Origin of the sequence: Endozoicomonas sp. ALD068, assembly GCF_049310145.1 — a bacterium.
GTDB lineage: Bacteria > Pseudomonadota > Gammaproteobacteria > Pseudomonadales > Endozoicomonadaceae > Endozoicomonas_A.
In genome coordinates, this window is the sequence record NZ_JBLYNU010000004.1 from 4262297 (window position 1) to 4316169 (window position 53873).

The window sequence follows — 53873 nt, forward strand, 5'->3', positions numbered from 1 at the left end:
TTGTTAAAATCTTCCCATGAGGAACTTAGCAGTTGTTACTATAGAGCAGTAACTGTTACAGCTGCTATTGGCACACCCATATTTATTATACTAGCTATTTTGTCGCCTGAAGTCGTTAATATACTTTACTCGCATAATGGGCAAGGTTCTGAAAGGGTGGCCTTTTATCTTTCTATTTTAGGTGCAATACAAGTTATTCAGTTTTATAATGGTACTCTTCTAAATGCTATAGGGAGGCCAGATCTCACTCTTAAAATACTTTTAGTAAAAAGTATTGGAGTGTTGACATTAATGATATTTGCCACAGAAGTAAGTTTTTCTGACTTTGTTTTTTTCTACTTCACAGTCCAACTTTTTATTGTACCAGCCAGTTTTTTGATGGTCGCAAAATACTCCAAAACCTCATTAATTAATATTGTTAAAAAAACATATCCGTTTTTCTTAGCTTCCACTGCAATGGCGTTTAGTGTTACTCATCTCAGAGATCACCCGTTATTATCTTTGAATAATTCCCTTCTGAGTTTATTTTTACTTGGAATAATTTCAGTATCAATTTATTTTTTTGTTTTGGTGACTTTCTTTAATTCGAAAGCCAATTTAGTTTTGAAAATTGTATTAGGTGATAAATATTATGGTTTTTCACAATCAAAAAAAAAGTAAGGAAACAAAATCAATCAAATCTCAGATTAGAGAGTTTATTTTGCCACCGCTAATGTTTACTTCGTGGTATTTTTTAAAACGCAAGATAACTCCTATCAAAGTTGATAATTGTGTTAAAAAATTGGTATTTTTCTCACCCCATACAAGCAACCCTTTCGGCTCTAAAGGTGATGAAGCAATGCTTATTGCACTTGTCAATAAGTTAAAGGTTCAAAACCCTGATATCGAGTTAGCAATAGCGGTTGAACCTGGAGCATTTGTTTCTCCTTTGAAAAAGCTTGATGTAAAACCAATTGAGTGCTGGTCTTATCCATGGAGCCTTAAAAATATTTTTGCCCATGTAAAGGATTATGATGCAAGTATTTGCATAGGTGCAGATGTTATGGATGGCTATTATTCTGACATTAAGTCACTGCGGCTTTGGCTAATTTCAGATTTGATGGCTCGACATGGAAAAAAAACAATAATAGGAGGGTTTTCATTTAATTCTTTGCCTGCTACTTTTACCAAACTCTTTTTAACTAAATTTATATCAGACAAAATCATTGTAAATTTAAGGGACTCTTGTTCTTTAAAGCGCTATGATCAAATAGCTCGCTTTGATGCCAAACTCGTCGCAGATAATGCATTTATGCTTGCTCCTACTTTAAGTAAAGAAGTGAGTGATATAAAAAAATGGGTTGAGATACAGAAAAATAACAAAAGAATGGTTGTTATTTTTAACATCCACCCGATTTTAGTTCCTGATCGTTCTAAAGAAAAACTGACCTCAATGATTAACAGCTGTGCACAAACTGTTGACTTTATCATATCTGAATATAATGCAAGCGTTTTATTTGTAGCACATGATTTCAGAGATAAAAACACTGGTGATGTTTTTATGTTGAATGAGATTTATTCCAAGTGTAAGAGTGATAAGAGTTATCTTTCAACAGTATTCAATGATATTCCTGCCTCAGACTTAAAGGGTTTAGCATCATTGGCTGATTTGGTGATTACAGGACGAATGCATTTATCAATAGCAGCCTTAGGCTCAGGCGTACCTATATTAGGAATAACCTATCAAGATAAATTTGAGGGTCTTATTAAACATTTCGAACTTCCAAGTTACGTGCTTGCATCACCAGAGAAGATTATTGACGCTTCATTTTTTAAAAAATTTTGTGAGCATGGGATTCATAATGTAGATGAACTCAAAAAAAATGTTCAATCCAAAGTAGAGGTTGTCAGTTCGCTTTCAGAAAAAAACATACGATTAATTTGAACAGTTTAAATGTTGTCTAGTCTCACTCTTGGTAAAACAGTATTTAAGTTACTAACTTGTGATTTTTAATTTGTAAAATTCGGTTTTCAATTCTGGCTTGTTTAAAGGAGGTGCTACTTTGCTTTGGCAGGCGTAGTTCGTATTGTAGCAAAAAGCAAAAAATACTGTTCTTATTCTCGATTAACTAGTTACAAGTTTTTGTGCTTTAAACCATAAGAATTGCTTAAATCAATTACCCCCCACATATGTCATTCGGTAAATTTATACTTTAGTAATCTGTTATAGATTTATAGCCAGGTTGTATTTCAATATTGGTTTTTTAAAAGATAATGATTTTCTACCAGCTTTTTTCATTTTCATTGCTTTTATTAGTATTAAATGTTGGAATGGTTTTTAATGTCGGTTTTGCAAATCCAATAGAAAAATCCTTCCTACTACTTTCAGCATTGGTACTAATTTTTAGACGGCATTTTGATCATAGAATAATAGCAATACTATTTGTTATTTTAATGATCACTCTTTTTAGTGCGATCCTGTCAGATTACTCTGATTTTAGTTGGATTATTTACGGAAAAGCTTTATTTCAAATAATTACAATTTTTATTTTCTTATCTGCCAGATTAACTGAGGCTGAAATAAGGTTCGTCTTAAAGGTGGTTACCTGGCTACCAACTTTTTCAATACTAATTGGTATGTTTTATTGGGTTGCTTTTGGCAGAAGCATATTTAGTTATGAGTTTGCTAGTGGTTTACCTAGGCTACAAGGTTCGTTAATACCTGCCTATCTTGGAGCCTATTGTATTGCAGGTTGTTATTCATCTTTAAGGTATGCTGATACATATGATATACGTTATCTCTGGTTAGTTTTTATTAATACAGTCATACTTATCTTAACTGGAGGGAGAATGGCGCTATTTATTGGTGCTCTTCTCTGCTTTCCAGTTTTCTGGGGTGGCTTCAAAAACTACATGAATCTAAAACGACTCATAATTATTGCAGCAGCTATATTTTTAATTTTATTTTTGATATTGTTGGGCGATGTTATAATTGGTCGTATTTTTCAAACACATTTAAGTGGCAGAGAAATCATTTGGGATTATCTTAACGACGTACTCGCCAAACATTGGTGGTTTGGTGTTGGTTATGGGCATCAGGCTACAATCCTTCCAGATGAGGTTAGAATTTTAGTGGGTGGAACAATAAGTGCGCATAATGAGTATTTGAGAGTCGCAGTGGAAATTGGATACATCCAAACTATTGTATTCTATTCTCTTTTGCTCCTCGCACTTATTCTCAAGGCTAGGCTGACAGAATGTACTAAGCCCTTTGAAATAATTTGGTCCAGCATATTATTTTTATTAATTTGTATAACTGAGAATGCAATTTCTTCAGTTTCTGGTTTTTTGTTCTTAATTGTTGTTGTAATGACTCGCATGGAACCAATGCGTACTTCTATGCGACAACCGTAAACTATTTACCTCTTGCTAGGATTTTGCAATGAGTAATCAAAATAGAATTAGCTCTCGTAGTAAAAGTGGAGGGGACAAAAAACTGTTTTAAATACTTTTGTGTTTTAAAATTTAATAACCAAATAATAAATATAAACTCCCTCAAAAAAGTCTATTAAAAATTAAAAATCCTTCATAGGTTGGGCTTACTACGAGGCTTAGAGACTTATGAAGCTGACATATTCATTTTTTTGAGTGATTCCAAATTAACTTTATTTTCTTTTAAGAACTTAACGAAAGATGACTCTAAACAAATTCCTTTTTTTACAAAGAGCTTTAGTAAAGCTGAGATTGTTTTGGTATACACATTTTTGGGGAATGAAGATACATAAAACAGTCGTTATATCTATGAGTGCAAAACTAGATAAAACCTACCCTAAAGGAGTCAATATAGGTGAATACTCATACTTAGCATTCCGATGCTCAATCCTGACGCATGATATGACTAGGGGGATTAAAACGAATACTATTATTGGCAAAAACTGCTTTATCGGTGCTAACAGCATTATCTTACCAGGCATAACTGTTGGTGATAACAGCATTGTGGCTGCTGGGGCTGTAGTAACAAAAAATGTACCCAACAATTCTATTGTTGTAGGTAATCCGGCAAAGTTATTACGGTCCAATATCTGTGTAGATAAATATGGAGTTCTCATTGCAGAGAATGATCATTCCACGAAATAAAATCCTATTTATTCTCTCGTCTTTTTTACTATTCACTCTGTATGGTTGCACAAGCACCCTTACCAAGGAAAAGCCTGCAACAGGCTGCCAAATCTTATGGAAGCCTAACTCGGAGAATTTAAGATTCAAAGGTAGTTCCGCATCATCTATTATCATGGCGCTTGCTCCAGATGATTCACCGTCACTAAAGAGAAATGTTTTTAAGGGTCCAAATGATATAGCACAAATCAAACTTACTTTATTTGATCGCAATATAACAGCTGCCAGAATAACCTTTGATATTTTTCTTGAAGATGGATTTGAGTTCAGTCGCGGTGGTCATAAGCTACCACTCGGTTTATGGGGTGGCAGTTTGGATAGCAGATGCCTTGCAGGTGGTTGCCCACCTACAAGGCAAGATGGATTCAGTATAAGGTTGATTGAAAATCAAGGACTCCTCGGTTTATACATATATAACCTAAACAGGTCATCAGGTTCGGATAAGAAAGTATATGGCTCTACTCACATTAGCTCCACTTATATTGAATCTAATCGTTGGCACAAAATAGCTATAGATGTTTTCTTGAACTCCCCTAATAGAAACGATGGTATGTCCTATCTCTGGTTGAACGATAAGCTCGTTTTAATTGTGAGAGACTTGATTTTTAGAAATGCAGATGACTGGTTTATTCGTGGACCACTCCTGACTGAACTATGGGGGGGAGATATTTATCTATGGGGCAGTCAATCACCAAAAGATCAGAGTATTTGGTTTAAAAATTACAGAATTAACAAACTAAATTGCCATGAAGATTTATGATTTAATATTTATTGTTTTGATTACTATGATATCGACTCCCACAGAAGCATATGAAAATAAAAATAATATTGAGATCATTGCTATTGGGACAAGCTTGACAAAGCGCGGTATATGGTTAGAAGAATTAAGTAACGAATTAAGCAAATGTTTATCAGCTCCAGTAAAGCACCTAAATTTCGGATACCCTGGTAGAAACATTGAATATGGTTTAAGTCAACTTGATCTTATTCTTAAAAATAGAGCTGATTTTTTTCTTATTGAATTTTCGGTTAACGATGCCGACCTTATTAAAGGTGTAACGTTTACTAAAAGCAAGGAGCAAACAACAACACTAATAAATAATATAAGAACAACTTATCCTGAAGCCAAGATAATCATGATGAAGATGAATCCTGCTCTTGGCTTAAAGAAAGTAATGCGACCTAGGCTTAAATCTTTCTACGATATTTATGACCAGTTTGCCACGCTCCATAATGTATTTGTGATTGATTTTTATGAAAAATGGGAAAGTATACTTTCTGATGAACTTAAAGAAAATATTCCAGATGGGATTCACCCTGCACCCACCTACGCAGCTAGAGTAATGGTTCCACCACTTTTAAAACTCCTAAGTAACGAAAACTGTACTAATTAGTTCTAAATACATAACAAAATAAAATCATATGTTATCTTGCTAGCAGGCTACAAAAACCCAGAAATATACTTAAAAAACTAAATCGCCTTACACCTAATCTTTACTTTAATCGGTAAGCCTTAATATACCTAGTGTTAAATATTATTCCTTTTATTACATGTCAAGATTGACTACATCATTCATTACCTTGAGTTAACGTAAGAATATCTATGTTTTTAACACCCGTCATCATGTCCGGCGGCACCGGCAGCCGCCTCTGGCCCCAGTCCCGCTCTCTATACCCTAAGCAGTTCCTGCCACTGGTAAACGAACAAACCATGTTGCAGAACACACTTTCCTGGCTTGACGGGTTGGATTCGGTATCGGATCCGTTAGTGATTGCCAATGAAGAACACTGCTTCCTGGTAGCAGAGCAAGTCCGCCAGATGGGGGGCGGTGACTTCGGCCATTATTCTTGAACCTGTCGGTAAAAACACGGCACCCGCCGTCGCTCTGGCAGCCCCGAAAGCTCAATCCCTGTCTGAAAAGTAAGACCCATTACTGCTGGTATTGGCTGCGGACCATGTGATTCAGAATGTACAAGCTTTTCATCAGGCGATTGAAGCTGCATTACCTGCGGCAAGCGTTGGTGTATCAGTGCCATCCAATATTGCGGAAGGTGCTGGGCGGGGCAGCAACAAGGATTACTTGCGCTTTCTTTATATTGCCAGAGGTGCACTCCGTGAATTGGAAACACAGCTTATTATCGTAGGTGAGCTGGGTTTTTTTCCACCTGGAACCATATTAGCGAAAGTCGATGGGCTATTCAGAGTGCTGTCAGGCTTAATCAGCGCCATCAAAAAAACTCAATAACTATTCTCTATTCCCAGCCCAAAACTCCCAAGGATTTAACAATTTCACCCCTGTCTGTTCAAAGTCCTTAATGTTCCGGGTAACGACCGTCAGTTGATGGGTGATTGCTGTGGCAGCAATCATGGCGTCCCGCTCGGATTTTGGATTGGGGATATGTAACCGGGCACAGGTCAGGGCAATCGTGGTATCTAGTGGCAAAATGCGCCCCTCGAAAGCGGGTAGCATTCGCTCGTTCATCCATGCTCTGAGCGACCGGCCCTGCACTGGGTCTTTCCTGTCTTTCAACAGGATGCCCATTTCTATTTCCAGGACGCTGATGACTGATAAATAGAGTTCATTCGGTGCCACGGTTGTGGCCCAATGACTCACTGAAGGATGACCTTTGCCTGCACTGCACTTGCGCAGCTCAGACACAACATTAGTATCAAGCAGGTACATCAGGAAAAATCTTCCGGTTTCAGGAAGTTGTCTTTCAGGGGCAGCGCTTCCAGATCGGCATCCTCCACATCGGGCATCGCCAGCAGCTCGAGTATGTTGGCTGCATTGCGGGTAATCTCTTTATAGTGTTCGATATTAAGCAGGACATGGGTGACGGTCCCTCTGTCGGAAATAAATACCGGCTGCTTGAGCGCAGATCGTTTAGCCTCAGTAACATTCTGGTTGAATGTCCGTGATGAAATGGTCGTTATACTCATATCGAAATCCCTCTGCCCCTATTAACTTTTCACTATCAACTATTCACCACGTAGTAATGTAGCTACATTATTTATGGTTTTCAAAGTTTACAAATAAGGTTTATGTGGCGGGCCACCAGGGCATGGCGGGATCGGCTATTGTTCGTCAGCTGTCTGGACAGGCTGATATAGAACTGATCACCCGAAGTCGTGATGAGTTAGATCTGACCAATCAAGAGTACTCATTACGTTGTGCTTAAGTATGAATTAAAGCTGGATATTAATCTCAATGACTTACCTGATGATCAGCATCAGGATTATCGCTGGTTTAGCGTTGATGAGTTGTTTGCTTCTGACCAAGTGCATCAACACACCAAAGACTACTTTCTTTAATTTTTTTTGGCTGCAGAAGCACGGTGAAAACCTGTGCTAAAAAAAAGTCTGTGCCTCCGTTAACTCTTGGCAAATATCCTCTATGAATTTAATACCCATTATCATGTCCGGCGGCTCCGGCAGCCGCCTCTGGCCCCAATCCCGCTCTCTATACCCAAAGCAGTTCCTGCCACTGGTAAACGAACAAACCATGTTGCAGAACACACTTTCTCGGCTTGATGGGTTGGATTCGGTATCGGATCCGTTAGTGATTGCCAATGAAGAACACCGCTTCCTGGTAGCAGAACAAATCCGCCAGATGGGGCGGCAGACTTCGGCCATTATTCTTGAACCTGTCGGTAAAAACACGGCACCTGCCGTCGCTCTGGCAGCCCTGAAAGCTCAAACCCTCTCTGAAGAGAAAGACCCATTACTGCTGGTATTGGCTGCGGACCATGTGATTCAGAATGTTCAGGCTTTTCATCAGGCGATTGAAGCTGCATTACCTGCGGCAAGCGATGGCAAGCTGGTGACCTTTGGTATCGTGCCTACCCATCCGGAAACCGGGTATGGCTATATTAAGGCCAGTAAAACGTTAACCGGGAATAGTGAACAGGTTTCTCCGGTAGACAATTTTGTGGAAAAGCCAGATTTGGAAACGGCTCAGGACTATCTTGCTTCCGGTGACTATTACTGGAACTCAGGTATGTTTCTGTTTAAAGCTTCTCGTTACCTGGAAGAGCTGAACAAGTACCGCCCCGATATTCTGCAAGCCTGTGAAAAGGCCATGGCGGCTGAAAGCGCTGACCTGGATTTTGTTCGGCTGGATGAAGCTGCATTTCATGCTTGCCCGGATGAATCTATCGATTATGCCGTGATGGAAAAAACCACCGACTCCGTTGTGGTGCCACTGGATGCGGGTTGGTCCGATGTAGGCTCCTGGTCATCGTTGGCTGATATCTGTGAAAAAGATGAATCCGGTAACGCTTGTCAGGGTGACGTTCTGTTACATGATACCCGCAACACCTATGTGCGCAGTGAAAAAAAACTGATTGCCACCGTGGGCGTTGATGATCTGGTGATCACCGAAAGCGATGACGCCATTCTGGTGGCCCATAAAAACCGGGTGCAGGATGTTAAAAAGATTGTTGAACGGCTAAAGGCAGCTAACCGGTCTGAAGCTAAATTGCACCGTAAGGTTTATCGCCCTTGGGGTGCCTATGACTCCATCGATATGGGCGACCGCTTCCAGGTTAAGCGCATTACTGTTAAGCCGGGTGCGCAGCTTTCTTTACAGATGCACCATCACCGGGCCGAACACTGGATTGTTGTGAAAGGCACAGCGCTGGTCACCAATGGCGATCAGGAAATTCTGCTGACCGAAAACCAATCGACTTATATTCCCATTGGTGTCGTGCATCGACTGGAAAACCCCGGCAAGTTTGACCTTGAGTTGATTGAGGTGCAGAGCGGGGGGTATTTGGGGGAGGATGATATTGTGCGGTTTGAGGATACGTACGGTAGGGTGTGATGAGTCGTGGGTGAATGCCGCCACCCGCTGCCCGCCTCACGTTAATCACAAGCGTTTTGTTCTTTTGGTAAGCGGGCACAGGGCAGCGTTTCTTGGCATTAACTATTCCCTCATAAGCCAAAGGTGATTGCTCCCCGCCCTGTCGAGGGTGTTGCAAAACTCCAACAACTCGTTCCCACGCTCTGAGGTTGTCGCAAAACTCCAACGGCTCGTTCCCATGCTCTGAGGTCGTCATTCCCGCGAAGGCGGGAATCCAGCGCCAACGGCGGATCTCTGTCTCGGGGATGACAAGGCCAGGGGGCACCGGGCGGTTTGGTTCTGGTGGTGAGTCAGTGTGGATTCCTGCCTTCGCGTGAATGACGAGAGTGAAGTCGGGGATGACAAGGCCAAGGGGGCACCGGGCAGTACGGTTCTGGTGGTGAGTCAGTGTGGATTCCCGCCTTCGCGGGAATGACGAGAGTGAAGTCGGGGTTGACAAGGCCAGGGGGGGCACCGGGCAGTGTGGTTCTGGTAGTGAGTCAGTTTGGATTCCCGCCTTCGCGGGAATGACGTGAATGAAGCCAGGAATGTCGGGAGTCAACTCGTTCCCACGCTGGAGTCAGTTTTGCGACACCCTCTAAGGGCAATAGATCTCCAACCACTTGGGCGTATAGCAGGAGCTGATAATGATTAAAATTGTTCAGGCTGTTTATCAGACAAGGCTGGAAATAAAGCTTCGCTTTTCTGATGGCAGCTTTGGTGTTATGGATTTTAGTGAAATGTTGTCACATAAAACCAGCCTTACCCTGGCTTTAGAGGATGGCGTTTTTTTTCAGCGCTTCTTTATCGAGCTGGGTGCTCTTTGCTGGCCTAATGGCCTGGAGTTCAGTGCGGGCAGCCTTTATAAAAGGCTGGAAGAATCCGGTAAACTGGTTAAGCCAGCTGCGTAGGAATTGTCCTCTAAATAAGTTGCCTATGGGGCAAATAAGCTTTTAAATTTGCGTAGCTCCGAGACAACGTTGGTATCAAGCAGGTACATCAGGAAAAATCTGCCGGTTTCAGAAAGCTGTCTTTTAAAGGCTCTGCTACCAGATCGACATCCTTCGCTTCGGGCATGGCCAGCAGTTCAAGAATATTGGCAGCATTGCGGATGATCTCTTTATAGTGATCAAAATTGAGCAGGACGTGAGTAACGGTCCCTCTATCGGAAATAAATACCGGTTGCTTCAGTGCCGATCGTTTAGCCTCTGTGACATTCTGGTTGAATGTTCGTGATGTAATGGTCGTCATACTCATTTCGATGCTCCTGTTCATATTTAATACCAATCAAACTTTCTAACTCCCTATTGCGCTGAAGATTTGAGTCTTAATCCTGTGTTGGCGATCGTCGCCTTGTCTTAAGGCTCAAATCTCCATGCTTATCACAAGTATATCCCTCTGTGTCAGAATAGATGTCGCCTCTTTTGATTCATGACTCTCAATAACTGAGAGCATTTAGAAAGAGGCTGTTATGGCTCGCTATTCCAAAGAAATGAAAGAGTCCATTATCCAGAAGATGATGCCGCCAAATAATGTTTCCGTGACTCAGCTTAAAAGAGAAACCGGCATTACTGATGCAACCCTGTATACTTGGCGCAAACAGGCAAAAGCGCAAGGTGTACCCGTGCCCGGTGATGGTAAGAATCCTCAGCAGTGGAGTGCTGAAAACAAGTTCGCGGTTCTGATGGAAACCGCCAACATGAACACAACAGAGCTATCCGAATACTGTCGTAAGAAGGGTCTCTACTATGAAGACCTGCAGCAGTGGAAAGCTGATTTTATCGCAGGCAGCACAAAGCCTGCTGAATCCCGTCAGGTACAGGCCGCTGCCAGACGAGATGACAAGAAGCGCATCCAGAAACTGGAAAAAGAACTCAAACGCAAAGACAAAGCACTTGCTGAAACCGCAGCACTGTTGGTTCTAACAAAAAAGGCAAACGCGATCTGGGGGGAGCGCGAGGACGATTGATTCCTCTCCCTGATCGCAAGGAAGCCGTTGCTTTAATCCAGGAAGCTGTTTCACAGGGTGCACGTAAAGTGAAAGCCTGTGCTGCGCTCAACCTGTCGATACGCACGGTTCAGCGCTGGCAAAAAGATGTAGAACAGGTGCGGGAAGATCAGCGTCAATACGCAGACCGGCCAATGCCTGCCAACCAACTAACCAAGAGTGAGCAAAACGAGATTCTGAAAGTCTGTAACAGCGAGCGATTCAAAAGTAAGTCGCCATGCCAGATTGTACCGACACTGGCCGACGAAGGTGTTTATATAGCTTCTGAGTCAAGCTTTTATCGAGTGCTGAAGGCCCATAATCAACAGCATCACCGCGGTCGCAGTCAGAAGCCCGCAAAGCGGAAGCCAACATCGCATCGGGCTACGGCACCGAATCAGCTCTGGTCGTGGGATATAACATTCTTGGGGTCGCCCATCAGGGGTAAATATTATTATCTCTATTTGGTTCTGGACGTCTATAGCCGCATGATTGTGACCTGGGAAGTCCATGAAAGGGAGTCCTCTGATCTGGCTGCTCAGATGATCCGAAAAGCGTTCATGCAGCATAAGATCAGCCTTAAGGAGCAACCGCTGGTCCTGCATTCGGATAATGGCAGTCCGATGAAGGGGGCGACCATGCTAAGTACTCTTCAGCAACTGGGTGTACAGACATCGTTCAGCAGGCCACGCGTGAGTAACGATAACTCATACTCAGAGTCAGGCTTCAGAACCATGAAATATCGTCCCGGGTATCCGAATCACTTCTCCAGTCTGGAGTCAGCCAGAAAGTGGGTGTACGGGTTCGTAAACTGGTACAACATGGAGCATAAGCACAGTGGCATCAAGTTCCAGACCCCCTACGACAGACACACAGGGAAGGCTCAGAAAAAGGTTCTGAATCGTGAAAGAGTTTACCGTAAAGCAAAAGAGCAACACCCTGAGCGATGGGGAAGCCGTGAAACCAGAAACTGGCAATTACCGGTAGAGGTGTGGCTTAACCCTGAGCGATCAGAGAATCAGCAGCATTGTGATTTAGCTGCATAAGTTGAGGCGACATCTACCTTGAAAGTTACCGATATTAAGACACCAAAGATTATTTTTTAAAAAGACTGCACCTTAAAAATTATGAATTTAATACCCATAATCATGTCCGGCGGCTCCGGCAGCCGCCTCTGGCCCCAGTCCCGTTCTTTATACCCAAAGCAGTTTCTGCCGCTGGTCAATGAACAGACCATGCTGCAAAACACATTGAGCCGGTTGGATGGGCTAAACTCTGTTTCCGCTCCAATGGTGATTGCCAATGAAGAGCATCGCTTCCTGGTAGCAGAGCAGTTTCGCCAGATGAATCGCAAAGCCTCTGCAATTATTCTGGAGCCAGTGGGGCGGAATACTGCACCTGCTGTTGCCTTGGCTGCTTTAAAAGCCAAGATCCTCTCCGAAGATGAAGAACCGCTGTTATTGGTATTGGCTGCGGATCATGTGATTAATGATGTCAATGCTTTTCATCAGGCTGTTGAGGCTGCGTTGCCTGCGGCTCTTGATGGCAAGCTGGTCACTTTCGGGATTGTGCCTGGTCATCCGGAAACAGGGTACGGTTATATAAAAGCCTTGAACGACAGTGAGACAAAGGCACAAGGTTTTTCTTCTGATGAGCAAAAAGAAACCTTTGAGCCTTCGAGCCTTTCTGCTGAAAAAATAATGCCTGTGGAGCAGTTTGTAGAGAAACCAGATCTGGAAACGGCACAGGGTTATCTGGCTACAGGTGACTATTACTGGAACTCCGGCATGTTCCTGTTCAAAGCCTCGCGCTATCTGGAGGAATTGAACAAGTTCCGTCCGGATATTCTGGAAGCCTGCCAGAAAGCCATGGAAGTACAAACTGCTGATCTGGACTTCGTCCGTTTGGATGAATTGGCCTTTAAAGCCTGCCCGGAGGAGTCCATAGATTACGCCGTGATGGAAAAAACCACCGATGCAGTAGTGGTTCCCTTGGATGCAGGCTGGTCTGATGTTGGCTCCTGGTCATCGCTGGCAGATATTTCTGAAAAAGATGAGGTTGGAAACTCCACCCTGGGTGATGTTCTGCTTCATGATACCCGTAACACTTACGTGCGCAGTGAGAAAAAACTGATTGCCACCTTGGGCGTCGATGATCTGGTGATCACCGAAAGCGACGACGCCATTCTGGTGGCCCATAAGAACCGGGTGCAGGATGTTAAAAAGATTGTTGAACGGCTAAAGGCAGCTAACCAGTCTGAAGCTAAATTGCACCGTAAGGTTTATCGCCCCTGGGGTGCCTATGACTCGATTGATATGGGCGACCGCTTCCAGGTTAAGCGCATTACTGTTAAGCCGGGTGCGCAGCTTTCTTTACAGATGCACCATCACCGGGCCGAGCACTGGATTGTTGTCAAAGGCACAGCGCTGGTCACCAATGGCGATCAGGAAATTCTGCTGACCGAAAACCAATCGACTTATATTCCTATTGGTGTCGTGCATCGACTGGAAAACCCCGGCAAGTTTGACCTTGAGTTGATTGAGGTGCAAAGCGGCGGGTATCTGGGTGAGGATGATATTGTGCGGTTTGAGGATACTTACGGTAGGGCTTGATTGACGCCGCCCGCTGCCCGAAAAAGCACAGCTCTTATCTTTTATGGGGAGCGGGAGGCGAACAGCGCCTTAACTATTCATTTTAAACGCTTTGGTGATTACCGGCCGTATTTCGATATACCGGTGTCCTGGCTGGAGTATGATTTGCTTATTTCCCTGATGCCTTGATGTTTGACAATTCGCAGAAATCCTACATTGTGGTACATTAATTACTACAAAGTGGGATTAAATATGGAATTTGTAGAAGCCAGCATATTTACCAAAATCATCACCCAGCTCATGTCTGATGATGAGTATCGAACCATGCAAAAAGCCTTGATTGCACAGCCTGATCTTGGCAGTGTTATCAAAGGTACTGGGGGGGCTACGGAAGTTCCGCTGGAAGTTGGGTGACTCGGGCAAGCGAGGAGGTGTGCGAACGATCTATTACTGGCAGGTCAGTGAGGAAACCTTCTACATGCTGTATGCCTACACCAAAAACCGACAATAAGACTTAACAATTGCAGAGAAAAAGTTACTGTCAGAACTAGCGAGGGAGTTTTGCAATGAGTGACCATGAATTTAACTTTGATGAATTGGTGGAGAGCGTCAGGGAAGCGATCGACATTAACAAAGGTATTAAGAAACCTTCACGGTCGTTCAAATATGAAGAGATTGACGTCTCTGCTATCAGGAAGGCAACGCACCTTTCACAGGAGAAGTTTGCCGCCCTCATTGGTGTGAGCATCAAGACAGTGCAGAGTTGGGAACAAAAGGTGAGAAAACCGCTCGGGCCAGCCAGATCGCTACTTATTATGTTTCGCAACAATCCTGCCCAGGCAATGGCTTTGCTTCATCAATGAGAACGTGATATAGACCTGTTAAATAAGAATTCTCGAAAAAGAAAAAAGATTTTATGCAGGCTGTTCAATGTGTTGCGAGCCATAACGCAACAGCACATTGGTAGCCACAGCAGTCATTGTTCGCCCCGGAATTTTCTGGCGGCTTTGCCTTTGATGGCTTTTTTGGTGTTCTCTGGCGTCAGGGGCAGATGGGTATCAGCGGATAATTTGATGGTGCCAGAGAGATCATCGGAGTTCATTTTTACCAAATGTGCCACACCGTCACGCTCGAAAACCTGTATAAAGTCGCCTGGTTTTAGCCCGAGCTTTTGGCAGATGCTTTGAGGAATAGTCACTTGCCTTTTGGTCGTTAATTTATGCACATCGCACCTCTTTATGTATCTCTTTATGTATAACTACGTTGCAATAGTAATACTATCTGTAGGCACAGATTGTACACAGGGCAAATGTTAGCGCTAACCGCTGCCCGAAAAAGCGGAAAATGATCTTGACCAGCTACAAACTTCGCTGTTTCTGTTGGACGCGTCAATCAGGATGCAGGTATCAGGGAATACTCGTTTCACTGGTTGATCTCCGAACGGTTATCTTCCAGTAATGCTTCAAATTCCACAGGCTCCAGAGAAGGCTGGAAGCGATCAAATATCTCATCAATACTTGGTCTTACTTTTTTGTCAGGTACCTGCAGGATGATTTCTCCAGAAGGAGTCATGGATATCATTAACTCTGAACCTTTTTTTAAATCGAGAATGATCATTGCATGGCTTTCCATGGCTCATTGGTGCATTCCGTGAGATCATTGGCCCGTGCTTTTGACGCCAGCTCGTTCAGGGCTTTACGGGCTGATTGTCTCAGGGCGACCGGTGAGGCAATGGTGACCAGCGCTTCGCCATTGGAAGTGACCGTAACTGGTTGACCTGACTGAGCTTTTTTTAGATAGCTCAACAGGTTGGCTCGTAGTTCACTGATATTGATCTGTTCCATAGTCATCTCGTTTTTTACGTAAATTTTGTACAAAATAGCAGATTCAGAGAACAAGAGGCTTGCTTATTGACGTGATTTAATCCTGTTATACTTGTTGGCCCTCTTTAAGTGATACTGGCAAATTTGACCTTGAACTGATCGAGGTTCATAGCGGGGTGTCTGGGTGAAAAGAAGCCGGGGTCTGGTCTTTCTTTGTACATAACCAGCAATTCTAGTCATACATTTTTGACTTTGAGCACAGAGCGGGGAGTGTCTTGCGGAGGTTGATATTGTGCGGTTTGTGGTCACTTACGGTAGAGTGTGATGGTTTGTGCCGGTATGGTCAGCCGGATCTATGCAGTGAAAAAAACTGATAATCAGGAGGTCATCGTTTTTGGTTATTAGTTAAACTTTCCTCACTATTTCAGAAAGGGTTGCTAAACTTTTGCCGTTCCTTTCTATTAAGTTGTGAAAAAACTAGCGCCTTATTGGAGTTATCGGCAATGAGCAACTACAAAAGTCTGAATTTAAAAAGAGAGTCGATTGATAGTTATATTGAGGAATTTGCAGAATCCAACTCCTTAAGCTTAAGAGCAAATCAAATTGTCGGCAACAAGAGAAAAAGGATTAAGATAGGTTATGTCGGAGTAGATGATGCTATCATCGATCTACATTTGAATAATGATGGAACCACAAGTATTAATCACAAGCTTGGTAAAAACCAAGAACTCGGTGCAAAGCTTGCTAATTTTCTCTTGGAAACAATAGATCCTCATGAGTTTCTTACAGTCAACTACACTCTAAAAGGCATTTATGCTGATGATATTGAGCCCGTCATAGAAGAGGTTAACAACTGCTTTTTGGATAATGGTGCTAATGAGTTTGAAATATCTATTGATCAAGAGAACGATGTACGTAAAGTGTTCAAGATCACCAGTCTTCAGCATCAGGACACGATTACAGTTACTCACTTTAAAACCAGTAACTTGTTAGCAATACAAGGGAAACCGCTGTTTTCATACAGGCGATTAATTTATTTGCTTACTGAGTTGCTTGATCTGGCTGGCTTGCAGGCAGTTTTAAGCCGGACAGAAGAAAATACAGCCCAGATAGTAAGAGCTGAATTGGCCCAAGACTATCTTAAAAATCAACTGACTGACTCGTTTGAATATTTATCCAAAACCATCAAGGAGTTGTTAGTTGCGGGCTGCTGTGTGAAACTTGCATCTCCTAAGCTGCCTGAGTACTCCATGCTGTTGTTTCCTGACCTGAGAGCATTAGAGGGGGTATTAAGATCTATGCTATGCGATTGTGGGATGTATCCTGGTGATGAAAAGTCTGGTTTTGGAGCTTTCTTCTCAGTTGTAGGTGAGAATGTAGCGCTAAAAAAAGAGTTCAAGGATCGCATTGGATCAGTCGATAGGGTAAAGGCATTTGAAAGAACCTATGCGTTTTTCAGGAAGCACCGGCACACCTTATTTCATATGGAAGACTTCACGGACGCAAGCAGGAAAATTGATACGCTCGAGAAAGCTATAGAGCTAAGCAAGGATTGTTACAAGTTAATCAATAACTTATACAGGTTGCAATAATAAAATGATTAAATTTCGCAAGGTCGATAACTCGGAAATAGCAGTGATTACTGCTATTGCTGGATATCATCCTATGCAACATTTAAAAGCATTGAGTGCTGAGCTTAATTCTATTGATTATTGTGGCGTTGTCGTATTTGACCTTTTGGTTTTTAATGGCCAGAGTGATAACCGTTTTGCAACATTATTTTTTAATGGAAAAAGCTTCGACAGAGCATCATTTAAGACTCCAACTGATATTGATCAAAATTTGATAAATAAACAGGATAATTACTTTCGTACTCATCCAGATTTACTGAAAAAGAGTGTATTGTCTTTTTCAGAGCTGAAAAACTTCTAAAAGAAAACCTAAAGAAAAATTCTGGGACAAGGTTTTCTTTTTGAAAGTCGTTAGCCGTATAAAGTTTTAGCCGGGAAGTCGGGATAGTATGATTTTTAACGTTCCTTTGATTTCCCCAACATCTTCCTTCAGGACTGTGACATCCGATTTCAATGCAGCAATTTCTCTATCCTGATGATCAAACCTCCGGAGCATTTCGCCACGGGTATCGCTGGCATATGCGACCCTACCCGTCAGGGTGTCTCGGATATGGTCAAGTTCTGTGTCAGACGTTCGGTGATTTCTCAAGCTCATGCTTTACTCCTGAAAGGTGGCTGAGGGATCAGCGTAGCACACAAAAAGAAATTGGCATTTCGATGAGTTAGTGAATTTTTCCCTTGACTGGCCGGGTTCAAAACCCTTGGGAATAGCGCTGTCATCGCAAGAAATTGGAGGTGAGCTGGTAAATCTGGATGGTGTCCGCAAATGCTGTTACAGCGATTCTGCAGAATTAAAGTCCGAGCAATTAGTTTACCAGCAACACTTATTCCCGATTCTTTCATGACTGGTCATCCAGTCTGTCCAGAATTTTCAGAGCTTCCTTTGCCCGACAACATTCGATGCAGGCTTTTGCCGGATTTTTGGGTAGTATTCGCCAGCTGCTCGAAACCGACCGTGGCATTCACCAGATCCCTCAGAACCATTCGGGCGGCATCGGGCTCACCGTTAAGGAACAGGGTTACGGCTTCGTCCAGAAGAGCACAGGCAAAATCAGGGTCTCGTTCCGCCCGGGCTTGTAGTGTCTGTTTGAAATCCCGTGCTGATGACATACTAACTCCGCCTTCCCTGATCCAGTCTTTCGGCCAGCCAGGTTTTGACCACAGCTTGCCGGGCAATACCAAGCCTTGCTGCCTCGCGATCGAGCGCGGCGATCATCCACGCAGGAAAGTCGATATTGATTCGACGGGTTTCCAGGCCGGGACGCTGAGCGCTGGACCAGTCAATATGTTCATCAATGCTGTCGTGGCCCTCATCAAAGGCCTGGTCAAATTCTTTGGCTTTCATAAGCGGCTATTCTTTTTGGATCTTGAGCGACGTACTGAAATAATTCGGTTTTTATCTTCACGTGGCGTAAATACGGCAGTCCAGTGCTTCTCAGCGTATTTGGCAATGAGTAGGAAAAGAGACTCATCAGAAATCAAGGTCTTGATAATCACTCGATTTTCATCCAGCCAGAGGTTCTGGGCCTGCTCGAAATCAATGCCATGTTTTTCCAGGTTGCCGAGGCTTTTTGCTGGATCATACTCAAACATGATTATTTAGGTATCCAATATATATCTACAGGACACCTTAAATATATGTCAATGTATACTGTTTTTCACTTCTGGTGTTATAGATGAGTACACTTAACTGTTTCAAGGCTTACGATATCCGTGGCCGCATGCCTGATGAATTGAATGAAGCTGTCGCCTGGCGGATTGGCCGGGCAACAGCGGAATATCTAAAACCCAAAACCATGGTGGTGGGGGGCGATATTCGCTTGTCTACGCCTGAGTTAAAAGCTGCTCTGAGTGACGGTCTTCGGGCAGGCGGGGCGGATGTGATTGATATCGGCCTTTGTGGCACTGAAGAGGTTTACTTTGCCACATCGCACCTGAAGGCAGATGGCGGCATTATGGTCACGGCCAGCCATAACCCGAAAGACTACAATGGGATGAAGCTGGTGCGGGAAGAAAGCAAGCCGATTTCCGGGGATACCGGGTTGCGTGAAATTCAGCGGTTGGCTGAAGATGTGTTTGTGGAGCCAAATAGAACGGGCTCCCCGGATACCCCATTAGGTTCTTATCGGCAGATCAGCAACCTTGCTCCCTATGTGGATCACATTCTGGGGTATATCAAACCGGATGAGCTAAAGCCTCTGAAACTGGTGGTCAATGCCGGCAATGGCGCTGCCGGGCATGTGATTGATGCCATTGAGGAACGGTTTAAGGCATCTGAAGTGCCGGTGGAGTTTGTGAAGATTCACCATGAGCCGGATGGTCACTTTCCCCATGGCATTCCTAACCCGTTATTACACGACTGTCGGCAGGCAACGGTGGATGCGGTTCTTGAGCACAAGGCCGATATGGGCATTGCCTGGGATGGGGATTTTGACCGTTGCTTCCTGTTTGATGAAAAAGGCCAGTTTATTGAGGGGTATTATATTGTCGGGCTGTTGGGCGAGGCGTTTTTGGCTCACTATCCCGGTGCGAAAATTATCCATGACCCCCGATTGACCTGGAATACTATTGATCAGGTTGCCAGTGCCGGTGGTGTGCCAGTGTTGTGTAAAACCGGCCATGCTTTTATTAAGGAACGGATGCGGGAAGAAGATGCGGCCTATGGCGGAGAGATGAGCGCGCACCATTATTTCCGTGACTTTGCCTACTGTGATTCCGGGATGATTCCCTGGTTACTGGTGGCGGAGTTGATGTCCCATAAAAACAAGAAGCTTTCTGAACTGGTGGCCGAGCGGATTGCCCTGTTTCCATCCTCTGGTGAGATCAACAGTACATTGGATAATCCACAAGCGGCTATTGATCGCACTCTGGCAATTTATGAAAAGGATGCGGTGGCGGTGGACCATACCGATGGTATCTCTCTGGACATGGGTGACTGGCGATTTAACTTGCGCCTTTCTAACACTGAGCCAGTGATTCGGCTGAATGTGGAAAGCCGGGGGGATGTGGCGCTGATGGAAGAAAAAACATCTGAACTGTTGAGTTTGATTCGGCAGTGATTGTTTTGGACACGGAGGCATGGAGTTTTTCTTTTTAAAAAACTCATTCTCTGTGCCTTTGTCGCCAATAAACAGGGTTGTGAATGGTACGGATTATAGCGGCTGGCTGGCTGGCCTTTGTGGTGATTCTTTCCGCCAGTAAGAGTCTGGGCTATGGCAAATGGGCCTGGGGCAGTATTGAGCATTTTCTGGGCGGCAATTTGCAGATGCATTTTGTCATGGCGTTTATCCTCTCTGCATTGGCACATCTGGCCAGCTCAGGATTCTGGCAACGGGGCTGGTTGTTAATACTGTTGATTATTGGCTGTGCACTGGATGAAAGCGTGCAGTTTTTTTTACCCCTACGAAATTTTAACCCGCTGGATTTTCTCGTAACCTGTATCGGGTTGTTGTTGGCTGCTTTGCCGTTTATGGTAGCGCAGTGGAGAATTCTGAAGAAGAGTTGTACTCCAAAAAGATAGAGTCTACGTAAATGCCTACCTCTTTGTTATCGGGCCGCTCCCGGCTGCCTCTTTTTTCTCTGGTGATTATGGACATAGCCATCGCAATTGGTTGTGCTGAGCTGTCCGAATATATCCGTTTTGAGAATCATGCCACCCATTATGTGAATGCGATGGCCATACAGGCCCTTTTAGTCGTGGTTTTTTCGTTTTTGTGTGATGTTTACTCGCCGTGGCGTGGGCGTAAACTCATTGAGCGGCTCAGCAGAGTTTTTGCTGCATGGCTTCTGTCGTTTATGACGTTGTTTGCCATTTTGGTATTGACCAAAACCTCTGCGCAGTATTCCCGAATCTGGTTATTGATCTGGGGGGTGGGGGGCATTTTCATGGCGCTGCTGACCCGCTTTGTTCTCTATCGTATATTGATGTCGATTCGACGGCGCGGTCGCAATACCCGGCATGTGCTGGTGATTGGCGAAGGCCGTAACTTTGAGGCAATGCGCGCCTATTTTTCCAAAGACAACAGCTTGGGTTTCCGTTTGCAACATGTGATTGAGCATCACAATAATGAGCAGGCACTGGCAGAGCTACAAGAATACCTTGCTGAAAATAAAGGCTTTGATGAGTGCTGGCTTTGTATTCCTTTTAACAAAAACTCTCTGCTTCAGCCGGTGCTGTTCACCCTGCGCCACAGTACCGCCAACATTCGTTACATGCCAGGGCTGCAGGATCTGCCGCTGTTAAACCATAACATTACCAAAGTCGGTGATTTTGTTACCCTGGATATCAGTTGCTCCCCCATGGACAACAGTAACGCTTTTATTAAACGGATGTCTGATATTCTGTTTGCTAGCCTGATTCTGTTGCTGATATCACCCGTGATGATAGGTGTCGCCATTGCCGTGAAGCTTTCGTCACCGGGGCCAGTGTTTTTCAGGCAATACCGTCACGGTGCTTCTGGCAAGCAGGTGAAAGTGTATAAGTTCCGCAGTATGAAGGTACATAAGGAAGGCGAGGGTAAAGTAACCCAGGCCACCAAAGGTGATCCGCGAGTGACTAAAGTCGGTGCCTTTATTCGCCGCACCAGTCTGGATGAGCTGCCCCAGTTTATTAATGTGCTGCAGGGGCGGATGTCCATTGTCGGGCCAAGGCCCCATGCCCTGGCTCATAATGAGTATTACAAAGACCTGGTGGAATCCTATATGAAACGCCATAAAGTGAAACCGGGTATTACCGGTCTGGCCCAGGTGCGCGGCTTCAGGGGTGAGACCGATACACTGGATAAGATGCAGCGAAGGGTGGAGTGTGACCTGGAATACATCAACAACTGGTCGCTGTGGTTGGATATCAGGATTATCATCGGTACCGTGTTTAAAGGGTTTATGAACCCTAACGCCTATTGATTTGACGCTGCCTACCTTGCCCGAAAAAGATAAGACTGAGACTTTTATGAGCAGCGGGCAGCGGATTTAAATAAACATGAAACAAGTTCTTTTTTTAGCATTGCTGGCGGTGATGCTCTGGCTGCCGTTACCCGAAGGCAGCAAGCCCGAGTGGGCGATGGGGATTATGATGATGCTGGTCTTCGGGCTGGCGTTGTTCTGGTTACTGGGTTATGCCCTGAATCGGCTGCCGGTGACCCTTGTTTTTCAGAAAGCCCGCTGGTTTCACGTTGGGTTTATTCTGATCACCAGCTGGCTGTTTATACAACAAACGCCGCTACCGGCTAATTGGGTAAAAACGATTTCCCCCCATGCGTGGGATATTCATTCTCAAGCCAGTTTGGCATTGGAATTGCCTCTTCCCGAATGGCTCCCACTCTCTATTGATCCTTTTGCCACGCTGGTTACGGCCTTGCTGACAATGGCTTATTACCTGCTGTTTTGCCTGTGTCTTCTACTGATTGACCGGCCTGAGAAACTGAAAATCTTTGCCTGGGTGCTGGTCATTTCAGGTATTTTACAAGCAGTGTTTGGTTCATTAACTACGCTTTCAGGTCTGGAGGTTTTGCTGTTCCGGGATAAGCCCTCTTACTTCGGTGTCGCCACCGGTACCTTTGTGAACCGTAACAGTTTTGCCGGTTTTCTGGAGATGACTTTAGCCGCTGGTATGGGGTTGCTGATTGCCCAGCTTAATGAGCGACCTTCCCAAAGTTGGCAGGAATGGCTGCACCGCACCCTGAAAACCCTGATGAGCAATAAGGTAATTCTCCGCACCGGGCTGGCCATTATGGTGATTGGTCTGGTGCTCTCGCGCTCACGTATGGGGAATACTGCGTTTTTCACAAGCCTGATGGTGACCGGCTTTTTGTACGTCATCTGTCGAAAACAGCTGAGCCGGAGTATGGTGGTGCTGTTTGTCAGTTTACTGGTGATCGACATTGCTATTGTCAGTCAATGGTTTGGCCTGGAGAAGGTGGTGGAGCGTCTTGAGCAGACTTCACTGGAACGGGAGACCCGTCCCAATGTCTCCGAAGTGACATTAAATGCCATTGGCGATTTTGGCCTGACCGGCTCCGGTGGCGGCTCCTTCTATACGACACTGCCTTTTTATCACGATGGTAGCTGGAGGGGGTATTATGACTTGGCCCATAATGATTTTCTGCAGTTTCCTCTGGAGTTTGGTTTGCTCGCTTATGCCATTCTGGCACTGATGGTGCTTGCTGCGGTCTGGCATGCCATTGTGGCCATGCGCCAGCGTCGTAATCGGCTGATGATTGGTATGGGCTTTACAGCCTTTATGGGCATTCTGGCCATTATGATTCACTCATCGGTGGATTTTAATCTGCAAATCCCTTCTAACTCAGCGTATTTTATCTGCATGATGGCGCTGGCATTGCTGGCGCGATATTTGCCGACGGTTGGCAAAACACGCAGGTAAAAGATCTCTGGTGAGAGGTTTTTGAATAGGGATAAATCATGAAAGCCCCCGAAGTCACTGAGTTCAATGGCTATAAGGATGTCCACCTTAATAGACTATAATTTTCTGTCACATATGTATTGGAGCAACATATAAGCATGAAATTTACTATTGAAGGTAATGATTGCATGCCTCCACTTTCAGGAGGTTATTTAATCATTTTTCTTGACAACCAGGAAATACATGTTGTTAGTGTTCCATCTCCAAATATATTTGCAGATAGACATAAGGACAGCATTTCAGAAAATCATGATGAATTTGAAGACTCGAATGGAAATGAATTTTCAATATCGGTATGGTCTTCAAATGTGGGTGTGGATTGGCAGCTAGACATAACGTCAACTAATAATAGAGAAAACTTAAAAGAACGTATTGGTGTGGAGTATCGCCCAAATGACTTCTGACCGATGCAAAAGTAGTTTCTATGAAGAATTCTGTTCTGGTATAGAAATAATAGAAAACCAAAGTAATGATAAGTTTCACAATAAATTATATTTTTCTAATGTAATAAGCTTGATGGAAAAATATCTATATGACCTTTTCATAAATGAAATCTCTTCAAATAGGGAGGCGATTGTAAGATTAGGAATGCAGAATAAATTTAGAACTGAATCACTGAAAATTCCTTACTTGCTTCATCATACAGTTGAAGAATATTTAATTAATGCAATGAAAAACATGGTCTGGCATAGACTTAACGATATTGATGTTTTGTTCAAAAATGTAATTGGTATAAAGATTAATATCAGTACAACATTGCTTGAAATTCTCAACATAAGGCACCACATCATTCACAGAAATGGTTACGATCTTGAAGGAAATAAAGTAGTAATTGAAGATCAAGATTTACAATACTGTATAGCCCTAGTCAACTCTTTTGTATTCGAAATAGATAAAAAGTATCAGGCTCAAAGGTAAATGAACAAATTGTAGTTTTGTGCATTAGCAACATAACGAATCTGTCATTTATGACGCATGTCAACAATGGAAAGTAGATCATAAACTTGCTGATATTCTGCTCTTAACCATCTCTGCGGTCATTGCAGGTTGTGAAGATCGGTAAGAAATTGAAGACTTCGGCAATGAAAGGCAGCCATGAGCACACAATACCTGTCTGAAATCCTTGCTGGGTGTGAGGTTTCGTGATTTTTCCCCAGGCTTTTAAGCCTTTCAGCCACTTTTCAGTGGCTGAAAGCAATGCCTCCGGCTGGCTGGCAGCTATCCAGAAGATACTGTTGTGAGGTATCAATCACTGCCAGGTCATCCAGCGTATTCCGCCCAAGCAGAATACTCTGGGGAAATTTGGAACGTGAGGTAAGGCTGAACTCGGTGGTGGTTTTTACATTGCCCAGTTCGATAGTGGCTTCTATGACGGGCCGTCGTTGTGGTTTCCCGGAATGGGTTAGTACACGAATAAACCGTTTAACGGGTTTGAGCAGGGTCACTTCCCGACCATAACCGCCCCGCTCTGTCAGGATCTTGAACCTTACCCAGTCTGAACCATTGACTGAGGTTTCGAAATTAATATCCCTGGCATCCATAGAGGATGTGGTGGAACCGGAGTCAATCAGTGCGGGAAGTTGGGTATCAAACTGATGGTCAATGCGAGTCACGGTTTCCAGATGGCCCACCAGGTAACGGTTGCCAATATTGCACTGTTGAGAAGTGCTGGCCGAAAGGGGCTGAGACAGTGGCGGGAATAACAGCGTCAGAGCCAGTAAAAGAAAACCAGCTGCATAGCGCAGCCTTAGAGAATACAACATATCTTCCTCCATGAAGGTACTACTTCTTTAACCTTTCCCTAAGTGTATTCATGGAGGATGGTGTTGCCGGAGGGTGCTGACCAGAGGCATTAAATGGCGATGTACCTAATTATCCCGATGATTGCTCAGGGTCAGGGCGTCAGGAGTTCAGCACTGCGAACGGGCTTATCGGGTTTCTGGTGAATGGGATTTGTGAAAACGTCAATATCACGGCGAAAATCATGAACGAGCCTCTGCTGACTAATGCCACCATTCTCCTTTGGGTGGTAGTTGCAGAGGTGCCGGTGATTAATGCATCATCTTGTGACGTCCCAGCAGTTCGAAATAGACAGAAACTATTCTTCAATAAAAGCAAAGTACGTTGTTTGCTCCAGCTAATTATACAATTGCCATTTGACAAGAGCAGGCAAAGGGTTGGCACACTGCGTTAGCCTCTCCTACAAATTCGCAACTATTGATTTTTGATGGTTATAGGTAATACTACTCTTACTCAAAATCCAAGAAAGCAAGGCTTGACTGTGTAACGTCAAGTTACGAAAATTCAGTAAGGTAGTACAATGTGATTGAGTTTTTATTGCATAAAAGGCCAGTGTCGCTCCAAGTAAAGAGGCGAGAAAATCTTCAAGCATGGAAAGATTTTATTTACGGGAGGGCCAGGCAATTCTGGCGTGGCCCACCTTTAACAGAAGATAACGACATACACCTAACAGTCGTCTATTTTTGTAATGATTCACCTGTCGATGTGGACAATATAATTAAACCTATTCAAGACGCACTTAGCAGCCTTGTATTCGCTGATGATGTGCAAATCACTGACGTTGAAAGCCATCGCCGCTATTTATCCGATGGTATTGATGTTACAAATTTGCCCTCTATGCTAGCTGAAGCAGCAGCAACAGGCGAAGAAAGTGTATATATTAAAGTTGGACTTGCTAGTGCTTTAGAGGAATATTTATGAAATCTTTTTATGAGAAGTGCGAGCAAAAAGCAAATGAGCTTGCTGAAGAGTTACGTGAGAAAGGATACTCTGTAAATATACAGCCTCAGAGGGACTCACTTCCTTTCACTCTTGAAAATTATCAGCCTGATATTATTGCCACAAAAGGAACTGAAGGTCTTATCATAGAAATAAAATCCTCAGCCAAGCGAGTCTCTATTGATAAATTCCAAAGTATTTCAAATGAGATTTCAAAGCACGAAGGGTGGAGGTTCATATTGGTCACCCTTGACGATGAGGGGATTGATTTATTTTCATATAGCAATGAGTCTCTACCTAGTAGAGATGAAATCAATGAGCGCAAAGAAGAAGTTGAACAACTGATAACAATAGGAATGTTTGATGCTGCACTGTTGTATTTATGGAGTACATTGGAAAGCTGTTTAAGGATTTTAGCCTTAAATACAAACATTCCAGTAGAAAGATTGGCGTTTAATAAATTATCTGATCACTTATATTCTAATGGAGAATTATCTATCGATCAGCATGAGTACTTGAAACAGATAATAGTGTTAAGAAATCAAGCAGCGCATGGATTTAATACAGAAATTCAAGCAGATCAGTTAAACACCGGTGTCAAAATATTAGAAGATCTTAATACTAGAGAACGAGGCTAACACATATGCTTAGGGTAGACATTAAGCCCCACCCTCAGCACAAAGACCTAATCTTGTACGCCCTGAACAACCATCTCGTGCAGGGTGTTCACGTTTCGCATTATTTGCCCAGAAGTTGTGCAGCTTCCTTGTATGTGAGAGCAGAGACTTTCCTGCATTCATCAGGGATAAAATGACATTACCAAACAACCGGGTTCCACTTTTCATCGCCTTATGCGTCGAGATTTCTTCAATGGCTCCACTTTCATAAAGGTTCGCCTGCGCAGCGTGGGCAAGATACTTTTTCAACGTCACAACCACGAAGGATATTAGAATCAGACTAAACACCAGTGTCGCTGATTTAGTGTTAAAACGATGCCACCCTGAATAGGACTTGGTCAAAGTTATTGAGGAGGTTCTGAGTAAAAACTCATAAAAAAAATCCAGAGGTCGGCGCCGACACGCTGCCCCTGAATTTGGCGTTATGCGCTTAGTAGTAAGGTGCATTCAACTATCTGCTATATTGTATTTCCTGAATTAATTATTTTGTATGAGGTTTTCTATAGTGAGTCAACTGAAAAGAATAAAGTCGGCCTTGATTAACTAAGCTTATCTTGATCCAAAAGATTTCAAAATTAATATAATCCGAGGTGAGCCAGCTACTGTAGAACATCTCGAATCAGGAATAACCATATCAATCTATCCAAATGATTCGATTATTGTTAATGGGGCAGCATTAAAAATATGGGCCATGAACAAAAATTAAAAGTTTGGATTTAGACAGTGATGAATGGGTGAATGTTTGGAGAAGACTTAAAGATAATAACGAGATATAAAACATTTAAAAAGTCATGGGGTTAATAATTGATTGCCTTCATTAAGTGGTTAAATGAACCAAACCGAATCAAAAATTGGTTCTCTTGGTTGGCCTGGGTTAGCTTATCTGCATTATTCATTGCGGCTGGTCATAAGGCAGGATACTGGCCAGTAACATTTCTGGGTATTTTTTCTGCATTCTTATGTTGGGTTTCTTCTGTTCATAGTTTATCAAACCTCGTAGGGGATTTTATTACCAAAAGGTTACCAAAATGGTTGGGCTGGCCTATTGCAGGTATTGTTGTTGCTATAATGCCACTTGGTATCCTGATTCTACTATCAATGTCACTGGTCGCACTCATCAGCAGCGCATAACGAATAAGGATAGATTGCGCCCAGCCGCAATCTATCCTTATTCGTTGCACAAGCAGACGACGCTAGACGTGCCGCCGCTTTGCTCATCGTTAGGTGCTATTCATGAAAATTGAACAAATGAATATTTGGATGAATTTCAAAGTTAGGCCTAATATCATGTCTTTTCAAGTCTGCCATTTCCTGAATAGCTTCTGGAGTTAGTACTTTGGAAATACCATCTTGGATAATTCCGATAAAGTGTATGAGAGATTCATTAGATAGATAGTGGTATAAACGCCATATCCTGATGCCTTGAATTCTATTTTCTATCATGAAATTGAAATATTCAGACAAGCAATGATCACATCGATTTAAATTTTCTATCATTAAATTTAAGACTCTGCGAGCACCAAAACACCATGCTACCCTGTGCTCATCATACATAAGCCGATCTAATATCTCTTCGTAATCAGAGTGAACAGATGAGCTGCTAAGGCAAATGACAAACAATACATACTGAAAGTATTTACTTTTCACGCTGGCAACCTGCTATAGATCAGTAAGTTAGCGGTATTATAGTTTTCATACTCCCCTGTAGCACCCACCTAAACGGGTAAGAGCTGGCCTTTCTCCAGCTCTCCCCAGTCGAGTCAACCAAGCATTCGGGCATGTAGATCTATACCGCAGTAATATGGGTGAGAATTAATGCAGAATCCCATTGGGTCTTCTCCATGTGGGATTGATTGGTTGCCTTTAGCTTATTGTTTCGGCAATAAGCTGGGGAGAAGGCTCAATAAGTACCGAATGGTTCCAGTTCGTTCCGGGCCTGCGCCCCCTCCAACCGACGTCCGCAGCGCGGTTGAACCAGGCGTTATGCTCCTATCAATTCTTCTAGTTCACAATTTGTAAAATTCCCTTATGCGTGCTAGAGTTCACAATACGTGAATATAGAGACTATTATGCACGTTATCTCAAGAAAGCCGTTTAACGAGGCTGCAAAAAAGTATCCAAACGATGCTACTGCAATTGACGCAACCTATAAGTCATTGAGAAATAGTGATTTTCATAGCCCGAATGAGTTGAGTTCACTATTCCCCAGCTTGGATAATTTCAAGTACAAAGATAAATGGTGGGTAATAGATGTTGGTGGCAACAACCTTCGACTCATAGCTTTCATTGAGTTCAGAGACAGTAGAATGTATGTCAAACACATCGTCTCACACTCTGAATACGACAAACTATGCAAGAAGTACGCAAAGGAGGCTGGTACATGAGATACACAAATCTTAAGCAAAAGGCTCTAGACTTTTTTTCTGAAGCAGGCTTTGTAAGTCGTATTCATAGTGAGGAAGAGTACGAACAAGCTCTGGAATTAATGGAAGAACTCATCGAAGACTACGATAAATATCTTCCTCTAATCGAAGTTCTCTCTATATCCATTGAAAAATGGGAAGATGAGTCTGAGGATTTTTCAGATTTCAATGCAAGAATTGAAGCTCTGGATGATGGTGTAGCTGTTCTAAGAACACTAATGGATCAATATCAGCTCAAAGCTGATGATTTAAAAAGTGAGCTGGGAAGTAAGAGTTTGGTTTCAATGATCTTGAATGGTTCACGAAATCTAACCAGAGATCATATTCAGGCTCTTTCACAACGGTTCAAAATATCGCCGTCTGTATTCTTCAGTGGAGCATAAATCGGGTAGCCGGAGGATTCTAACCTCCAGCCCCCACTCCACGAAGCGTGCGGGTCCGCACTACACGAGTCACCGAGGATGGTGAAACCTGATCCATAAGTCTTTCAGAGAAACAAGCCCAGGATTTGCAAGAAAGCTGTCGTTCAATGCTTGCTATACTGCGAACGTTTTGCTCAACCGGTAATACCCTTTGTTACTGGCTGCGATCGAGGCGGCTTTGATATGGTCAACGCCTAACTTGATCAGATTTATATAACGAGTTTTCGGCTTACGCCACTGCTTGATAAAACAGCAACGGATGCGCCGACGTATCCATTGATCCAGTAACAGTATGGGGCAGTAATTAAAGCGAAGCAGGCCCTTCTGTGACCAGCGGATTCTCTTCCCTGTGAAGGTAAAACTCAGGAACTCGATCTCGTGAATTTCACCACCTTGCTTGTGGTCGGGTTGACTGTCAGTTTTAGTCGACGTTCAAGGTACTGAGTGATGCTTTCCATCACCCTTTCCCCTGCCCATTGCCTGCGAACCAATATCACGAAGTCATCGCAATATCTTGCGAAACAGTGACCCCGGTATTCCAGTTCCTTGTCCAGGTTATCAAGAAGTACATTCAACAGTAGCGGTTAAAGTGGATCACCTTGTGACATACCTACCCGAGTGGGGTAGCATTGCCCATCAATCTTATCAGTTGGCCTGTTAAGCGCAAGATCCGATGCTGGTTTACCCAGAAGGGACTTTCATCCCATAATTTCATGCCCATGCCGGGCGTACCAAAAAATTTCAGCGGACACTAGCTCCGTTGGTGCCGCTGAATTTGGCGTTAGGCTCCTAAAATATCATTTGGTATGATTGCGCATTAAGCTATCATTTCAAATCATGAATAATGCAAATAGAAAAACACTAAAGGCGCTATTTGCCGACCCGATAAATGGCAATATTGAGTGGCGCAAGCTCGAAGCATTGTTTCTGTCATTGGGAGTCAAACGGACAACTAAGGGAGGTTCTTCAGTCAGTTTCGTTCTGAATGATGTACGTGCTGATTTTCATAGACCGCACCCAGACAAAGCATCGCTACGGTACCGGATTAAGGATGCCAGGCGTTTTCTGGAACAGGCAGGGATTAAACCATGAATATAATGAAATATAGAGGCTATATAGCCAGAGTTGAATACGATGATGAAGATCGTATATTTGTAGGGCATCTGGCTGGCATAAAAGATATTGTTGGTTTTCATGGTTCTTCTGTAGATGAACTGGAAACGGCTTTTCATGATGCGGTTAATGACTATATTGCAATCAGTGAAAAAACGGGGCGTCCGGTTCAGAGACCCTATTCGGGCAATCTGATGCTGCGGATTTCACCGGAAGTTCATGCTGCTGCTGCGACTGCCGCCGAAGCAAAAGGGAAAAGCCTGAACCAGTGGGCTTCAGAAGTTCTAAGCAATGCTTCTCAAATTTAACCTCTCTGCCTACCGGAGCCTAAATCGGGTAAGAGCTGGTCTTTCTCCAGCTCTCCCCACACCACAACAGTATGCGGGTCCGCGCCTGGCGATTGACCGAGGATGGTGAAACCTGATCCATAAGTCTTTCAGAGCAACAAGCCCAGGATTTGCAAGAAAGCTGCCGTTTAATGCCTGCTGCACTGCGAACGTTTTGCTCAACCGATAATTTCACGTGCCCTTGCGGTGAATAGCTTTTAAACATGATCGATATTCATAACCATATTATCCCCGCCATTGATGATGGTCCGGACACCCCGGAGCAATCTCTGGAACTGCTGCGTATTGCCGAAGCCAATGATATCCAGCGGTTGGTCTGTACGCCCCATATGCATCCTGGCCGTTACGATAACGATATCACCACCATTACTCCTGCCTTTGATGCACTGGTGGGCTTAGCCCTTGAAGCAGGCGTAAGTATTCAACTGGCCATGGGCGCTGAGGTGCGCTTCAGTGACGAGTTGATGTTTCAGCTCCGCAATGAGCGTATTCCGATGATCGGCAAGTGGGAAGGCAACGACTGTCTGTTGCTGGAGATGCCTCACCAGAATATTCCCATGGGTATTGAAGAGATGCTTGAGTGGCTGACTCGGCAGCATGTGAGGGTAGTGATTGCTCACCCGGAACGTAATAAAGAATTGATGGCCTACCCTGAGCGAATCTTCCCGCTGGTGGAGAGGGGTGCTTTGTTGCAGGTGACCGCAGGATGCATTCCCGGTTTTTTTGGTGAAAAGGCGCAGACCTCAGCCCGCTGGCTACTGGATCATGAACTGGTGCAATTTGTGGCTTCTGATGCTCATCACAGCAAACATCGACCACCCGCGATGAAGGCTGCTGCAGAGATGCTGGATGACTGGTACGGTAAGGAGTTTCGGGATCAGTTGACGATGATCAATCCGGACTTGTTGACCTTTTCGCTCTTCGGTAACCAATCACTCTTAAAGGCTGGACGTGATGTTTAAGCGATGGTTGATGGTTTTTCCAGCGATAGTTCTGCTGGTAACCGCCTTGAATACTGCATGGAATCTGGTGCAGTCGCAGATATGGCGCTCCCAGACAGAGAACTTTCTCGATCATTGGGCTGCTAAAACGAAAGAAGATGACGGCTTCTCGGTGGATAAAGAAGAGTGGCAACTCACGCTGAATGGTGCAGATAAGGCGTTAGACAATATGCCAGGCTCTCCGGACTTGCTGGTGATGCGTGCCAAAGTACTTGATCGGGGAGTACAAGCGGGCTGGTCAAAGCATGATTACGGAGAGCTGTCAGAACTTGACGCCTGGCAACAATCCATTCTATCAAGACCCGCCTGGCCCTATAGCTGGAGCAACTATGCCCAGGCTCGTTCACAGCGATCATTAATTGACTCGTCGTTTGAGCAGGCATTGGTTCGCGCTGACCAACTCGGTCCGTGGGAACAGTACGTGATGGAAAACGCCAGCATTCTTGGCAGATATTATCACGGATGGTTGACTGAGCCGACTCAGCAGATGCTCAATAGCAGTCATCAGCGGCTGGTAACGCTTTATTCTCATCGGGCTAAACAGATAGAACAGAAATACCCACTGCCTTAAAGTATTAGCCATTTTCCCCAAAGGGCATAAAAAGCTCTTAAATCACAAAAGTACAATTGATTATGCTGAAAAAATGTCTTTTCCCTGCTGCCGGGTACGGTACGCGTTTTCTGCCTGCTACTAAAAGTATGCCCAAAGAGATGATGCCGGTGGTGTCCAAACCACTGATTGAATACGGTGTAGAAGAATCCCTGCAGGCTGGCTTATCGGACATCTGTATGGTGACTGGTCGCGGTAAGCGAGCACTGGAGGATCACTTCGATACCAATTACGAGCTGGAGCACCAGATCGCAGGTACGGACAAAGAAACATTGTTGACCAATATTCGACAGTTGATCGACAGCTGTACTTTTTCGTATACACGACAGCGAGAGATGAAAGGTCTGGGCCATGCCATTCTCTGTGGTGAAACATTAATTGGCAAGCAGCCCTTTGGTGTGGTCCTGGCCGATGACCTGTGTATCAATGCCGATGGGCCTGGTGTACTGGCACAGATGGCACAGCTCTACAAACAGTTCCGTTGCTCAATTGTGGCAGTCATGGAAGTGCCGGAAGATGAAGTCCATAAATACGGTGTCATTGCCGGACAGGCTATTTCTGATGACCTGATTCGCGTAGAAAATATGGTGGAAAAACCTGCCAGAGAAGAGGCTCCCAGTAATCTGGCCATTATCGGGCGCTATATTCTCACTCCGGACATTTTCGACCTGATCAGAGATACCCAGCCGGGCAAGGGAGGTGAGATCCAGATTACCGATGCGCTGATGACCCAGGCTCAGCTTGGCTGTGTGCTGGCTTATAAATTCAAGGGCAGACGGTTCGATTGCGGCAGTATTGAAGGTTTCATCGAAGCCACTAACTATTGCTACGATAAGCTTTACGCTCATTAATAATAAGTGGTTGACTTTGAACCCACTTTTTGAATAATTAGTCTCAGGTTTCACCGGGGGCGATCTGGATTCGACGACGGTTACGAAACCTTAGGTGCATGTCGAGAATGTAGTGATTCTCGTAAATCAAAACACTACAACCTTTTAGTTGCTAACGAAGACAACTTCCAAGGAGCTCTGGCAGCCTAAACCCTGCCTCCTCCCGGTCACTCCGACTTGCCTGTTGGCTGGAAATGACCGCTACTGAAAACAGGATCGCCTTGATGTCTGCCTGGGGCTGACAGGTTAAACTTTTCAGGATCGCGCAGTGTCACCCTGACCGTTGGGTCGTTCTGCGTTAACCTAATAACGGAATCTAAGCATGTAGAGCCGAAGGCGGAGAATCGGCGGACGCGGGTTCAATTCCCGCCGCCTCCACCACTATAAAGACCCTGTAGGTTATTGATCTACAGGGTTTTTTTATGGCTGAGCGATAAGGGATTTTGGCGAGGTGTCCAAAAAGTGTCCAACTGGATTTTTTTGGAGCGAGTCAGAAGGGTTCAGTCGAGTGGGATTTGAAGAGAGAGGATTCAGGCGAGTAGCATCTTGCAAATGATCAGGGTCAAACTTTGCGTATCGCATAGTGGTCGCAATATCCTCATGACCGAGTATTTTTTGCAGCACCAGAATGTTTCCACCATTCATCATAAAGTGACTGGCGAAGGTATGACGCAATACATGGCTTGCCTGTCCCCTGGGTAATTCAATACCCGATCTTTTCAATGCTCTCCTGAATGCTCCCAGGGATGACCAGAACCGTTTATACACTTGCAGGTGTGCGGTGATCTCATCGAACAATTCAGGCTCCACAGGGATTGAACGAATCCGTTTGCCTTAGGTGTTCGAGTATTGAACTCTGTAGTCCTTAAAGTGATAAAGCTTTCTGCTTTCCACCTCTCCCCAGCGTGCCCCTGTGCTTAGGCATAGACGGGCGATTATTCGAACATGAGGATTGGTACAGCCTTTGTCGATATGGTGCAGTAGCGTATCGACTTGCCCTCTGGTGAGGTATGCCAGCTCTGGTTGTTGTGTCTTGATCATTTCCGCTTCTTCCAAAGGGTTCCGATAGCGGATCTCCTTGGTTTTGATCAAGGTGTTGTACATAGCTCGCAAATAGCCCAGGTGGTTATTGATGGTTTTATCCATAATGGGCTTGTCTGTTGCTGTGCCTTTTTTCTTAACCGCTTTGTACTGGTTAAAGTCTCTGATGGTGAGACTTCTTGCAATGGGGTTATTCAAATAGGCAGAAATGGTCAGTAAGACTTGTTTCCTCCGAAGGCCATCAGAAAGGTCTGTGCCTTTGGCGTTATACCAAAGCTCGATCAATTCGGTTAATCGTCGATTATCAGCGGCCTCGGTGTGCCAGGGTTTACCTTCTTTGTATTTCCTTTTTAGAAAGTCATGGTATTCGATACATTCTCGTTTGGTTTCACAGAATTTTCGATACCGTTTACCATATTTCCCAACCCGAACATCGAGTTTCCAAAGTCCTGAAACTTTGTCTTTTATTATGCTCATGGAATTTCTCACTTTTAGCCGTGTTTTACAGGCTAATTCTTTGAGGGTTCTTTGTTATACGTCCTTCGGCGCTTAGTGATTTCCTTATCAAGATCATCAATGGTTTCAAGTTCTTGTATCAGGTTCTTAATTTTCTCCTTCTCTTTTTTGGTGAATTTAATTTCAGCCTGGCCGGTAATGAGATAATTGCTGGCAAATGGAAATAACGTACAAAGCTGCTCCACCAAATCGGCAGGTGTGCGTTGTTTTCCGTACTCTATATTCTCAAGTGTCTGCTCTGGAATACCGCATTTTCGGGCAAGCTCCCCTCTGGTTAGACCTTCTAATTTGCGTATTAGTTCTATTCTTTTATTAATTTTACTCATTGATTTCATTAGCCTTTTTAAATTTTATTGTTTTTATATTTGTATAGTGTACGGAAATGAAGCATATCTTTTGTTCCGTATATATAACGGCATTTATATACGTAAATAATACTATCTGCTTCATGGAGGAAATGGCAACTATGGAAAACTCGGGAATCTTCCAGACCATAGAAGATTTCGCAAAGAGTATTGGTGTCTCAGTGCGAACTGTGGACAGTTGGGTTGATCGGGGGCTACTCCCAACCCACAAGGTCGGTAAACGGCGTTTGATTAATCTCTACCAGATACGAAAGAATCTGGCAGCTGGAGAACCCATCAACGCAACAACCCTGGCTAAATTCCGCAAAAAAACAGACCAATAAAACCGCGACGTATTGCCTTTCGGTTATTAACCAGAAATTAAAGTGCTGTCACTTTGATAGGGGCTTCTTATGTCTGATAAAAAGAAAAGTCTCGCTGAGTTACCGGCGATTAATCGCCAGGTTGAATTAATTCAATATATGTTGGATTTAATCAATGAGGAGCGAGAACGAATTAAACGCAGTATTGCCGCTGTTAATCATTATTCTTCGGATAAAGATCGTGATTTGTGGTTCTTTGAATTGAACCGGTGTGATCGTCACTACGCAGAATTGCAAAGCTGGCAATCGGCTTTGGTGTGTGGAATACCGGCGTAATGAGAAAAAGTCGCTCCAGGGTTAAACCAGGTTGCAGTCTGCGGGGGCGACATGATGAAGCGATGGCCAGGCTCAGGGAATATGGCCATCGTCCTCCATCACTTAAATTCAAAAAGACAACCAAAGACCGCTATTGGCGGTGTGTCTACCATTGGAACAGTCGCAAAGGTGTCATTATTGGCGATGAGCCACCCAATGACACATGGCCTACCCACAATCGGTAAATTTTTTCTTGAACTGGAATAAGGCAAAGACAGACTTCGTTCGCTGTCAAAACCCATTTTGACGACGAGCGAAGCGATTCGTTTTTGCCTTAAGGTTCCAGCTCAAGAAAAAAATTACTCCCGTTTTTACGCTTTATTACTCAATAAAAGAAACTTAATTTTTTCCTATTGTTTTTGATTTAGCAGATGGCTAAAGATGGTTGTGCAAATCAATAAAACATGGAGCGTTCAAAAATGAACTCATTTGTTAATGCGATGTATCTCGGAATTAAAGTCACCGAATTTGAAGCTAATCGTTATTTAAAAGTCTACCTGGCGGTTCCGCCTGATCCTGAAAACAAAAACATCTCCGGTCTTGATGTGATGATATGTTCTGCGGATATCGAAAAGCTATACGAATACGAAAAGCTTGAACCCAAAAAGAACTATGAATTCAAAACCAAAATTCAATCCGGTTCTCAAAACAAAATTGCAATCAAGATTATTGGCATTAAACAGCCTGCGGCAAAACAGGCTCAGTAATGCAACTGCTTCTGTGTGATGGCTTGAGTACGGACTCGGATGGAGTGGTGTACTGCTCCGGCGCATCGTCCGCCATCACACTGGAGGAGGTGCAGGCATCCCCTGCACCCAATGGGCTGACGAAAGAACAGGCAGATGCGCTGCTTGGGCCATCCATCCTCGTGCTGGTTATTGCGTTCATCTTTGCCTTGGTACTTCGTCAATTACGTTAACCAACAAGGAGATTAGCCATGAAGAAGCTAAAACACCTTGCACTTTTGCTGGCAACTTCAGTGATGGCATCCAGTGCCTTTGCTGAGATTGATGTATCAGCAGCCACGACAGCCCTGACTACCGACGGTTCTGCTGCGATTACCGCAGAAGGTACTGCTCTCGTCGGTTTGGCAGGCATTGCCGTGGTGTTCAAGTGGGTCAAAGGCGCGATGTTCGGCTAATGGCTGCCTGGGCGGATTGGCGGGAGGCTTTGTTCTCCCGTCAATCTCTGAGTTCTATCAAGGATGATTCAATGATGTGGATTCCAGATTACGGTTGGGTATACGTCACTGTCATCCTGTTGGCTGTGTGGATGATGCGGCCATGAATATCTTGTTTCTTTTTCTCTTTTTATTCATAGCTTCAGGCAATGCAATAGCAAGTAATGATGCTTATACCTGTGACTGGTCAAAATTCAGTTACCCAAAGCCAAAGGCTTCAAGCCCTGCTGGTTGTATTAACCTTGCTATTGCTCATGGTGCTCAGAATGTCACGGAAGTCACTATCGGTACGGGGACTTCATACCACCTCATCTCCTTCAGGACGTCAAACTGGGGAGTGGAGTCCATGCGTGCTCTATACAATGCCGCTGATGATACCTGCTCGATTCGAGATGATTATGGTGAATGTATGGAGGTGGGGTGTTCTGTTGTCAAACCTATTACCAGTTCAACCAAAGCCAGACAGCCTGTTACAACCAATGTGGGTACACAACGTTGGGTGGCTTTCGGGATTATGACAATGCACTGGCACCGATGGCTTATGAGTATCTTCCAACCGGAGAGATATGCACAGGCAACGAAGAAACGTCACAGCTTGCCAGTGTCAGCGAATACACCGAAATCAATGCTGATGAACTGGATTGTCGTAGCGATCCAGGTGTTCAGGTCTGCATCAGTAAAGATAAAGCCTGCAAAATAGTGAACGGCTATCCTGTCTGCTTCGATGAAGAAACTAACCAGGACGAATTTAACTGCGGCACTTTTAATGGTGAGGTCGTTTGCTTTGAGCGAAATGCGTACAGCAACTGCCAATACGTTAATGGCGAATACCTTTGCACTTACCCTGATGGTGATAAAGTTGATCCTGATTCAGTAGATCATCCTTCCAATGGCGGCAATGCCAATGGTCAAACCAATGACGATATCCTTGATCAACAGGATCTCACGGAAAATACACCGGAAGCGTAATCAGTACAGCAAATTGTCAAAGAGACCGGCATTCGCCAGCAGGCAGAGAAACAGGCGGAGTCCGATAATCCATCGTCTTCTATTTCTGGCTTAGGGTGCAACAAGGAAGTGGCTTGCACTGGCGATGCCATTCAATGCGCCATTGCCCGTATCCAGAAAAAGCAGTTATGCCTTTCTGAATTTAACGACAGCGAAATCAGCTCAACCATTAATGATAACTCGGATATGTCGCCGTTAGGGACTCTCCCAGGGGACACTTTTGAAGTGCATGTAGATGATTTCCTGGATACCGATGTATACGTCACTTCTGATAACCAGTGCCCTGATCCCATCAGCTACACAGTGCTGGGTGTTGAATATGAAATTGTTCTAAATCCGCTGTGTGATCTCGCTGGTTATATCTACTATTTCATCACCTTCGCCACCTGGTTCTCGATGTCCATCCTACTGGCGAAATCCCTTGGCAATGGATAGCGAATAAGGAGCAGAACATGGGCTACATACTCACTTTTATTGTCACCACCATTGTTCCTATTGCCTGGCTGCTGCTGCGGGGCTTGGGTACGGGGGTAGTGACTTACTTCGGCCTGGACTTTCTGGTTGATTACCTGGGTGATGAGATTCAGGCCAACTTCGATGGAATGCCGGTGCTATGTTTCAAATGCTCTCCCTGATGGGGATTCCCAAAGCCATCAATATCGCATTGTCGTTTATTACGGTCATCATGGTGGTGAAGGGCATCACTTATTTCAACGGACGGCCTAAACAAAGCGTTTCCTTCTGGAAAGGCTTTGGTGGCACGTCCTGAATATAAGCTGCTAACCATAATCATCAGCCGCAGGAAACGATGTTCTTTTCGTGAAAAGAACTTGGTTTTCTGCGGAATACAAAACAAGCAAGCCACAAGGAATGTGTCATGCTCCATTTCATCACCGGCAGGCCAGGTGCAAGTAAAAGTCTTAACTGTTTCAAAACCATCTGTACCGATAAAAAGTATGCAGGTCGCCCCAAGTTCTATAACAACATCAAACTGAACCTGCTGGATTTTCAGCAGTGCCAAACCTTCCAGGCATTCTTTTACGATTGTTATCTGCCATCCCTCACCAAAAATCAGCGGTCAGTGATTGAACCGATGATTCAGCCTATCCATGAAGAAAAGCGATTTGTTGAATTGGAAGATGCACCTTTTCTTGAACAGGTCTTCAAGCAACACGATCCACTGAGGCAATGGCTGAAATGGGTGAAGTGTGCTATCCAGCCTCCCAGGTACAGAAGGTGTCAGAGATCGAGAAGAATGTGCCTGAAGGTGTGGAACTCACCTTCAAGGATTTCGATCATCTGAACCTGCACTGGAATCATTTTCCTGATCCTCATCTCTGGTATGAACTGCAAGGTCATTCGGTACTGGTGATTGATGAAGCCCAGGAATTCTTTCCGGTGCGCTCTGGTAAAGACAAAGTACCTTTATATGCATCACGGTTTGAGAAGCATCGCCATGACAGCTTTGATGTCATCCTGATCACCCAGCACCCAAATTTTCTCGATGTGCATCTGAGAAGGCTGTGCGGACACCATACCCACTATTTCAACTTCTGGGGTTCTTCCAAAGTTACCCGTTATACGTGGGATAAGTGCGCCGATCCCGATGACCATTTTGCCAAGAAGGAAGGTCGTAAAACCGTCACTGGCAAGCCAAAGAAATACTTCGGGGTCTACTTCTCGGCTTTTGAGCATACGCACAAACTCAATTTGCCTGCTGTCGTCTGGCTGATTCCAGTCTTGCTCGGTGTAATCGGCTTTGCACTGTATCTGGGGTTGACTACGCTCTACCCTGATCAACCCGGCGAAGCCGAAACAGCACCAGAATCATCAGCGACTCTACTGCCAGTTGCTGACTCCCAGCCACAAGGCCGAGAACAATACCTGGAACTCCGTAAGCCGAGAATCACCGGCCTGAAACATACGGCGCCAGTCTACGACCACTTGACCAAACCTCGTTCCTTCCCCAAGCCGCAGAACTGTGTGCTCTGGCGGGAGGAAACTCCGCAGGAAGTCTGCATCTGTTATTCACAACGGATCACCCGCATGGAAGTGCCGGACTACCTGTGCAAAGCCATCGTTCGCAATGGCTATTTCGACGAAACCCTATCTGACAAACGGCACGACAGAAACAGTCGCCTCAGCAGTGCAAGAAGAGAAGTAGAACCTTATGACGAACTATAGGGCTGGCACTGTGCCAGGCTGCAAAGCGCAGCGCAGCCTGCACAGGCGGACGTTCCTGTAGCACGTCTTTAAACTAAAATATATCGACGTATAAATGTTATAAGAAAAGGGATTTTTATGAAATCGTTAGAAAGATACGAGCTATTAGAGGATGGTGCGGAGACTATTGCAAACGACAAAGGGCTATTATTTGTTCACCCTAGGTATGGCAAGGTGGCTGACTTCTATCAGGATAACTTCCAGATAGTGGGAACTTATGTGGATACCCTCAGACAGTTATACCGTGGTCAGATGAACCCTGACTTTCTGGTGGATTGTGAGGAATCCATCGAGTTTGGAGAAAAGACTTTCCGGTTTATCGGTCATGACTGGCTATTGGGTAAAAGTGGTAAGGCTTCTGGCTATCAGTACCGGCTTCAGAATAACGATCTTGGGTTGATCATTTTCTTCAAAATGTTCCACTCCAAAGCGGAGTCCATAGGCTCTCACCTGAAAATCGAATGCTCTCCCTGGTTTCTGGATAACCGGAAGCCAACAGCTGTGGATAAATTTCTCGATAAAATCGCAAAGAAAATTCTGAACTGTGCAGAACCTCATTATCCAGCTATTCACCTTGCCGTGGATTTACAGGGCTGGAAACCGGACAGTGATTTGTCAGACAGAATGCTTTGCCGATCCAGGCGAGTATCTCAATTCAACGGAATTGATAAGGCTGAGTTCAACTTTTCAGAAATCTCAGGCATCTATGACCGTTCACAGTCGTTTAAGTTTGGTTCTGCGGGTGCAGTACAACTGGCGGTGTATAACAAAACCATACAAGCCAAAAGCATTGATAAGTTTGATTACATCGAACACAAATGGGAGGAAAGCACCAAACTCTCAGATGGGAGTATTGGCTACGATTCTGAACAGGACGTTTTCAGGGTGCAACTCCGTTACCACCATTCAGTAATCCAACAATTTGCTTTGGGAACCTGTAACCAGGAAACCGGAGAGATCGGGGTTAATCTGAAAACTTACTCGCAGATCATAAAGCATATACAGGCTCTCTGGCAGTACGGCCTCACTTCCTTCAAATTGAAGTACAACAGCAACTACCTCGACCCGATCTGGACTGTGCTACAGGAGGATATTGAATTTACCTTCCCTGAGTCGTCTTATGAGAAAAACCTGCACTACAAGCGATATTACAAAAAGGCGACTTCCTTTTCAGGAAAGAACTATCAGCTTTATATGGGTAACTTCCTGTCAGCCTGTGCCAGAAAAGCAACGCCATTTGGCAAAGTTCTGAAGGAATTACAGAACAGCATGATCTGGACTGATATTGCGTTGCACTATGAGAAAAACCAGACGACAGAGAATCAGCTGATAGAAAGGCTTAAAGAGTCCTACCAGGAACGAATGCTACTGGGTTACAGCATTTGAAAGAAGCCCTGAAAACTGCTCCTGCGTTTTCAGGATAGAGTACATCCATGTGCATAAAGAGGGGCGAACCCCTCTGAGTTATTTCTTGGTGGGCTTAGGATTATCGTCGTGCAGTTTGAGAACTGAGTCGAGGATATCCTTGATGGCCACCAATTCTTCAACTTCTGAGTTATAGCTCTCGCGGATCACCTTGGTGGTGTACTGAGAGAGATTGGCGATCTCTTGTCTCTTGGCTTCTAGCTGATTTTTGGTCAGATGAAGCAGGGTACAGAGCATTGAGTTAGTGAGTGTTTTCATGATGTGTTACCTCTTTTTTGAATGTAATTTGTCCAGGAACAGCAAGAGGGCGTGTCAAAAAAATGTTTTGTCCACATGGCAACAGATTTTTTTGAGTAAGTACGATGTTGTTTAAAATTACGGCAATTCAAAAATAGGGGGTGTCAGTGATATGGGAATCACTCTTTTAACGTCCTGTGATGACTGATGCAGACTGATCAGAGCTAGAACAAAGCATACTGAGAACGTCTACTTATCCACATTGAGGCAGAGAGCTGAGACGGAGGGAGGGCAAAGGGTGTGGCTGTGTATAACTGGATAGGGTAGGCTGTAGTGGACGCAGAAAAAAAGTGATAAGAAGCAATATAAAGACGACCAGAGCGATGGTACTATTTGCAGCTTATGAAATTACACATTATATGTCGTAAAAAAAAAGAGAGTTATCTGACTATTCCTGAAAATGTCTGGACGGGCGGTAGCGTTCTTTTTCAAGTCTAAGATAAAGTCTTGATAGCTCAAAAGTGAATTAATTTAGGTTTCTTTCGAATTTTTATATATTAAATACTAAACCCTTTTCTCTAAATATCATTGAATGGGGTGGATTGATTTTAATTGTGCAATCGTTTGTATTAAGCAGTTAGCGACAGAAATAATATTTTCTGGGCAAGTGCTCGGTAACTCACAGAAAGTGCTTGTGTTCGACTCCAGATCCCACATATATGGCGTTTAGATGTTACAAATCTGGTGGTAAATCTACACACATCCATTCATCATTATGGCTTGTGTATTTACCATTTACTCACTCAGAAATATTTGATTCTATATGCCTAACTACTTAATCTAGATGAGTGCTTGTTGTATTTTAAAGAGAGATTATATAATGACATTATTTAAGTTTGAAAAAATAGATATAGATGATGCATCTGAAAACATTGTGATTATGTCAGACGAACAGATAAATCAAAAATATCGTGATGGTGAAATAAGGATTGTAACTGAGCAAGCTCGTTATCCTTTAAATACTATTTCATCACTATTAGAAGGTGGTGATTATAAGTTAAATCCAGAATATCAGAGACGGCATCGTTGGAATAATAAAAAGAGATCTGCATTAATTGAATCGTTGATTATGAACGTTCCTCTACCTCCAATATTTTTATATGAGTATGAGTATTCAACATATGAGGTTATGGATGGCCTTCAACGTTTGACAGCAATAGCATCATTCTATCAAGATGAATTTCATCTTGAGGGTCTTGAAAAGTGGCCTGAGCTGAATGGGAAAAGGTATTCGCAACTTCCTAAGCTTGTCAAACAAGGGATAGATAGAAGATATATCTCTTCAATTATATTGTTGCATGAAACAGCGAAGTCTGACCGGCAAGCTGATATTTTAAAACAGATGGTATTTGATAGAATAAATAGTGGTGGGGAAAAGCTAACGCCTCAAGAAAAACGTAATGCAAACTATGATGGAAAGCTTAATATGCTTTGTATTAGACTATCTAGTCAAGAAGCATTATGTAAGACATGGGATATACCTGAAGGTCTTGATATTGAATCTATCCATTCAGATAGGGTAATTAATAAACTTTACAAGACAATGGGTGATGTTGAACTTGTGTTAAGATTCTTTGCTTATAGGCAGAGAGCAGAACTTCAGAAAACGTCATTAGAAAGCTATCTTGATTTTTATCTTGAAAAAGGAAATTATTTTCCTGACGAATTGTTAGAAAATCTTGAGGTTTTATTTAAGGATTCAATAAATCTTGCTTTCGAATTGTTTGGTGAAAGCGCATTTTATTTGTATAGGCAGAGAAAGACAGGTTGGGGGTGGTTTGATAGACCAACAACTGTCGTTTATGACCCTTTAATGTTTGTTTTAAGTCAGAATTTGAACAATAAGGCATCTTTGATTTATAAAAAAGATGCCATCAAGCACGGTTTAGTAGAATTTTATAAAGAAAATTATGATAGCTTTGAAGGTAGGAATACAAACCCAACGGCTCTAGCTAGAAGGGATGAACTTTTTGCAGAGTACATAAGTAGGTTTGTTTGAAATGTTTAATAGTACAAGTGACTATGTAAAAAATATTGACTCATTAGTTAGTCATTTGAAATACGAAGGTGATAGGCAATATTTTTTAAAAAGTTTGATAAAAAAATATGGGAGTGATAATGAGGTCGCTAAAGATATACGCGATCATATGTCAGGTTTTAGAAGTGTTTATGTAAATAGTAAACGGTTCAATTATAATAGCTCGATAGTTTCTCTTTATGGGTTTTTAGAGAATTATTTGGAGGCAGTTATAAAAGAACTGGTATTAAAAATTAATTCAGCTAGGCCAAAGTTTAATAACCTGCCAAAAGAGATTAGAAATTCTCATTTGAATACATCTATAGATTTAATTACTAAAATTCAAAGAGATAGGTCTTTATCTAAAGACGTTAAAGATGAGTTGATTAAAACGATTGTTTATAATTTAAACTCTTGTGCTCAAGGAGATGATGGGTATAGGCTAAATGAAGACTCTTTTTCAATCCATACTGCAAACTTTAGATATGACTCTATTCATAGCTTCTTTAATAAGGTTGGTGTTTCGCATTTGCCAAGGAGGACTCTTAAATGTAAGAATCTTCAAGTTTCTTTGGCTGAAAAACACTCGGGTGAAAAAACTCTAGAGCAAAAGTTGTTGGTGTCTTTATTGCAGTCTGAACTTGATGATTTGGCGCAAAGAAGAAATGAAATTGCTCATGGTAGTTTTGAAGGAGAAATTGAATCTATTGATTTATTAATAAATAGGGCTGTTTTTCTGAAGGCGTTTGGTTGTGCAATAGATAAGATTCTTAATGACTATTATTATGAGTTTGCTTTCAGCTCTGGATTAAAGGTCTCAATTGGTAAACCTGATAAAGTGTATAATAAAATTAAGGTTATTGGGTTTTCCGGCGAAAATTTTCCTGATGAAAGCCTAGGGGGGGAGATTTATGTTGGGCAAAAGATTTTTGCTTTTAATGATAGCGGTAAAAATAAGCTTAAGCATGGAAGTATAGTTTCTATTAAATCAAATGGTTCTGAGTTTGACCGAATTAAGATCAAAAATAAAACAAGTATAGGTGTCATGGTTGATTTTGATCTTTCTTCACATGATTCAAGTCGAGTTATCTATACAGCATCAATAGAATGAATTAGGTTTTTGGTTTTGGTTGGTATCTTATTATTTTTCAAATGTATAAGGTGAGTTCGACAGGAGTTCGCACGAGTTCGAGGTCAGGTCTTTCATTATGAATAAAAGTCTAAAAATGCTGAGATAAGGAATAGAGTATGTCCTCAGATATAAAAAAAATGTCAACAAGTGCTTTAGCTAAGCAGAGAGGCTTGGTTTCCAAAGATTTTTTTCAAGTTTTATCAGGTGCTGGCTATATCGAAAGAAAGAACGATGCTTGGCACCTAACTGAAGCTGGCCTTCAGTATGGTGGAGAAAACAAGACCAGCCCTAAATATGGTGATTATATTGTCTGGCCTGATAACCTTGAGCTACCTGGTTCAGCTTCATCAACAGAACCTCAAAATTCTCCAGGCAAGTTGTTGACGGCCAGTGTTGTTGCAAAGCAGGTCGAACTCAGTGCTCAACGGGTAAACGCTCTCTTTTCTGAACTTGGCTGGATCAAGAAAGCATTAAAGGGCTGGGAACTTACTCCCCAGGGAAAAGCCATCAATGGTGTTCAGAAAGAAGACTATCGCTCTGGTGTTCCCTATGTTAGCTGGCCTGAGTCGATCCTAGAAAATAAAGCCTTTACGCTTTCTCTAAAGGAAGTCAAAGGTGAGAATGATGACACTGCTGAGGTAGCCACCACTTCTGAACAAACAAGCTTTCGCGAAAAATTCCCTGCAACGCTCAGAACGGCTGATGGTCATATGGTTCGCTCAAAGGCAGAGATGCTGATTGACAACTGGCTGTACATGGCCGAGATTGTCCACGCCTATGAACGTAAGCTGCCAATAGAAGAAGATATGTATTGTGACTTCTATATCCCTACTGGTAAGGTCTACATCGAATACTGGGGCTATGAGAATGATGATAAATACATCGCTCGTAAGAAGCAGAAGATCGATCTATACAACAAGTATGGTTTTCATCTGATTCAGCTCAATGACGATGATGTCAAAAATCTGGATGATGTTCTGCCCAGAATGCTGTTGAAGTATGGTGTTCAAACCTACTGACCATTAAAACGTGTGCTGATGTAGAGGGATATTGTGGCACGACGCAGAAAAAAGACTTCCAGGAACAGTGTTTTCTTTCCATTGGCTGGTTTACTTGCCATTGCCATGTGGAAAGCTGGTGACAAAATTATTGCCATTCTCGAAGCTATACTTTTGGGCTTCTTATGGATAGGCATTGTTTTTGGAGGTTTGTATATTGTCGTACGTTTTCTTTTAAAAAAGAAAAAGCTTCTACAAGATCAAGAGAGGTGGAATACAGAATCTCAACCTGACAACTCAAACCCGAAGCCTTGGGTTCCTGCCGATAACATCAGCACTTCCATCTTTGAGCAAGTAAAGCTTGATGAGCTTTTCATAAAGTCAAAGCCTGCTCCCGCCAAACCTGCTCAATTAACTCTCCAAACTCTGCAAGAAATGGACTGGAAGCGTTATGAACTGCTCTGCCAGGGCTATTTTTCTGCCAGTGGGTTCAATGCAAAGCTGACCAAAACTGGTGCTGATGGCGGTGTTGATATTGTCCTCCAAAAGAACCAGCCTGACGGAACTGTGCAAACCATATATGTGCAGTGCAAAGCCTGGTCTAATCAGAAAGTTGGTGTAAAGCCGTTGCGGGAGTTGTACGGCGTTATGGCTGCGGACAAAGTAGCTTTGGGGATTTTTGCTACTTCGAGCAGCTTCACGTCTGAGGCAGAAAGCTTTGCTGCTGGGAAAAAGCTGAGATTACTTTCAGGTGCTAAGTTACTGGATGCCATTGCAAAGCTTCCACAGGAAACTCAGGACTCTTTGACCAAGGCAGCTCTATCATGGGATTACAAAACGCCTACTTGTCCATCTTGCGATATAAAAATGGTTCTGCGTACCAGTAAGAAAGGGGGCAACGTTGGTTCTCAGTTTTGGGGGTGCAGTAATTTTCCTAGATGCAGGCAGAACCTTCGGGTTAAGCAAGAATCAAAGCCCAAGAACAGATACTTCTAAGCAGTCGAAAACGGTCATTTTTTTGTAGCAGTGAGTTTGTAGTAGAGAAATTGATGTGAGCAGAAGTTTAAAAATAAATAAGCTGCTTAGACGACAGGCAGAGCTGTGTTCTTCAAGAACTTTCCAGGTTAGCGGCCTAGCAGAGAAATATGTTCTTGATGATCTACCTCAGGCTTCTCGCGCAGGAACACGTCTCAGCAATCTTTTGGAGTCTCTGGATAGAAGTCATACGGTGACTCCATTGGCGATGAAGTACCTCGAAAGTGAAAACCTTTATGCCCTTGGTAAATTAGCAGCAGGAGAGATTTCTTTTCAATCCTTTGAGGGTTTAGCAAAAGTAGAACAAACTGCAAGGCGATCAGCTATTGATGAGGAGCTAAAGCAGGTTCGTGTAGAACTGCAAACGCTCAAAGATGAAGAGGCTGCCGAGGCAAAAAAAGCTGAAGCAGTCAGACGTGCTTATGAGCGTGATCCCAGAACAATTGCCAGGAAAAAAGCCAAAGCTGAGTCTGTAGCTCTTAGGGAAAAATATGATCTCGACTTTTTTATTGATCAGGATGATTACAAACAGCTAATGACAATTTTACGAAACGTCGATGATGATCGGCGCTTGCCTGAGGTTGATCTCGCTTGGCTCTCTACGAGAGAAGAGTATTTCACGAAAGAGCTTCGATGTCGTTTTCACGCTAACGAAGCAATCTATTATGAAGAAGATTTCAAGAAAACCAGAAAGCCCTGGTCTGCTGTGAATGCGTGCAGCCAATACAGGAAAGCTGAAATGGCATCTTCTGGCGACAAGTTACTCTCAGGAATAAAACTGACAACTATCAAAAATGCGAAGCTCAAATCGGCACTGCTGCATATTCTGGTCAGCTTGAACACCCATTCTGGTTCATTTGAACACCCTGGATCTCCTACGCATCACCCAGTCTGATTTTTAGTCCAAGTGTTCAAGTGTTTCCAGTTTTCCCAGCTTCTTGCGCATGGATTCTCCTTTCAGCGTAATCCTGTGGGCGTTGTGCATCAGGCGATCCAGAATGGCATCTGCCAGAGTCTCATCACCGATGCTGCCATGCCATTGCCGGGTCGGTAGCTGGCTGGTAACCAACGTTGAACTTTGTTCGTGACGGTCATCCATCACTTCCAGTAAATCGTTGCGTTGCTGCTGGGTCAGAGGTTCCAGCCCCCAGTCATCCAGTATCAACAAATCCACCTTCGCCAGTTGCTTGAGTTGCCTGCTGTAGCTGCCATCACCATGGGCAAGGCTCAGCTCTTCCAGTAAGCGCGAGAGTCGGTAATAGCGGACACTGTAACCCTGTATGCAGGCCCAGTGTCCCAGTGCGCAAGCCAGGTAACTTTTACCACTGCCACAAGGTCCGGTAATCAGCAGGTTCCTGTGCCTGTTTAACCAGTCCTCGCTGGACAGTGTGGCTATTTGGACTTTCTTCAACCCCCGGGGATGTTCGTAGTCAATGTCGTCTACCCGTGCAGCCAGCTTAAACCTGGCCGCCCTCAGTAACCGGGCAAGACGTTTGTTATTGCGCTCGGTCTCTTCCTGTTCTGTCAGGAGGGCCAGCCGCTCCACAAAGCTCAGGCTGTCGTAGGTGCCGGGCTGCTCCAGTTGCTGAGCCAGGGCATCGGCCATGCCTGTCAGGCGCAGTGACCGCAGACGGGTCAGAGTTTGATTCATCATGATACGTCTCCGGTTACTGATAGCTGGCTGCACCACGAATATTTTCGTGGCTGTCATGAAGAGGTAGTGTCGTTTGTTTCACCTCAGGTTGAAGAGCCTGTTTGTCTTTACCTGATTGCAGGATCGCCCGGATATTCTTGAGTCGGTAACCTTTGATTTTCCGGGCATGGGCGCAAGCATTGTTTAACCGGTCAGCTCCGTAATCCCGTTTGAGGTTCAATAACCCCAGGCAAGACCGATAAGCCTGCTCCGGATGCTCACGACTGTTCAACAGATACTGAGTTATCCAGTGAACATCGGGGCCCAGCTGTTTTGCCCACTCCAGCAGTCGTTCCGGTGTCCACTCCTGGTGCTTGCTATGTCGTTCAGGCATATGGCCTGATTGAGTGGTAAAACCGGTTGTGAACTTACGGGGGTGACAGGCCACAACTTCACCTTTGCAGAAGACAGTGACCGTATGTTCTGTTGCCTGAACTTCCACCTCTTTCTTGACCAGCTGATGAGGCACTGAGTAGTAATGGCCTTTACAGTGAATGTGATAGTCAATGTTCACCCTGGCTTTGCTGAACTCAGCGTACTCAAAGGCCTGTTTGGGCAAAGGTCGCAAAGCGGGTTCATCCAGTTGCTCAAAGGTACTTCGTCGTGTACCTGGCAGTTTTTGAAAGGGCTTAAGGTTGAGTTCAGTCAATAGCTCCCGTATACGACTGTTCAGTTCTGCCAGGGTAAAGAAGGTCTCATGACGAAGTCTGGCCAGTATCCAGCGTTCAACCAACTGCACACCCACTTCGGCTTTCGCCTTGTCCTTGGGCTTGTAGGGCCGAGCTGGAATGACCGCCACCTGGTAGTGGTTGGCCAGGTGTTGGTAAGCCGGGTTCAGGTCCGGTTCATAACGGCAAGCCTTACTGACACCGCTCCTGAGGTTGTCTGGTACCACGACAGCTGGAATACCTCCAAAGAACTCAAAGGCCCGAACATGAGACCCCAGCCAGTCTTCGGACTTCTGGGACAGGGTGGCTTCTGCGTAGGTGTAGTTAGAGGCTCCCATCACCGCTACGAAAATCTGGGCGTTATGGGCGATCTCACCGGTCTTTGGATTAACGACAGGGACCGTAAGACCGGCGTAGTCTACAAACAGTTTTTCACCCGCCTTGTGATGCTGTCGCATGGAACGTTTCTGGCAGCCCAGCCACTGGTTGTAGCGGTGACAAAACTGCGAATAGCTGTAGGCATTGAGAGTGCTCTCTTGGCAGTACTCCTCCCAGAGTGTTTGCTTGGTCACCTCCTTGCGCTTGAGTGACTGGTGAATAACGCCCCAGTCCGGGTCGACCAGACCCTGGCGGCTCGACAGTGGGGTCTCAGGGAACAGTGTCTGCACCAAAGTAGCCTCAGAGCAGTCCGAGGGCAGAGGCCAGCTCAGTGGCGACCGTTCAAAGGCCTGAACGTAGTTGGACACAGTGCCAACACTGACCCGCGTGCTGCGAGCTATTTGCCGGATACTGAGTCGGTACTCAAAGCGCATCCGGAGTATTTCTTGAAGTTTTCGCATGGAAATCCTGTTATCTGGCATGGCTGCTGTCCTTTCTGTTTAGAAAGGTCAGCGGCTAAAGTTCATGGAAATCAATGCGTAAGAGATAATCTACCGAAAGAAGAGTTTTCAGATTCTGGAGGCTTGAACACGGATTCTGGGCAGTTGAACAGCGATTCTGGAAATCGCCAAAAAGTGTTCAAGAGTTAACAGAATGGGTGTTCAAGCGCCGCCAGAATCGGTGTTCAAGAGTTAGCAGAATGAGTGTTCAAGCGATGCCAGAATATGCAACTGCTTACAACTCATGGTGGAGCCAAAAGGGATCAGCGACTTACCAAAGATGCGATCCGTATGGGAGAGGAAGCCCATAAGGTGACACCAAAGAATTTCAGGCCATGTACGTTGTTGGGTGCAATTTATATGGAGACTGGTCAACTGTCTCTTGGTCATGAATGGTATCAAAAAGCCATTGAGCGTGGATTCTCTGAAAATGCTATGGACTCAGAGTTGAAGAGTATTTTCATGAAAGCTGATAAGGCTGGGCGTGAAAAGCTGAAAGCGTTCCTGTTAAAGGAAAATGCTGCTCGGTTTGCTTGGGTGAGGAGGTTGCCACCTTCTTCTCAGCTGTCCAAAAAGTGTCCAAAAAATAGCGGGAAACAGCGAAAAATAGCGTAAAAACGGTATTTTTTATGGTTTGATATCCTCGTAATTAACTGAAAAATAAAGAGAACCCTGAAATGATATCAGGGTTCAATTCCCGCCGCCTCCACCAACTTGTCAATAGCCCTAATGAGTTCTTAGCAACCATTAGGGCTTTTTATTTTAAATTAACTATCAACCCTCGTTACTGACTCTCGAATCCATCAGGCTTCTTCTTGCCATCATAACTGACCCAGACTTTAATCCTGTTGGCATCGCCATTATCAATCCATAATAATCCATATGGATCCGCGCCTTCACTCACACTGACACTGGGGGCCTCACCAGTCTTTTTCTCCCACCAAAATTTCGCCACTCTCTCAGAGTGTGCTTTGCTTTTCACCAGGAACAGCTGGGTAGCAGCCGACTTTTCGCTACAAGCACCGGATTCAAGATAATGGATATTCATGGATTGACCGTTTTCATACGCCTGAATCGTCCCCACATAACGAGGCACAACAAAGTCAACACATACGCCCGATGAGTCCCACACTGCCTTAACGGAGTAGGCGTCCTCATCGGGTCCGACTTTCTGAAAGATTTCTACCTGCCTCACACCGTCGGAGAGAACATTCAGGGAGCATAAAGAGAACACAACCGTTAAAAACGCGAGCTTAAAGGCCTGCCTTGTATTTTGCGTCAACATAATGGAATCTCTCGCTACATCACAACAACTTACATTCTAGCTGCCTTTCACCACCCCGATTGATATTTGCCTAAAATCTGTTGTCAAAGAAATAAACAGACATTCAGGTGCACCAACATGCCTCAAGCTCAATACCAGTCTAAGAACCTCAACCACCTTGACTTGGTTGCCGCTATGTGTCGGGAGTTAAAGTGAAGTGGTCTAATGACTCCGGACACCTCGTTAAGCACAATAGTGCAACCAGTAACGAGGTTCATAATGGCAACGCGAAAACATTATTCTCAGGAATTCAAACTCAAAGCTGGAAAACTGTTTACTGAACAAGCTCAGTCGCCTACAGCAGTCGCCAGAAGTCTAGGAATTTGTGCGACTAACCTCCGTCGTTGGGTTCGACTCAGTGAAGAGAAGAAAGAGCTGGCTTTCCCCGGCAAAGGCCATCAGGCCCTGACGACTGAACAGCAGAGAATCAAAGAGCTTGAAGCTGAAAACAAACAGCTGAAAATGGAACAGGAAATCTTAAAAAAAGCCATGGCCTTCTTTGCGAAAGACCAGCTGTAAGATACGCCTTCATACAGCGGGAGAGGAAGGCCTATCCTGTCGTAACGCTATGCAAAGCACTAAAAGTTAGTCGCAGTAGCTTCTACGAATAGAATAAACAACAGGCAAAAAATCAACAGATTGACCCGGAGATGTTTCGCCTGGAGGCAGATGCCCGAGAGATTTTTGCTCAATCAGGTGACTCTTATGGAAGTCGTCGAATGGCGAAAGCCCTGCGTTCAAAAGGTTACAGCATAGGGCGTTATCAGGCCAAAACCCTGATGCAACGGCTTGGCCTGCGGGTTCGGGTGGTCAAAAAATTCAAGGTGACAACCAACAGCAAACACAAACTGCCAGTGGCGGCAAACCTTTTGAATCGTGAGTTTTCAGTTTCAGCACCCGACAGAGTATACGTAGCTGATATCAGCTACCTCTGGACTCGTGAAGGCTGGGTTTATCTGGCGGCTGTCGTTGATCTGTTTTCGCGGAAAGTCGTCGGTTGGTCGATGAGTAACCGTATGACGACAGAGCTGCCCCTGGAAGCTTTGAGAATGGCTTACTGGGGCAGAAAGCCTGGAGATGGTGTGATGCACCATTCAGATCGTGGCAGCCAGTACGCGTCTCTGGAGTATCAGAATCAACTCAGGGAGTATGGGATGGTCTGTAGTATGAGTCGCAAGGGTAATTGCTGGGATAACTCTGTGATGGAGCGGTTCTTTGGCAGCCTGAAAAGGGAAAGAACGGATCATTATATTTATGATACTCGGGCAGAAGTAGAGGCACATGTTATTGATTACATTTTGTTCTACAACAATAACAGATTGCATTCCTATCTGGACTATATGAGTCCAGTAGACTTCGAGAAGCAAAAATTGAAAAAAGCAGCTTAATCAGGTGTCCGTTTTTACTTGACCACTACAAAAAATGCTGGCAAAAATAAAGGCACAACACAGATACTTCATTGCAGATAACCAAGCTCAAATAGAAACAAAACATCACTCTGGAATATTCAGGGATTAGTGCTGACCACCAACAGTAAACACTGAACGTACTGATCTATTTTTTCTGCCCTGAGCAGCTCTTATCCATTAAATCAATATTCAGTTGCATCCACAGCAGAGTAGCAGCCAGGTTCACGTTGTTATGGCAGGTTCCATCATCGAGAGATAACAGGCCCCGAGTCTTATCGATCACCTGATTCACCTCCTGTTGGCGTTCTTCAGGAAAATT

General features: G+C 44.1%; 73 protein-coding genes, 1 other RNA gene and 1 pseudogene (2 of these 75 running past the window's edge). 53 read left to right on the forward strand and 22 right to left on the reverse strand.

Going from position 1 to position 53873, the window contains the following annotated elements:
- The 8 genes from ACO6V5_RS15065 to ACO6V5_RS15100 form a co-directional block, all read left to right on the forward strand.
- A protein-coding gene (locus ACO6V5_RS15065) for a lipopolysaccharide biosynthesis protein (protein WP_422136920.1) crosses the window boundary here: on the forward strand, positions 1-660 show its end. The gene continues 804 nt to the left of window position 1, outside the view; the window shows 660 of its 1464 coding nt (coding positions 805-1464); its start codon lies off the left edge, out of view; it ends in the stop codon at positions 658-660.
- Positions 632-1924, forward strand: a complete 1293-nt coding sequence (locus tag ACO6V5_RS15070; protein WP_422136919.1) for a polysaccharide pyruvyl transferase family protein — start codon at positions 632-634, stop codon at positions 1922-1924. Before ACO6V5_RS15065 ends, ACO6V5_RS15070 begins: the two co-directional genes overlap by 29 nt.
- Before the next feature lie 329 nt (positions 1925-2253).
- A complete protein-coding gene (locus tag ACO6V5_RS15075) occupies positions 2254-3393 on the forward strand; it encodes an O-antigen ligase family protein (protein ID WP_422139897.1) in 1140 nt (379 codons plus the stop codon).
- A 279-nt stretch (positions 3394-3672) separates the two neighbouring features.
- Positions 3673-4116: an acyltransferase gene (locus ACO6V5_RS15080; protein WP_422139896.1), complete on the forward strand. Its 444-nt coding sequence runs from the start codon at positions 3673-3675 to the stop codon at positions 4114-4116.
- A 154-nt stretch (positions 4117-4270) separates the two neighbouring features.
- Positions 4271-4915 (forward strand): polysaccharide lyase, encoded by a 645-nt coding sequence (locus ACO6V5_RS15085; RefSeq protein WP_422139895.1) that lies wholly within the window; start codon positions 4271-4273, stop codon positions 4913-4915.
- Positions 4902-5549 (forward strand): SGNH/GDSL hydrolase family protein, encoded by a 648-nt coding sequence (locus ACO6V5_RS15090; RefSeq protein WP_422136916.1) that lies wholly within the window; start codon positions 4902-4904, stop codon positions 5547-5549. The genes ACO6V5_RS15085 and ACO6V5_RS15090 overlap by 14 nt, the downstream gene beginning before the upstream one ends.
- 209 nt (positions 5550-5758) lie before the next feature.
- Positions 5759-6007, forward strand: a complete 249-nt coding sequence (locus ACO6V5_RS15095) for a sugar phosphate nucleotidyltransferase (RefSeq protein WP_422136915.1) — start codon at positions 5759-5761, stop codon at positions 6005-6007.
- Between the two features lie 106 nt (positions 6008-6113).
- Positions 6114-6401 carry a four helix bundle protein gene (locus ACO6V5_RS15100; RefSeq protein WP_422136914.1) on the forward strand — a complete coding sequence of 96 codons (288 nt, stop codon included), beginning with the start codon at positions 6114-6116 and terminating at the stop codon, positions 6399-6401.
- Here ACO6V5_RS15100 and ACO6V5_RS15105 read toward each other — a convergent pair whose 3' ends face one another.
- A complete protein-coding gene (locus ACO6V5_RS15105; RefSeq protein ID WP_422136913.1) occupies positions 6402-6839 on the reverse strand; it encodes a type II toxin-antitoxin system VapC family toxin in 438 nt (145 codons plus the stop codon).
- Positions 6839-7096: a type II toxin-antitoxin system Phd/YefM family antitoxin gene (locus ACO6V5_RS15110; RefSeq protein ID WP_422136912.1), complete on the reverse strand. Its 258-nt coding sequence runs from the start codon at positions 7094-7096 to the stop codon at positions 6839-6841. The genes ACO6V5_RS15105 and ACO6V5_RS15110 overlap by 1 nt, the downstream gene beginning before the upstream one ends.
- A gap of 231 nt (positions 7097-7327) precedes the next feature.
- Between ACO6V5_RS15110 and ACO6V5_RS15115 the strand changes: the two genes are divergently transcribed.
- From ACO6V5_RS15115 to ACO6V5_RS15130, 4 genes are all read left to right on the forward strand, one after another.
- Positions 7328-7468, forward strand: coding sequence for a hypothetical protein (locus ACO6V5_RS15115; protein WP_422411566.1), 141 nt, complete (start codon positions 7328-7330; stop codon positions 7466-7468).
- 82 nt (positions 7469-7550) lie between these two features.
- Positions 7551-8978 carry a mannose-1-phosphate guanylyltransferase/mannose-6-phosphate isomerase gene (locus tag ACO6V5_RS15120; protein ID WP_422411568.1) on the forward strand — a complete coding sequence of 476 codons (1428 nt, stop codon included), beginning with the start codon at positions 7551-7553 and terminating at the stop codon, positions 8976-8978.
- A gap of 428 nt (positions 8979-9406) precedes the next feature.
- Complete coding sequence (locus ACO6V5_RS15125) at positions 9407-9532, forward strand: hypothetical protein (RefSeq protein ID WP_422139893.1); 126 nt, start codon at positions 9407-9409, stop codon at positions 9530-9532.
- Between the two features lie 111 nt (positions 9533-9643).
- Positions 9644-9907, forward strand: coding sequence for a DUF2442 domain-containing protein (locus ACO6V5_RS15130; RefSeq protein ID WP_317143429.1), 264 nt, complete (start codon positions 9644-9646; stop codon positions 9905-9907).
- 88 nt (positions 9908-9995) lie between these two features.
- Here the strand turns inward: ACO6V5_RS15130 and ACO6V5_RS15135 are convergent, their stop codons facing one another.
- Positions 9996-10253, reverse strand: a complete 258-nt coding sequence (locus ACO6V5_RS15135) for a type II toxin-antitoxin system Phd/YefM family antitoxin (protein WP_422139892.1) — start codon at positions 10251-10253, stop codon at positions 9996-9998.
- A gap of 214 nt (positions 10254-10467) precedes the next feature.
- Between ACO6V5_RS15135 and ACO6V5_RS15140 the strand changes: the two genes are divergently transcribed.
- From ACO6V5_RS15140 to nadS, 4 genes are all read left to right on the forward strand, one after another.
- Positions 10468-12029 (forward strand): IS3 family transposase gene (locus ACO6V5_RS15140; protein ID WP_422133970.1). Its coding sequence is split into 2 segments (ribosomal slippage): positions 10468-10930 and positions 10930-12029, totalling 1563 coding nucleotides; the frame shifts between segments, so codons are not numbered across the junction.
- 81 nt (positions 12030-12110) lie between these two features.
- A complete protein-coding gene (locus tag ACO6V5_RS15145) occupies positions 12111-13595 on the forward strand; it encodes a mannose-1-phosphate guanylyltransferase/mannose-6-phosphate isomerase (RefSeq protein ID WP_422411913.1) in 1485 nt (494 codons plus the stop codon).
- A gap of 231 nt (positions 13596-13826) precedes the next feature.
- Positions 13827-13988 carry a hypothetical protein gene (locus ACO6V5_RS15150; protein WP_422411911.1) on the forward strand — a complete coding sequence of 54 codons (162 nt, stop codon included), beginning with the start codon at positions 13827-13829 and terminating at the stop codon, positions 13986-13988.
- 152 nt (positions 13989-14140) lie between these two features.
- The gene (gene nadS, locus ACO6V5_RS15155; RefSeq protein ID WP_422411909.1) at positions 14141-14437 is read left to right on the forward strand and encodes a NadS family protein; all 297 of its coding nucleotides are present in this window, start codon (positions 14141-14143) and stop codon (positions 14435-14437) included.
- Positions 14438-14550: 113 nt separating this feature from the next.
- Here the strand turns inward: nadS and ACO6V5_RS15160 are convergent, their stop codons facing one another.
- The 3 genes from ACO6V5_RS15160 to ACO6V5_RS15170 all read right to left on the reverse strand — a co-directional run bounded on the left by ACO6V5_RS15160 (position 14551) and on the right by ACO6V5_RS15170 (position 15472).
- Positions 14551-14799, reverse strand: a complete 249-nt coding sequence (locus tag ACO6V5_RS15160) for an AbrB/MazE/SpoVT family DNA-binding domain-containing protein (RefSeq protein ID WP_422411907.1) — start codon at positions 14797-14799, stop codon at positions 14551-14553.
- A 197-nt stretch (positions 14800-14996) separates the two neighbouring features.
- Positions 14997-15191 (reverse strand): hypothetical protein, encoded by a 195-nt coding sequence (locus ACO6V5_RS15165; RefSeq protein ID WP_422139888.1) that lies wholly within the window; start codon positions 15189-15191, stop codon positions 14997-14999.
- On the reverse strand, positions 15188-15472 hold the full coding sequence (locus ACO6V5_RS15170; RefSeq protein WP_422139887.1) for a type II toxin-antitoxin system Phd/YefM family antitoxin: 285 nt from the start codon (positions 15470-15472) through the stop codon (positions 15188-15190). The genes ACO6V5_RS15165 and ACO6V5_RS15170 overlap by 4 nt, the downstream gene beginning before the upstream one ends.
- Before the next feature lie 428 nt (positions 15473-15900).
- On the opposite strand from ACO6V5_RS15170, the gene ACO6V5_RS15175 reads away from it, so the two are divergent.
- Positions 15901-16989, forward strand: coding sequence for a type II toxin-antitoxin system RnlA family toxin (locus ACO6V5_RS15175; RefSeq protein WP_422139886.1), 1089 nt, complete (start codon positions 15901-15903; stop codon positions 16987-16989).
- 43 nt (positions 16990-17032) lie between these two features.
- Positions 17033-17329 (forward strand): type II toxin-antitoxin system RnlB family antitoxin, encoded by a 297-nt coding sequence (locus ACO6V5_RS15180; protein WP_422139885.1) that lies wholly within the window; start codon positions 17033-17035, stop codon positions 17327-17329.
- Between the two features lie 66 nt (positions 17330-17395).
- Here the strand turns inward: ACO6V5_RS15180 and ACO6V5_RS15185 are convergent, their stop codons facing one another.
- From ACO6V5_RS15185 to ACO6V5_RS15200, 4 genes are all read right to left on the reverse strand, one after another.
- Positions 17396-17623, reverse strand: coding sequence for a hypothetical protein (locus tag ACO6V5_RS15185; protein ID WP_422139884.1), 228 nt, complete (start codon positions 17621-17623; stop codon positions 17396-17398).
- 254 nt (positions 17624-17877) lie between these two features.
- Entirely contained in the window at positions 17878-18138 is a 261-nt protein-coding gene (locus ACO6V5_RS15190) for a DNA-binding protein (RefSeq protein ID WP_422139883.1), read from the reverse strand.
- A 1-nt stretch (position 18139) separates the two neighbouring features.
- The gene (brnA, locus tag ACO6V5_RS15195; protein WP_422139882.1) at positions 18140-18373 is read right to left on the reverse strand and encodes a type II toxin-antitoxin system BrnA family antitoxin; all 234 of its coding nucleotides are present in this window, start codon (positions 18371-18373) and stop codon (positions 18140-18142) included.
- Positions 18370-18621, reverse strand: coding sequence for a BrnT family toxin (locus ACO6V5_RS15200; protein ID WP_422139881.1), 252 nt, complete (start codon positions 18619-18621; stop codon positions 18370-18372). The genes brnA and ACO6V5_RS15200 overlap by 4 nt, the downstream gene beginning before the upstream one ends.
- A gap of 83 nt (positions 18622-18704) precedes the next feature.
- On the opposite strand from ACO6V5_RS15200, the gene ACO6V5_RS15205 reads away from it, so the two are divergent.
- The 6 genes from ACO6V5_RS15205 to ACO6V5_RS15230 all read left to right on the forward strand — a co-directional run bounded on the left by ACO6V5_RS15205 (position 18705) and on the right by ACO6V5_RS15230 (position 24364).
- Positions 18705-20087: a phosphomannomutase CpsG gene (locus tag ACO6V5_RS15205; protein WP_422139880.1), complete on the forward strand. Its 1383-nt coding sequence runs from the start codon at positions 18705-18707 to the stop codon at positions 20085-20087.
- A gap of 83 nt (positions 20088-20170) precedes the next feature.
- Positions 20171-20548 carry a VanZ family protein gene (locus tag ACO6V5_RS15210; RefSeq protein WP_422136898.1) on the forward strand — a complete coding sequence of 126 codons (378 nt, stop codon included), beginning with the start codon at positions 20171-20173 and terminating at the stop codon, positions 20546-20548.
- An 11-nt stretch (positions 20549-20559) separates the two neighbouring features.
- Positions 20560-21930 (forward strand): undecaprenyl-phosphate glucose phosphotransferase, encoded by a 1371-nt coding sequence (locus tag ACO6V5_RS15215; protein WP_422411902.1) that lies wholly within the window; start codon positions 20560-20562, stop codon positions 21928-21930.
- Between the two features lie 76 nt (positions 21931-22006).
- The gene (locus ACO6V5_RS15220; RefSeq protein WP_422411900.1) at positions 22007-23407 is read left to right on the forward strand and encodes an O-antigen ligase family protein; all 1401 of its coding nucleotides are present in this window, start codon (positions 22007-22009) and stop codon (positions 23405-23407) included.
- A gap of 137 nt (positions 23408-23544) precedes the next feature.
- Entirely contained in the window at positions 23545-23850 is a 306-nt protein-coding gene (locus ACO6V5_RS15225) for a hypothetical protein (RefSeq protein ID WP_422136895.1), read from the forward strand.
- Positions 23840-24364 (forward strand): hypothetical protein, encoded by a 525-nt coding sequence (locus ACO6V5_RS15230; protein ID WP_422136894.1) that lies wholly within the window; start codon positions 23840-23842, stop codon positions 24362-24364. The genes ACO6V5_RS15225 and ACO6V5_RS15230 overlap by 11 nt, the downstream gene beginning before the upstream one ends.
- 263 nt (positions 24365-24627) lie before the next feature.
- On the opposite strand, the gene ACO6V5_RS15235 is transcribed toward ACO6V5_RS15230, so the two are convergent.
- Positions 24628-25209, reverse strand: a complete 582-nt coding sequence (locus ACO6V5_RS15235; protein ID WP_422411897.1) for an ATP-dependent zinc protease — start codon at positions 25207-25209, stop codon at positions 24628-24630.
- Positions 25210-25768: 559 nt separating this feature from the next.
- Here ACO6V5_RS15235 and ACO6V5_RS15240 point away from each other — a divergent pair.
- Positions 25769-26167, forward strand: coding sequence for a RusA family crossover junction endodeoxyribonuclease (locus tag ACO6V5_RS15240; protein WP_422411895.1), 399 nt, complete (start codon positions 25769-25771; stop codon positions 26165-26167).
- Positions 26164-26823: a hypothetical protein gene (locus ACO6V5_RS15245; RefSeq protein ID WP_422411893.1), complete on the forward strand. Its 660-nt coding sequence runs from the start codon at positions 26164-26166 to the stop codon at positions 26821-26823. Before ACO6V5_RS15240 ends, ACO6V5_RS15245 begins: the two co-directional genes overlap by 4 nt.
- A 21-nt stretch (positions 26824-26844) precedes the next feature.
- Here the strand turns inward: ACO6V5_RS15245 and ACO6V5_RS15250 are convergent, their stop codons facing one another.
- A complete protein-coding gene (locus ACO6V5_RS15250) occupies positions 26845-27111 on the reverse strand; it encodes a hypothetical protein (RefSeq protein WP_422411891.1) in 267 nt (88 codons plus the stop codon).
- Between the two features lie 555 nt (positions 27112-27666).
- Here ACO6V5_RS15250 and ACO6V5_RS15255 point away from each other — a divergent pair.
- Positions 27667-27993 (forward strand): hypothetical protein, encoded by a 327-nt coding sequence (locus tag ACO6V5_RS15255; RefSeq protein ID WP_422139875.1) that lies wholly within the window; start codon positions 27667-27669, stop codon positions 27991-27993.
- 96 nt (positions 27994-28089) lie between these two features.
- Here ACO6V5_RS15255 and ACO6V5_RS15260 read toward each other — a convergent pair whose 3' ends face one another.
- A complete protein-coding gene (locus ACO6V5_RS15260) occupies positions 28090-28509 on the reverse strand; it encodes a hypothetical protein (RefSeq protein ID WP_422411889.1) in 420 nt (139 codons plus the stop codon).
- Positions 28510-28931: 422 nt separating this feature from the next.
- Between ACO6V5_RS15260 and ACO6V5_RS15265 the strand changes: the two genes are divergently transcribed.
- The 8 genes from ACO6V5_RS15265 to ssrA all read left to right on the forward strand — a co-directional run bounded on the left by ACO6V5_RS15265 (position 28932) and on the right by ssrA (position 34049).
- Positions 28932-29246 carry a type II toxin-antitoxin system HigB family toxin gene (locus ACO6V5_RS15265; RefSeq protein WP_422136890.1) on the forward strand — a complete coding sequence of 105 codons (315 nt, stop codon included), beginning with the start codon at positions 28932-28934 and terminating at the stop codon, positions 29244-29246.
- A complete protein-coding gene (locus tag ACO6V5_RS15270) occupies positions 29243-29668 on the forward strand; it encodes a helix-turn-helix domain-containing protein (protein ID WP_422136889.1) in 426 nt (141 codons plus the stop codon). Before ACO6V5_RS15265 ends, ACO6V5_RS15270 begins: the two co-directional genes overlap by 4 nt.
- 876 nt (positions 29669-30544) lie before the next feature.
- On the forward strand, positions 30545-30799 hold the full coding sequence (locus ACO6V5_RS15275) for a type II toxin-antitoxin system HicA family toxin (RefSeq protein ID WP_422411886.1): 255 nt from the start codon (positions 30545-30547) through the stop codon (positions 30797-30799).
- On the forward strand, positions 30796-31128 hold the full coding sequence (locus ACO6V5_RS15280) for a type II toxin-antitoxin system HicB family antitoxin (RefSeq protein WP_422136887.1): 333 nt from the start codon (positions 30796-30798) through the stop codon (positions 31126-31128). Before ACO6V5_RS15275 ends, ACO6V5_RS15280 begins: the two co-directional genes overlap by 4 nt.
- Before the next feature lie 242 nt (positions 31129-31370).
- Complete coding sequence (locus tag ACO6V5_RS15285; protein WP_422136886.1) at positions 31371-32129, forward strand: tyrosine-protein phosphatase; 759 nt, start codon at positions 31371-31373, stop codon at positions 32127-32129.
- Positions 32122-32739, forward strand: a complete 618-nt coding sequence (locus ACO6V5_RS15290) for a hypothetical protein (protein ID WP_422136885.1) — start codon at positions 32122-32124, stop codon at positions 32737-32739. The genes ACO6V5_RS15285 and ACO6V5_RS15290 overlap by 8 nt, the downstream gene beginning before the upstream one ends.
- A 62-nt stretch (positions 32740-32801) precedes the next feature.
- Entirely contained in the window at positions 32802-33629 is an 828-nt protein-coding gene (galU, locus tag ACO6V5_RS15295) for a UTP--glucose-1-phosphate uridylyltransferase GalU (protein ID WP_422136884.1), read from the forward strand.
- A 55-nt stretch (positions 33630-33684) separates the two neighbouring features.
- Positions 33685-34049, forward strand: a transfer-messenger RNA (tmRNA) gene (ssrA, locus tag ACO6V5_RS15300).
- A 39-nt stretch (positions 34050-34088) separates the two neighbouring features.
- Here the strand turns inward: ssrA and ACO6V5_RS15305 are convergent.
- The 3 genes from ACO6V5_RS15305 to ACO6V5_RS15315 are packed head-to-tail and all read right to left on the reverse strand — an operon-like array spanning position 34089 to position 35551.
- Positions 34089-34466 (reverse strand): tyrosine-type recombinase/integrase, encoded by a 378-nt coding sequence (locus ACO6V5_RS15305; protein ID WP_422411883.1) that lies wholly within the window; start codon positions 34464-34466, stop codon positions 34089-34091.
- Positions 34467-34502: 36 nt separating this feature from the next.
- Positions 34503-35186 (reverse strand): phage integrase, encoded by a 684-nt coding sequence (locus ACO6V5_RS15310; RefSeq protein ID WP_422411881.1) that lies wholly within the window; start codon positions 35184-35186, stop codon positions 34503-34505.
- A 32-nt stretch (positions 35187-35218) separates the two neighbouring features.
- On the reverse strand, positions 35219-35551 hold the full coding sequence (locus ACO6V5_RS15315) for a helix-turn-helix transcriptional regulator (protein ID WP_422411879.1): 333 nt from the start codon (positions 35549-35551) through the stop codon (positions 35219-35221).
- Between the two features lie 140 nt (positions 35552-35691).
- Here ACO6V5_RS15315 and ACO6V5_RS15320 point away from each other — a divergent pair, with 140 nt between their 5' ends.
- The 9 genes from ACO6V5_RS15320 to ACO6V5_RS15360 all read left to right on the forward strand — a co-directional run bounded on the left by ACO6V5_RS15320 (position 35692) and on the right by ACO6V5_RS15360 (position 39090).
- A complete protein-coding gene (locus ACO6V5_RS15320) occupies positions 35692-35913 on the forward strand; it encodes a helix-turn-helix domain-containing protein (protein WP_422411877.1) in 222 nt (73 codons plus the stop codon).
- 69 nt (positions 35914-35982) lie between these two features.
- Complete coding sequence (locus ACO6V5_RS15325) at positions 35983-36228, forward strand: hypothetical protein (RefSeq protein ID WP_422411875.1); 246 nt, start codon at positions 35983-35985, stop codon at positions 36226-36228.
- On the forward strand, positions 36228-36452 hold the full coding sequence (locus ACO6V5_RS15330) for a hypothetical protein (protein ID WP_422411873.1): 225 nt from the start codon (positions 36228-36230) through the stop codon (positions 36450-36452). Before ACO6V5_RS15325 ends, ACO6V5_RS15330 begins: the two co-directional genes overlap by 1 nt.
- 234 nt (positions 36453-36686) lie before the next feature.
- Positions 36687-36974, forward strand: coding sequence for a hypothetical protein (locus tag ACO6V5_RS15335; protein ID WP_422411872.1), 288 nt, complete (start codon positions 36687-36689; stop codon positions 36972-36974).
- The gene (locus tag ACO6V5_RS15340) at positions 36974-37186 is read left to right on the forward strand and encodes a hypothetical protein (protein ID WP_422411870.1); all 213 of its coding nucleotides are present in this window, start codon (positions 36974-36976) and stop codon (positions 37184-37186) included. Before ACO6V5_RS15335 ends, ACO6V5_RS15340 begins: the two co-directional genes overlap by 1 nt.
- An 18-nt stretch (positions 37187-37204) precedes the next feature.
- A complete protein-coding gene (locus tag ACO6V5_RS15345) occupies positions 37205-37408 on the forward strand; it encodes a major capsid protein (protein ID WP_422411868.1) in 204 nt (67 codons plus the stop codon).
- Positions 37409-37867: 459 nt separating this feature from the next.
- A complete protein-coding gene (locus tag ACO6V5_RS15350) occupies positions 37868-38416 on the forward strand; it encodes a hypothetical protein (RefSeq protein WP_422411866.1) in 549 nt (182 codons plus the stop codon).
- A gap of 108 nt (positions 38417-38524) precedes the next feature.
- Positions 38525-38890 carry a virulence factor TspB C-terminal domain-related protein gene (locus ACO6V5_RS15355; protein ID WP_422411864.1) on the forward strand — a complete coding sequence of 122 codons (366 nt, stop codon included), beginning with the start codon at positions 38525-38527 and terminating at the stop codon, positions 38888-38890.
- Between the two features lie 17 nt (positions 38891-38907).
- On the forward strand, positions 38908-39090 hold the full coding sequence (locus ACO6V5_RS15360; RefSeq protein WP_422411862.1) for a DUF2523 family protein: 183 nt from the start codon (positions 38908-38910) through the stop codon (positions 39088-39090).
- Here ACO6V5_RS15360 and ACO6V5_RS15365 read toward each other — a convergent pair.
- Positions 39039-39476, reverse strand: coding sequence for a hypothetical protein (locus tag ACO6V5_RS15365; RefSeq protein WP_422411860.1), 438 nt, complete (start codon positions 39474-39476; stop codon positions 39039-39041). The genes ACO6V5_RS15360 and ACO6V5_RS15365 overlap by 52 nt on opposite strands.
- 176 nt (positions 39477-39652) lie before the next feature.
- On the opposite strand from ACO6V5_RS15365, the gene ACO6V5_RS15370 reads away from it, so the two are divergent.
- Complete coding sequence (locus ACO6V5_RS15370) at positions 39653-40639, forward strand: zonular occludens toxin domain-containing protein (RefSeq protein WP_422411858.1); 987 nt, start codon at positions 39653-39655, stop codon at positions 40637-40639.
- Between the two features lie 117 nt (positions 40640-40756).
- On the forward strand, positions 40757-42064 hold the full coding sequence (locus tag ACO6V5_RS15375) for a hypothetical protein (protein ID WP_422442158.1): 1308 nt from the start codon (positions 40757-40759) through the stop codon (positions 42062-42064).
- A gap of 78 nt (positions 42065-42142) precedes the next feature.
- Here ACO6V5_RS15375 and ACO6V5_RS15380 read toward each other — a convergent pair whose 3' ends face one another.
- Positions 42143-42361, reverse strand: coding sequence for a hypothetical protein (locus tag ACO6V5_RS15380; RefSeq protein WP_422413918.1), 219 nt, complete (start codon positions 42359-42361; stop codon positions 42143-42145).
- 859 nt (positions 42362-43220) lie between these two features.
- Between ACO6V5_RS15380 and ACO6V5_RS15385 the strand changes: the two genes are divergently transcribed.
- The 5 genes from ACO6V5_RS15385 to ACO6V5_RS15405 all read left to right on the forward strand — a co-directional run bounded on the left by ACO6V5_RS15385 (position 43221) and on the right by ACO6V5_RS15405 (position 48477).
- Positions 43221-44399, forward strand: coding sequence for a DUF262 domain-containing protein (locus tag ACO6V5_RS15385; protein ID WP_422413916.1), 1179 nt, complete (start codon positions 43221-43223; stop codon positions 44397-44399).
- A gap of 1 nt (position 44400) precedes the next feature.
- The gene (locus ACO6V5_RS15390) at positions 44401-45528 is read left to right on the forward strand and encodes a HEPN domain-containing protein (RefSeq protein ID WP_422413914.1); all 1128 of its coding nucleotides are present in this window, start codon (positions 44401-44403) and stop codon (positions 45526-45528) included.
- Between the two features lie 191 nt (positions 45529-45719).
- Positions 45720-46568: a hypothetical protein gene (locus ACO6V5_RS15395; protein ID WP_422442156.1), complete on the forward strand. Its 849-nt coding sequence runs from the start codon at positions 45720-45722 to the stop codon at positions 46566-46568.
- Positions 46569-46601: 33 nt separating this feature from the next.
- On the forward strand, positions 46602-47543 hold the full coding sequence (locus tag ACO6V5_RS15400; protein WP_422414111.1) for a restriction endonuclease: 942 nt from the start codon (positions 46602-46604) through the stop codon (positions 47541-47543).
- Between the two features lie 55 nt (positions 47544-47598).
- Positions 47599-48477 (forward strand): hypothetical protein, encoded by an 879-nt coding sequence (locus ACO6V5_RS15405; protein WP_422414109.1) that lies wholly within the window; start codon positions 47599-47601, stop codon positions 48475-48477.
- A 3-nt stretch (positions 48478-48480) separates the two neighbouring features.
- On the opposite strand, the gene istB is transcribed toward ACO6V5_RS15405, so the two are convergent.
- Together istB and istA are read right to left on the reverse strand one after the other, a co-directional pair.
- A complete protein-coding gene (gene istB, locus ACO6V5_RS15410) occupies positions 48481-49239 on the reverse strand; it encodes an IS21-like element helper ATPase IstB (RefSeq protein WP_422414320.1) in 759 nt (252 codons plus the stop codon).
- Positions 49240-49249: 10 nt separating this feature from the next.
- Entirely contained in the window at positions 49250-50803 is a 1554-nt protein-coding gene (istA, locus tag ACO6V5_RS15415) for an IS21 family transposase (RefSeq protein ID WP_422441836.1), read from the reverse strand.
- A 243-nt stretch (positions 50804-51046) separates the two neighbouring features.
- Here istA and ACO6V5_RS15420 point away from each other — a divergent pair, with 243 nt between their 5' ends.
- Positions 51047-51436, forward strand: a complete 390-nt coding sequence (locus ACO6V5_RS15420; RefSeq protein WP_422414300.1) for a hypothetical protein — start codon at positions 51047-51049, stop codon at positions 51434-51436.
- Between the two features lie 169 nt (positions 51437-51605).
- On the opposite strand, the gene ACO6V5_RS15425 is transcribed toward ACO6V5_RS15420, so the two are convergent.
- Positions 51606-52106: a hypothetical protein gene (locus ACO6V5_RS15425; protein WP_422136883.1), complete on the reverse strand. Its 501-nt coding sequence runs from the start codon at positions 52104-52106 to the stop codon at positions 51606-51608.
- 258 nt (positions 52107-52364) lie between these two features.
- On the opposite strand from ACO6V5_RS15425, the pseudogene ACO6V5_RS15430 reads away from it, so the two are divergent.
- A pseudogene (locus tag ACO6V5_RS15430) lies at positions 52365-53533 on the forward strand (IS3 family transposase).
- A gap of 166 nt (positions 53534-53699) precedes the next feature.
- Here ACO6V5_RS15430 and ACO6V5_RS15435 read toward each other — a convergent pair.
- Positions 53700-53873: the end of a hypothetical protein gene (locus ACO6V5_RS15435; RefSeq protein ID WP_422411128.1), read on the reverse strand. The gene runs 1554 nt beyond the window's last position; only the last 174 of its 1728 coding nucleotides appear in the window; the start codon falls outside the window, past its right edge; its stop codon occupies positions 53700-53702.

Bases quoted from the DNA above. Each gene is read 5' to 3' on its own strand.
- ACO6V5_RS15070 (WP_422136919.1), top strand. From the start codon at position 632: ATGGTTTTTCACAATCAAAAAAAAAGTAAGGAAACAAAATCAATCAAA.
- ACO6V5_RS15075 (WP_422139897.1), top strand. From the start codon at position 2,254: ATGATTTTCTACCAGCTTTTTTCATTTTCATTGCTTTTATTAGTATTA.
- ACO6V5_RS15080 (WP_422139896.1), top strand. From the start codon at position 3,673: ATGACTCTAAACAAATTCCTTTTTTTACAAAGAGCTTTAGTAAAGCTG.
- ACO6V5_RS15085 (WP_422139895.1), top strand. From the start codon at position 4,271: ATGGCGCTTGCTCCAGATGATTCACCGTCACTAAAGAGAAATGTTTTT.
- ACO6V5_RS15090 (WP_422136916.1), top strand. From the start codon at position 4,902: ATGAAGATTTATGATTTAATATTTATTGTTTTGATTACTATGATATCG.
- ACO6V5_RS15095 (WP_422136915.1), top strand. From the start codon at position 5,759: ATGTTTTTAACACCCGTCATCATGTCCGGCGGCACCGGCAGCCGCCTC.
- ACO6V5_RS15105 (WP_422136913.1), bottom strand. From the start codon at position 6,839: ATGTACCTGCTTGATACTAATGTTGTGTCTGAGCTGCGCAAGTGCAGT.
- ACO6V5_RS15110 (WP_422136912.1), bottom strand. From the start codon at position 7,096: ATGAGTATAACGACCATTTCATCACGGACATTCAACCAGAATGTTACT.
- ACO6V5_RS15120 (WP_422411568.1), top strand. From the start codon at position 7,551: ATGAATTTAATACCCATTATCATGTCCGGCGGCTCCGGCAGCCGCCTC.
- ACO6V5_RS15130 (WP_317143429.1), top strand. From the start codon at position 9,644: ATGATTAAAATTGTTCAGGCTGTTTATCAGACAAGGCTGGAAATAAAG.
- ACO6V5_RS15135 (WP_422139892.1), bottom strand. From the start codon at position 10,253: ATGAGTATGACGACCATTACATCACGAACATTCAACCAGAATGTCACA.
- ACO6V5_RS15145 (WP_422411913.1), top strand. From the start codon at position 12,111: ATGAATTTAATACCCATAATCATGTCCGGCGGCTCCGGCAGCCGCCTC.
- ACO6V5_RS15150 (WP_422411911.1), top strand. From the start codon at position 13,827: ATGGAATTTGTAGAAGCCAGCATATTTACCAAAATCATCACCCAGCTC.
- nadS (WP_422411909.1), top strand. From the start codon at position 14,141: ATGAGTGACCATGAATTTAACTTTGATGAATTGGTGGAGAGCGTCAGG.
- ACO6V5_RS15165 (WP_422139888.1), bottom strand. From the start codon at position 15,191: ATGATCATTCTCGATTTAAAAAAAGGTTCAGAGTTAATGATATCCATG.
- ACO6V5_RS15175 (WP_422139886.1), top strand. From the start codon at position 15,901: ATGAGCAACTACAAAAGTCTGAATTTAAAAAGAGAGTCGATTGATAGT.
- ACO6V5_RS15185 (WP_422139884.1), bottom strand. From the start codon at position 17,623: ATGAGCTTGAGAAATCACCGAACGTCTGACACAGAACTTGACCATATC.
- ACO6V5_RS15190 (WP_422139883.1), bottom strand. From the start codon at position 18,138: ATGTCATCAGCACGGGATTTCAAACAGACACTACAAGCCCGGGCGGAA.
- brnA (WP_422139882.1), bottom strand. From the start codon at position 18,373: ATGAAAGCCAAAGAATTTGACCAGGCCTTTGATGAGGGCCACGACAGC.
- ACO6V5_RS15200 (WP_422139881.1), bottom strand. From the start codon at position 18,621: ATGTTTGAGTATGATCCAGCAAAAAGCCTCGGCAACCTGGAAAAACAT.
- ACO6V5_RS15205 (WP_422139880.1), top strand. From the start codon at position 18,705: ATGAGTACACTTAACTGTTTCAAGGCTTACGATATCCGTGGCCGCATG.
- ACO6V5_RS15210 (WP_422136898.1), top strand. From the start codon at position 20,171: ATGGTACGGATTATAGCGGCTGGCTGGCTGGCCTTTGTGGTGATTCTT.
- ACO6V5_RS15215 (WP_422411902.1), top strand. From the start codon at position 20,560: ATGCCTACCTCTTTGTTATCGGGCCGCTCCCGGCTGCCTCTTTTTTCT.
- ACO6V5_RS15220 (WP_422411900.1), top strand. From the start codon at position 22,007: ATGAAACAAGTTCTTTTTTTAGCATTGCTGGCGGTGATGCTCTGGCTG.
- ACO6V5_RS15225 (WP_422136895.1), top strand. From the start codon at position 23,545: ATGAAATTTACTATTGAAGGTAATGATTGCATGCCTCCACTTTCAGGA.
- ACO6V5_RS15230 (WP_422136894.1), top strand. From the start codon at position 23,840: ATGACTTCTGACCGATGCAAAAGTAGTTTCTATGAAGAATTCTGTTCT.
- ACO6V5_RS15235 (WP_422411897.1), bottom strand. From the start codon at position 25,209: ATGTTGTATTCTCTAAGGCTGCGCTATGCAGCTGGTTTTCTTTTACTG.
- ACO6V5_RS15245 (WP_422411893.1), top strand. From the start codon at position 26,164: ATGAAATCTTTTTATGAGAAGTGCGAGCAAAAAGCAAATGAGCTTGCT.
- ACO6V5_RS15265 (WP_422136890.1), top strand. From the start codon at position 28,932: ATGCACGTTATCTCAAGAAAGCCGTTTAACGAGGCTGCAAAAAAGTAT.
- ACO6V5_RS15270 (WP_422136889.1), top strand. From the start codon at position 29,243: ATGAGATACACAAATCTTAAGCAAAAGGCTCTAGACTTTTTTTCTGAA.
- ACO6V5_RS15275 (WP_422411886.1), top strand. From the start codon at position 30,545: ATGAATAATGCAAATAGAAAAACACTAAAGGCGCTATTTGCCGACCCG.
- ACO6V5_RS15280 (WP_422136887.1), top strand. From the start codon at position 30,796: ATGAATATAATGAAATATAGAGGCTATATAGCCAGAGTTGAATACGAT.
- ACO6V5_RS15285 (WP_422136886.1), top strand. From the start codon at position 31,371: ATGATCGATATTCATAACCATATTATCCCCGCCATTGATGATGGTCCG.
- ACO6V5_RS15290 (WP_422136885.1), top strand. From the start codon at position 32,122: ATGTTTAAGCGATGGTTGATGGTTTTTCCAGCGATAGTTCTGCTGGTA.
- galU (WP_422136884.1), top strand. From the start codon at position 32,802: ATGCTGAAAAAATGTCTTTTCCCTGCTGCCGGGTACGGTACGCGTTTT.
- ACO6V5_RS15310 (WP_422411881.1), bottom strand. From the start codon at position 35,186: ATGAGCATAATAAAAGACAAAGTTTCAGGACTTTGGAAACTCGATGTT.
- ACO6V5_RS15315 (WP_422411879.1), bottom strand. From the start codon at position 35,551: ATGAGTAAAATTAATAAAAGAATAGAACTAATACGCAAATTAGAAGGT.
- ACO6V5_RS15320 (WP_422411877.1), top strand. From the start codon at position 35,692: ATGGAAAACTCGGGAATCTTCCAGACCATAGAAGATTTCGCAAAGAGT.
- ACO6V5_RS15325 (WP_422411875.1), top strand. From the start codon at position 35,983: ATGTCTGATAAAAAGAAAAGTCTCGCTGAGTTACCGGCGATTAATCGC.
- ACO6V5_RS15330 (WP_422411873.1), top strand. From the start codon at position 36,228: ATGAGAAAAAGTCGCTCCAGGGTTAAACCAGGTTGCAGTCTGCGGGGG.
- ACO6V5_RS15335 (WP_422411872.1), top strand. From the start codon at position 36,687: ATGAACTCATTTGTTAATGCGATGTATCTCGGAATTAAAGTCACCGAA.
- ACO6V5_RS15340 (WP_422411870.1), top strand. From the start codon at position 36,974: ATGCAACTGCTTCTGTGTGATGGCTTGAGTACGGACTCGGATGGAGTG.
- ACO6V5_RS15345 (WP_422411868.1), top strand. From the start codon at position 37,205: ATGAAGAAGCTAAAACACCTTGCACTTTTGCTGGCAACTTCAGTGATG.
- ACO6V5_RS15360 (WP_422411862.1), top strand. From the start codon at position 38,908: ATGGGCTACATACTCACTTTTATTGTCACCACCATTGTTCCTATTGCC.
- ACO6V5_RS15370 (WP_422411858.1), top strand. From the start codon at position 39,653: ATGGGTGAAGTGTGCTATCCAGCCTCCCAGGTACAGAAGGTGTCAGAG.
- ACO6V5_RS15375 (WP_422442158.1), top strand. From the start codon at position 40,757: ATGAAATCGTTAGAAAGATACGAGCTATTAGAGGATGGTGCGGAGACT.
- ACO6V5_RS15380 (WP_422413918.1), bottom strand. From the start codon at position 42,361: ATGAAAACACTCACTAACTCAATGCTCTGTACCCTGCTTCATCTGACC.
- ACO6V5_RS15385 (WP_422413916.1), top strand. From the start codon at position 43,221: ATGACATTATTTAAGTTTGAAAAAATAGATATAGATGATGCATCTGAA.
- ACO6V5_RS15390 (WP_422413914.1), top strand. From the start codon at position 44,401: ATGTTTAATAGTACAAGTGACTATGTAAAAAATATTGACTCATTAGTT.
- istA (WP_422441836.1), bottom strand. From the start codon at position 50,803: ATGCCAGATAACAGGATTTCCATGCGAAAACTTCAAGAAATACTCCGG.
- ACO6V5_RS15420 (WP_422414300.1), top strand. From the start codon at position 51,047: ATGCAACTGCTTACAACTCATGGTGGAGCCAAAAGGGATCAGCGACTT.
- ACO6V5_RS15425 (WP_422136883.1), bottom strand. From the start codon at position 52,106: ATGTTGACGCAAAATACAAGGCAGGCCTTTAAGCTCGCGTTTTTAACG.